The following is a 57671-nucleotide window of genomic DNA, read 5'->3' on the forward strand; positions in this document are numbered from 1 at the left end:
GGGTTCGCGGGGCGGCACTTCCCCGAGGGTTGTTACCGGAGTACGGTGCGGCGGGATCCGGCAGATCCACTGCGCGGTCGCCGATTCCGGTGAGTGCCGATCGATTGCCGAAACAATGGCGGGTACCGAATACGGACGTGGCGAATCGCCACCGGAGTCGCCCGAAACCGGATTGTCTCCAATACGCCTTTGTCGCTTCTGGGGCCCTTGTTTTATACGACATAACTCCTCTAAATTCACTCCCTGCACGTTCACCATTCTGGAATGCCCGCGTTCCGCAGCCGAGCGGCCGGGATTCCGTGCAGCGAGGAGGTCCCGGTGGAGATCGACCACTTCAGCCACGGCTGGCTCACCCCCGTGGTCGCGTACGTCATGTCGTTCACCGGGTCGTTGCTGGGGCTACGGTGCATGAGCCGGGTGCGCAGCGGTTCGATTTTCGACGGCTGGCTCATCGCCGCGGCCGTCGCCATCGGCGGCACCGGAATCTGGGTTATGCATTTCATCGCCATGCTGGGATTCCGGATCGACGGAGCGGCCATCAAATACGACGTCCCCATCACGCTGGCCAGTGCCCTGATCGCGATGATCGTCGTCTGGTTCGGACTGTGCCTGGCCCAGCAGCGCAGGCTGGGCAACCGCGGCCTGCTGATCGGCGGCGTGGTAACCGGCCTCGGCGTGGGCGCCATGCACTACGCCGGAATGTACGCCATGAAAACCGATGTGGCGATCGGCTACGACTGGCCCACCGTCATTCTGTCGATGCTCATCGCGGTCCTCGCCGCGACCGCCGCGCTGTGGTTCACCCTCAACGTGCGCGGCACCCTCGCGACTCTCGGCGCCGCCCTGGCGATGGGTATGGCCGTGGCCGGAATGCACTACACAGGAATGTTCGCCATGCATATCGGCGATCAGCAGCACCATATGCCGCCGTCGGGCGCCGGAGCCGCCCAACTGCTCACACCGCTGATCGTGAGTGTCAGCCTGGTGACCGTCGGCATGCTCTTCCACCTGGGTCTCACAGAGGTGGGCGGCACAACCCCCCTCACCCGACGACCCGCCACCGAGAACTATTGGCCGACCCGGGACTGAACCTCCGCCTCCAGTGACCGGTATGCATCACGTGACGTAATCACGTCACCACAAAATTCGGCCGAGCGTTCGGTGCGCAGCGCCACCCTCCAGCGAGCAACCCCGTTCCCGGTGGCCGCCGCGCAACCCGGCGCCATCGGGCAACGGATACCTCATCGGCGCCACGACTCGAGCCGGGGCGCAGGCTCAGTCGCCCTGCGATGCCCACTAGGCTCGAAGAGTGCGGCAGCGGATCATCGTGGATGTAGATACCGGCGTGGACGATTCTCTCGCCCTGCTGTACCTGCTCGCCAGTCCCGACGCCGAGATCGCCGGCATCGCCGCCACCGCCGGTAACGTGCCCGCCGGCCAGGTCGCGATCAACAACCTGGCCTGGCTCGACCTGGTCGATGCCCCGGATATCGAAGTGGCGCTGGGCGCGACCGATCCGCTCAAGATACCACTGCGCACCACCGAGGACACCCACGGACCGCAGGGCGTGGGCTACGCCGAACTCCCCGCCCCGGCCCGCCGGATCTCCGACCGCAGCGCGGCGCAGATGTGGGTCGATCTGGCGCGAGCGCATCCGGGGGACCTGCTCGGCCTGTGCACCGGACCGCTCACCAATCTCGCCCTCGCACTACGGATCGAGCCCGAGCTCCCGCGGCTGCTGCGCCGGTTGGTGATCATGGGCGGGGCGTTCAACCATCCGGGCAATACCACCCCGACCAACGAGTGGAACATCCACGTCGATCCCGAAGCCGCGAAAATCGTTTTCGACGCTTTCTCCGCCGCACCCGCGCATCGGCGACCGGTGGTGTGCGCACTCGATATAACCGAAACCATCGAGATGCGACCCGCACATCTCACACGGCTGGCGAGCCGGGCCGGGAGCTTCCCGATCGAGACGGTCACACCGGCGGACCCGCCCGCAGCGCGGTCGGCGGCGAGCAATCCGATCATCCGCCACGTCACCGACGCCGTCCGCTTCTATTTCGACTTCCACCACGGCTACGACCTCGGCTATCTGGCCCATATGCACGATCCGTTCGCGGCTGCCGTGGCCCTGGACCCCACGCTCGCCCGGACTCGGCCCGCGACGGTGGACGTCGAGCTCGCCGGCACTCTCACCCGCGCCACGACCGTCGCCGACTGGGCGGGCATGTGGGGCCGCCCGCCCAACGCCGATATCGTCGTCGCCACCGACCCGGACCGGTTCTTCGACCGGCTCATCACCCGGATCGGCGACTATGCCCGCGCGCGCTTCCCCGCGGCCGTCGGCGAACACACGCTCACTGCGGAATCGGGCTGACTCGGTCCTACGACAGCACCCGACCCGACCCCAGGAGGACAAGCCAGTGACCACACCCGGTGGCTCCGAGATCCCGGCCGACGAGGAGTACCTGACGCAGTTGCGGCAGCGCCTCGACCTGCCCGGGCTGATCGATGTGCACACCCACTTCATGCCGCACCGGGTCATGCGCAAGGTATGGGCATACTTCGATTCGGCCGGACCACTCATCGGGCGCCCGTGGCCGATCACCTACCGGGACGAGGAACCGGTCCGGCTGGAGACGCTACGGCGGTTCGGGGTTCGCGCGTTCACTGCCCTGGTGTACCCGCACCGCCCGGATATGGCGGCATGGCTCAACGACTGGACGGCGAAATTCGCCGCAGAAGTCCCGGAATGCCTGCATACGGCGACGTTCTATCCAGAACCCGCCGCAGCCGAATACGTCACGGCTGCACTGGAACAGGGCGCACAAGTCTTCAAGGCACATATCCAGGTCGGCGCCTACGACCCCCGCGACCCGCTGCTGGAACCGGTGTGGGGTGCGCTCACCGACGCACAGACACCGACGGTCATCCACTGCGGCTCCGGACCCGCACCCGGTACGTTCACCGGCCCGGAACCGATCACCGAGGTACTCCGTCGTTTCCCGCGGTTACCGCTGATCGTGGCTCATATGGGTATGCCCGAATACCGCGAGTTCCTCGATCTGGCCGACCGCTATCCCGGTGTCCATCTCGATACCACTATGGCGTTCACCGATTTCGCCGAGGAGGGCAGCCCCTTCCCCTCCGATGCCCGGAAACGGCTGGCCGATTACGGCGACCGGATCATGTTCGGCAGCGATTTCCCGAATATCCCCTACCCGTACCGCCACGCCGTGCAGGCGCTGGAACGTCTCGACCTCGGTGACGACTGGCTGCGCGCAGTCTGCTACCGCACCGCCGCAGAGCTTTTCGCTCTCGCCTGAATTCCGGTCGGCCAGCGTCACCACCGTGTCCCGGTCGTCGCCTCGGAAATAGTTAGATGCGCATATCTACACTACTACAGTGTGATCACACGCCGGAAGAAACTCCGGCAGCGCTGTGCGCCGCAGGAGTTCCGGTCAGCTGTCGAACGCGTCCAGTAGACGTTCCGCGGCGAGCGCAGCGGTGAGCGCACCCGCCCGCACCTGCGCCTCCACCTCGCCGCGGATCGACTTCACGTTCGGATTGTCGGCCAGCCGGCGCAGAAGCTGATCGTGCACCATCGTCCACGTCCAGTCGACCTGCTGGCGGCGTCGCTTCTCAGCGAACTCCCCCGCCTCGGTGAGTACCCGGCGATGATCCAGCACGGTCTGCCAGAACTTGTCCAGTCCGGTGCCCTCGAGGCCGCTCATGGTGAGTACCGGCGGTTTCCAGAGCGCATCGTGCGGGTGGATGAGCCGCAGCGCACCGGACAGCTCCCGGGCCGCCCCCTTGGCCTCGATCTCGTGTTTACCGTCGGCCTTGTTCACCGCGACCAGATCGGCCAGTTCCAGCACACCCTTCTTGATGCCCTGCAACTGGTCACCGGTGCGGGCCAGGGTGAGGAAGCAGAACACGTCGACCATATTCGCCACCGTCACCTCGGACTGGCCGACGCCGACGGTTTCCACCAGGATCACGTCGTAACCGGCCGCCTCGAGCAGCACGATGGTCTCTCGGGTGGCCTTGGCGACCCCACCGAGCGTCCCGGCGGTCGGCGAGGGCCGGATGAAGGCGTTCGCCTCTACCGACAACCGCGCCATCCGGGTCTTGTCGCCGAGGATCGACCCGCCGGTGCGGGTGGACGAGGGATCCACCGCCAGCACGGCGACCCGGTGCCCCTCCTGGATCAGGCTCATTCCCAGCGCGTCGATGAAGGTGGATTTGCCCACCCCGGGCACGCCGGTGATCCCGACCCGATTCGACAGTGCGGCACCGGGTTCCGGAGTCAACTTCAACAAGAGCTGCTGGGCCAGCTCCCGATGATCGGTCCTAGTGGATTCGACCAGCGTGATCGCCCGGGCGAGGGCAGCCCGCTCACCGGAGCGGACTGCCTGCGCGAGCGCGTCGACGTCGATGGCGCGCGCGTTCATCCCTGGGTATTCGCCTCGGTACCGGTTGCGCCGGAACCGAGCTCGTGTCCGAGCGCGGCGCCGAGCTTACGCAGCAGGTCGATCGCGGCGTCCGCGATCACCGTGCCCGGCGGGAAGATCGCCGCGGCACCCGCCTCGTAGAGCTCGTCGAAGTCACCGGGCGGGATGACCCCGCCGACGATGACCATGATGTCGGGCCGGCCGACATCGGCCAGTGCCTGCCGCAGGGCGGGCACCAGCGTGAGGTGACCGGCCGCCAGCGAGGACACACCGACGCAGTGCACATCGTTGTCCGCGGCCTGGCGGGCCACCTCTTCGGGGGTCTGGAACAGCGGGCCCACATCGACGTCGAAGCCGAGATCGGCGAAGGCGGTGGCGATCACCTTCTGGCCGCGGTCGTGCCCGTCCTGACCCATCTTTGCGACCAGGATGCGGGGACGCCGCCCCTCGGCCTCGGCGAACTCCTCCACCAGATCCCCGGCGGTGGTGATGTTGGTGACTTTGCCGGCTTCGTCGCGATACACACCGGACAGGGTACGGATCTCGGCCTGATGCCGGCCGTAGACCTTCTCCAGAGCGTCGGAGATCTCGCCGACGGTCGCCTTCGCCCGCGCGGCGTCGATAGCGAGCGCCAGCAGGTTGTTCTCCATCCCGCCGTCGGACGATGCGGCGGCCCGGGACAGTTCGGCCAGCGCCCGCTCCACCGCGTCCTGGTCGCGATCGGCGCGCAGACTCCGCAACTTCTCGAGCTGTTCGGCCCGCACCCGCGAATTCTCGACCTTGAGGACCTCGACCTCGTGATCCTCGGCGACCTGGTATTTGTTGACCCCGATCACCGGCTGCTGGCCCGTATCGATACGGGCCTGGGTCCGGGCCGCGGCTTCCTCGATCCGCAGCTTCGGAATGCCCTCACCGATGGCCTGCGCCATCCCACCGTGCGCCTCCACCTCGGCGATATGCGCGCGAGCGCGTTCGGCGAGCTGATGGGTCAGCCATTCGACGTAATAGGAACCGCCCCACGGGTCGATCGGGCGAGTGGTGTTGGACTCCTGCTGGATGAGCAGCTGGGTGTTGCGCGCGATACGGGCCGAGAAATCGGTCGGCAGCGCGAGCGCCTCGTCGAGGGCGTTGGTGTGTAGCGACTGCGTGTGGCCCTGGGTCGCCGCCATCGCCTCGATACAGGTCCGCGCCACATTGTTGTAGGCATCCTGCGCGGTGAGCGACCAGCCCGAGGTCTGCGAATGGGTCCGCAGCGACAGCGATTTCGGATTCTTCGGCTCGAATTTCGCGACCAATTCGCTCCACAGCAACCGGCCCGCGCGCAGCTTGGCGACCTCCATGAAGAAATTCATGCCGATGGCCCAGAAGAACGACAGCCGGGGCGCGAACTTGTCGATCTCCATTCCGGCGTCGATTCCGGCCCGCAGGTATTCCACGCCGTCGGCGAGGGTGTAGGCGAGTTCGAGATCGGCGGTCGCACCGGCTTCCTGGATGTGGTAGCCGGAGATGGAGATGGAATTGAACTTCGGCATCTTCGCGCTGGTGTAGGCGAAGATATCGGAGATGATCCGCATCGACGGTTTCGGCGGATAGATGTAGGTGTTGCGGACCATGAACTCTTTCAGAATATCGTTCTGAATCGTTCCGGCCAGCTGTTCCGGCGCCACGCCCTGTTCCTCGGCCGCCACCACGTACAGCGCCAGGATCGGCAGTACCGCGCCGTTCATCGTCATCGAGACGCTGACCTGGTCGAGCGGGATCTGGTCGAAGAGCTGGCGCATATCCAGGATGGAATCGATGGCCACGCCCGCCATGCCGACATCGCCCTGCACCCGCGGATGGTCGGAGTCGTACCCGCGGTGGGTGGCCAGGTCGAACGCTACCGACAGACCCTTCTGACCGGCCTGCAGGTTACGGCGGTAGAAGGCATTGGAATCGGCCGCGGTGGAGAAACCCGCGTACTGGCGGACGGTCCACGGCTGGTTCACATACATCGTCGGATACGGTCCGCGCACGAACGGCGCGACACCGGGGACGCTGTCGAGCGGGAAACCTGCCGCGGCCACCGCGTCCCGATCGGCCTTGGTGAACACCGGTGGCACCTCGATCCCCTCGGGGGTCGACCACACGAGTTGTTCGGGGGCGTAGTTGTTCGCCGCGGCCGATTCCCGGACAAAGGCGTCACGTGCGCTGTCGTCGGCCGCGGCCGGGGTCAGCCCCGGCTCGGTGAGCGGCACATCGGCGAAACTGCCGACCACCTGTTCGATTCGCTGAGTCGTCATCAGGCTCCCACCTTCTCCAGCAGGGCGGTCAGGGCGGCGACCGCGTCGATCCGGGCCGCCAGGAACCCGTCCGGACGCCGGGCCTCCTCGATACCGGCCACGACCTTCTCCGGCCCGGCCAGCAGTACCGTTTCGACACCGGCGCTGCGTAGTTGTTCCACCGCGCCCGCGGCATCGGTGCCGTACCGCGCGTCGGTGCCGCAGAGTACCGCGATCTTCGCGCCGGATTCCTGTGCCGCCGCGGCGATCTCACCATCGGCCAGGGGGCCCGGGTTGACGGATTCGATCCCGCCCGAAGCCAGCAGGTTGGCGATGAAGGTGACCCGCACATTGTGCTCGGCCACCGTGCCCAGTGGCACCAGCAGGGCCTGCGGGCGGGTGCCGTGCGCCGCCAGATAGGTATCCGAACGATCGCGCAGCGCTTCGAACGCGGCGCCGTAGCGCTGTCCCGGTCCGGCCGTCAGAGCAGCCTCCGACAGCGGCGCCTCGGCCAGGTTCGGGAATTCGTTGACACCGGTGACGGCGGTACGGCGGTGGGCGATATCGCTTTCCCGCTGTGCTTTCGTCGCACCGATCCGGGTGCCGAGCAGGCCGGAATCCAGCGCCGCACGATAGCCGCCGGCGGCCTCGAGTTCCTGCACGAATTCCCAGGCGGCAGCAGCCAGATCGGCGGTGTACTGCTCGACGTACCACGAACCCGCACCGGGGTCGTGCACATGCCCGAGATGGGATTCCTCGAGCAGGAGCAGCTGGGTGTTACGGGCCATCCGCTCCGAGAAAGACGCCGAGACCCCGAGTTCACCGGCGGGCAGCGCGGAATCGAACGGCAGCACGGTGACGGTATCGGCGCCACCCACTCCGGCGCCGAAGGCGGCCAGGGTGGTGCGCAGCAGATTCACCCAGGGGTCGCGCCGGCTCATCATCGCGGCGGAGGTCACCGCATGCTGCGGAGCCGCGCCTTCCGACGGTGCGCCGAGCGCGTGGGCGACCCGCGCCCACAGGCGGCGCGCGGCGCGGAACTTGGCGATGGTGGCGAACTGGTCGTCGGTGGCGGCGAACCGGAACTCCACCTGGCGCAGCGCTTCGGCGACCGGCATCTCCCCGGACAGCACCCGCAGGTATTCGAGTCCGGCGGCAACAGCGGCACCGAGCTCCTGGGCGTCGGAAGCGCCGGCATCGTGGAAGGCGGTGCCGTCCACGGTGATCGCGCGAACGGTTTCGGATCGCCGGCCGGCGGTGACCGCCAGGGCCGTCGTCTCGGCCAGGCCGAGGTCCTCGGTACCGGCGAACGCGGCGGTGAGCGGGGCCGCGCCGAGCGAGATCCGGATCGCGGAGCGGTCGGGTGCCGAATACCGGTCGACCATTTCGTAGATGGCTTCGGCCGCTTCGGCGACGTCGGTGCCCGCCCGCAGGGCCAGTGGCGCCAGCTCGAACAGCAAGCCGTCGAGCGCGGCGGCCAGATCACCCACCGGTACGCCGTGCGCACCGGCGGTGAGTTCGACGGCGCTCGCGCCGTTCTCCAGACCAGCGGTCAGCTCCCGGTTCGCGGCGGCCGCGTCGGCGGCGGCGATACGGACGTTGACGAACCAGCCGCGATGGACATCGCGCGTGCCGTCGCCGCCGCGGACGAACGGGTAGGCGCCGGGCAGCGGCTGCTCGGGCAGTTCGTCCCGGCGTGTGTACAGCGGCGCGATATCCAGCCCGTCGTAGGTGGACTGGTTCAGCAGCTTTTCGGGTTCCGCACCGAGTTCGGCCGCATCGACCTTGCGGGTCTTGGCCAGCACACCCGCCACACCCTTGCGCCAGGCGGGATATTCGGGCACCGCGGACGAGGACGGATCAGCCCCGGCCGTGGGCTCTGCAGCAATCGGCATACCCTGTTCCCTCTTGTCGTTCCAGTACAAGCGCACCAACTACGTGCGCGGGTACCTTGGCATCCGCCCAGCTCAGCGAATACTTTGGTTAACGGGCATTCAGCCCGCCCCTCCGATGCTAGCCGGGACGCCCGAATCGAGCGCCCGGGGCCACCGCTACCAACGGGTAACCCCATCCGGCCGAGACGGCCCACTGAGCGGTCCGCTACTGTTCTCGGCCACTTCGGCCGATCCCACAACTCACGCCCCCGGAGACGGTGCGCAGCCACAGCGTCGGCACCGACTGCCGCAGTGCGGACAACACTGGGTAATCTCGCCCGGTGTCCCGCTTCCTCCGCGACCGCCGGCTGGTCCTCGTGCTCTGCCTCGCCGCGGTCGTCTGCGCGGCGGCGCTGCTCACCCCGTTACCCGACCCCCGCCAGATCCAGGAATGGGCCGAGAACGCCGGCCCCTGGTTCCCGGTGCTGTTCTTCGCGGCACATACGATGATCATCATCGCGCCGGTTCCCCGCACCGTGTTCACGGTGGCATCGGGACTGCTTTTCGGGCCGTTCCTCGGTCTCGGCGTAGCGGTCACCGCCTCACTGCTGAGTGCCGCGGCGGCCTTCCTCCTGGTTCGCGCATTCGGCCGGGACCGGGTTGCCCCCTATCTCGAACACCCCACGGTGCGGGTGATCGACGACCGCCTGCGCCGCCGCGGCTGGCTGGCTGTCGGTGCGCTGCGCCTGATCGCCTTCGCGCCGTTCTCGGTGGTGAACTATTCGTGCGCGCTGTCCTCCCTCCGAGTCTGGCCGTATGTGGGTGCCACACTCGTGGGCATCCTGCCCGGCACGGCCGCCACCGTGGTACTCGCCGACGCGCTGACCGGCGGCACGCATCCGGTCATGGTCGGGGTGTCGATCGCCTGTATCGCCGCCGGCTGCCTCGGTCTGATGATCGACCAGCGCTGGCGACCGGTCGTCAGCGGCCCGGCCACAATCCCGGGATCACCTCACGCCACGTCACCGGCCGCAACGCCGCACGATGATATCGTTGCCAACAGATAACCAGCCTCTTACCGGTTACCATTCACTCGCAGTCGGTTCACCGCGCAGTTCCTGCTCGCGACAGCCGGATAGCTCGCGGCCGGGCTGTCCCTTGCCCCCGGGCCGCACTACATTCTCGGCGACCGGCTGAGCCGGCCTCGGCCGCACGCAGTGTGCTCTTCAGCAGCGACCCACACCCTGCCGATACCTCCGCCACCCGCTCCCAGGAACGACGGATCATCGCCTCGTTCCGCACCGAGCGCGAAGTGGCCCGCTATATCGACGACCCGGCCGCGCACGGGGGCCACTACATCCCGGGCCGTTCCCCACAGCGGTAGCGACGCCTAGGACGCGGTGACCGCCGGAACGCCCGCGCGCACCGGACGGTCCTGGACTGCGACTGCTGCCACTCGAGCGACCGCGCAGCGGACAGGTTACTGCTGGTGCGGCGGCCGCGGCTGCTGGTGGTACTGCTGCGGAGGCATCCCCGGCTGCTGTGGTTGCACGCCGTACGCGGGGCCCGGCTGCGGCGGCATGACCGCCTGCGGCGGCTGCTGCCGCGGCGCGGGCTGCGGATCCGATTTCGCGGTGTTCACGGGCGCTGCCGTATCCACCGGTGTCCGCGCCACGGACTCGGCGGCGCGGACCGCACGTTCGACGGCCGGATCGGTACTGGTGTCGAACCAGTCCGCGACCTCGTCGGCGTCGTCGTCCAATTTTCCCGCGGTCTCGTCCTCGGCCGGGGGCTCGTACCGGAAGACACCGTCCTCGCCCTTGGTGGCGAAGTTCTTGGCGAACCCCTCCAGGGCCTTCCCGAAATCGCTCGGCACCAGCCACACCTTGTTCGCATCGCCCCGGGCGACCATGGGCAGCGTCTGCATGTACTGATAGGCCAGCAACTCGGGTGTCGGTTTGCCGGATTTGATCGCGGCGAAGACCTTCTCGATCGCCTTGGCCTGCCCCTGCGCCTGCAGATAGGAGGCAGCCCGCTCACCCTGGGCCCGCAGGATACGGCTCTGCCGCTCACCCTCGGCGGACAAGATCGCCGACTGCTTGGCACCTTCGGCGGACAGGATCTGCGACTGCTTGGCACCCTCGGCAGTTTTGATCTGCGATTCCCGGTTGCCCTCGGCGGTCAGGATCATGGCCCGCTTCTCCCGGTCCGCCTTCATCTGCTTCTCCATCGACTCCTGGATCGACGGCGGCGGATCGATGGCTTTGAGCTCCACCCGGGCCACCCGCAGACCCCAGCGCCCGGTCGCTTCGTCGAGCACCCCGCGCAGCTGGCTGTTGATCTGGTCGCGGGAGGTCAGCGTCTCCTCCAGGGTCATCCCGCCGACCACATTGCGCAGTGTGGTGACGGTGAGCTGTTCGACCGCGGCAATGTAGTTGGAGATCTCGTAGACCGCCGCCTGCGGCTGCATGACCTGGAAATACACCACCGAGTCGATCTGCAGGGTGAGGTTGTCCTGGGTGATCACGGGTTGCGGCGGGAAGGACACCACGCGTTCGCGCAGGTCGACCTTGGCACGGATCCGGTCGACGAACGGCACCAGGAACGTCAGCTGTCCCGACGCCGTCCGCGAATACCGGCCGAGTCGTTCGATCACCGCGGCCTCGGCCTGCGGCACCAGCGCGATCGACTTGAAAACCACCACCGCCGCCAGCACCACCAGTGCGGCAACGAGTATCAATGCAGCCATTTACGGGCCCTTCCAGACGACCGCGGTCGCCCCGTCGATCTTCATTACGTATACGGTCGCGCCCTCCGGGTATTCCTCCCCCGGATCCAGGGACCGGGCGCTCCACACCTCGCCGCTCAGTTTCACCCGGCCGTCGTGTTCACCGACCGGTTCCAGCACCAGCGCGGTCTTACCGGTCAGGGCGTCCACATTGGTCGGTGTCGGGGGTGGGGTTCCGAAGCGCCGCAACAGCGCCGGCCGGACACCGAGCAGCAGCACCACCGCCGAGACCGCGAAGACCACCGCGTCCACGACGACGGGGGCATCGGTCAGGAAGCTCACCCCCGCGGTCAGCAACGCGGCGGAACCGAGCATCAGTAACGTCAGTTCACCGATGAACATCTCGGCGGCCGCCAGCAACACACCGGCGACCAGCCAGACAATAGCAGCCACGCCGTCCAGCCTAGTGGGATATTGCCCCGCAGGGGGCCCGGACGGCGACACCCTGTCCCGGCAGCCGCCGCAGAAACCGCCGATACGCTACTTTCGGGCCGGTGAGCGATCGATACGGCGATATCTTTTCCGGCCATCCACGCACCGCGAAACGCACCGTTGCCCGGGTCGTGGCCGAACACGACCTCGTGGTGGAGGACGCGGCCAGTGGTTTCTGCGGCGCGGTGGTGGGGTTCGACCGCACCTACGACGGCGATTTCGTGAAACTGGCGGACGCCCGCGGCGCGGTACGCCTTTTCGCGATGCGCGAAGCGGCTTTCCTCATCGACGGCACACCCGTGACATTGCTGCGGCCGGCGAAATCGGCACCCGCGAAACCCGCCCGTTCGGCCTCCGGCTCGACCCGGGTCGACGGTTTGCGGGCGAAAGTCGCTGCCCCGAGCCGTATCTGGGTGGAAGGTGTGCACGATGCCGCCTTGGTGGAGCGCGTCTGGGGGCACGACCTCCGGGTCGAGGGGGTGGTGGTGGAGCATTTGGAAGGACTGGACAATCTCGCTGCCCGCCTGGCCGAATTCGGTCCCGGCCCCGGAAAACGTGTCGGTGTGCTCGTGGACCATCTGGTGACGGGGTCGAAGGAAACGCATCTCACCACCGGGCTCGGTGAATTCGTACTCGTCACCGGGCATCCTTTCGTGGACATCTGGCAAGCGGTGAAACCGGCGGCCGTCGGAATACCGGAATGGCCGCGCGTCCCACGCGGTGAAGACTGGAAAACCGGTGTCTGTAGCCGACTGGGCTGGGGCACACCGCAGGACGGCTGGCGGCGGGTGTATTCGGCGGTGGATTCATTCCGGGATCTGGAGGCGCCGCTACTCGGCGCGGTGGAACGGCTGATCGATTTCGTGACCGAACCAGGGCAACAATTCTAACGCGTGCCGACAGCCTGCGCAGACGCTGCCCGCCGACTGCCGCCACCCTTTATGCTCGATGATTATGTGCTCTCCCAGTGCCACCCTCACGCTGTGGGCCGGTTCGTGGCTCGCGGGTCGCAGCGCGCCCGACGACGTTCTCGAGGCATTGCACGCCTGGGCCCCGCGGCACACGCTGTCCGCCGGTGATCCGGTGACCGGTGGGCGCACCGACCTGCCCTGGACCGCACTCGGGGAGACTGCCACGACAGCGGTTATGCCGTTGCTCAAGATGATTCGGCAGGCTCTGTCGGCCCCCGGCGCGGAGCTGCGGCTGGTGCTGCCGGTACCCGGCGATGTCCGCGGGCTGCCGGTGGGGACTGCGTTCGCCACCGATGCGATCGAGGCGGGTGAGGGAATTCTCATCGGAGTTCCGGGCACGGAGGGCACCGGCCTCATCCCGTATCACGAGGACGATTCGACGCTGCAGTGGACGGTCTACGCCGTTCCGATGCCACCGGCCGCGGGCCCCGAGATGTCGCTGGGTGAGGCCGAGTACGCCATGCGCGAAGCCGTGCGGGATGCCGCCGACGCGCTCATGCAGCTGCATACCACCGGTCTCGGCGGCGGCGATGCGGATCCGCGCGAACTCATCGAGGCCGAACTGGCCGACTACTCCCGTCACACCTACCCCGATTACGTACCGCTGCGGGCAAAACGCATCCTCGACACTGCCGACCATGTGGCGGCGATCCTCACCGTCGCCCAGCGCGAGCCCGCCTCCGCACCGACCTCGGCCACCGCTGCCACCACCCACGAATCCCTGCTCCGTCCCCTGTGGGATGCCCTTCGCGCCGCCCGCCTCGTCGCCGTGCACACGGCGGCTCCCCAGTCACGCTGAGCCGGGCTCGTTACGGTCGGGCCTGCGGATCGTCGCCGGCCGCTCCGGTGTCCCAGGCCGACTCGTCCACGGAGGGTGCTCCGATCATCGCCGGTCCCTTGCGGGGCGCACCTCCCGACCAGCGACCGGCACGACGACCGTCTCCCCGCCGGACGTGACGGAACAGACCAACGGCCTCGCCGCCGGGTGCGGCGCACCGACCACCACCGGTCCGTCCTGATCGCGGCAGGTTCGCAGACAGGTCACCTCCACTCGCACCACCGCCGGCGGCCGCGGCGCCGCCGGACCCCGGATATCACAGACCGGGATCCCCGCCCCTCCGGCCGAGAGACCGAGCGATCACCACGTGCCGGTCATCGTGAACTGCGGGGTGTGGCCGCAGCGATCCGCCGGCCGGCCCGTCACAGGTCTGCGGTTGCCGCCGGAAGGCGCCGGCCCGGGCTTCGAGAGCGACGATGCGGTGGTACACCGGCGACGCGCTGCACCACCGCTGTGGTGTGTCCGGGATCAGTCCTGCCGGCGACCGCTGGGTCGCCGCACCGGTTCGCAACAGCCGACGGCACACAGCGCGCCGTCGACCGTGCACCCGTAGCCGGGGACCTCACCGAGACGCCGCGGCGGCGTTGCGCGCAGGTGCTCGGCCACCAACTCGACGATCAGCTCGGCGAATCGATCGTCGGTACCCGGAGTCGCCGCGCGGGCGAAGGCGATCCCGAGTTCGGCGGCCTTCGTGGCGGCTTCGTTGTCGAGATCCCAGATCACTTCGAGGTGATCGGAGACGAAACCCACCGGGCAGACGATCACGGCGTCGAACCCCTTGTCCGGCAAGGCTTCCAGATGGTCGACGATATCGGGTTCGAGCCATGGAACCTGCGGTGGTCCCGAACGCGACTGCCACACAACGTCGTAATCGCCGAAACCCGTTGCGGTGGCACATAACCGAGCAGCCTCGGCCACCTGCCGACTGTAGAGATTACCGCCGCCGGCGGGCGGCCCCGCCGCATTGTCGGCGGCGATCGGCACCGAATGCGCGGTGAACACCAGCCTGGCGTTCTCGGCCCGTCCGGCCGGAAGTGTCTCCCGCGCAGCGTGTATCGCGTCCGCGAAGGCCGCGATCAACAGTGGGTGATCGAAATAGTGGCGGAGCTTCATCAGCTCCGGCGCCTCCGGACCCACCGCTGCCCGGGCCCTGGTGATGTCCTCGTCGTACTGCCGGCACCCCGAGTACCCACCCCAGGCCGAGGTCGGGAACACCAGGGCCGAACGCACCCCGTCGGCGGCCATCTGCGCCAGCGTGTCCTCGACCATCGGGTGCCAGTTCCGGTTGCCGAAGTACACAGGCAGATCGAATCCGGTGCGCGCCCGCCTCGCCTCCACCGCGGTGATGATCGCGCGGTTGCAGGCATTGATCGGCGATACCCCGCCGAAATGCAGATAATGCTCGGCGACCTCGGTCAGGCGGTCGGGTGGGACGCCGCGACCGCGGGTGACGTTCTCCAGAAACGGCAGCACATCCTCGGGCCCCTCGGGTCCACCGAAGGACAGCAGCAGCAGTGCGTCGGCCGCGCGGGCCACGGCGCCTCCTTACCAGGTCCGGTGATCAGTCCAGCGGCATGTTCTCGGGGAACCAGGTGTTGTGGCTGGCCCCGCCGTCGACGTAGACAATCGATCCGGTGGTCGCGGGCAGCCAATCCGACAGCAGCGCCACGATCGATTTGCCGACCACTTCGGCACCGCCGTCCCAGCCGATCGGGGACGCGCCGTCCCAGTAGGTATCCAGCTGTTTGAGCTGTTTCGCGTCATCGGTCGCGGTCCCTGCGATCGCTTTGGCGGCAAGGGTTTTCACCGGGCCGGCGGCGATCAGATTGGACCGGATCTGCTTCGCGTAGCCGACCTCACGCGCCACGTACCGGTTCACCGATTCCAGCGCGGCCTTGGCCACACCCATCCAGTTGTAGTACGGCATGGCGGTACGAGGATCGAAATCCATGCCGACGATCGATCCGCGCTCGTTCATCACCGGCAGTACCGCCCGCGCCAGTGCCGCATAGCTCCACGCCGAGATCTCGAAGGATTTCGCCGCATCCGCGCTCGGCCCCTCCAGGAACGGCACGGCATCCGGGCCCATCAGCGTCTTCGGGGCGAAGGCGATCGAATGCAGGACACCGTCGATCCCCTCGGGCGCGAGACGGCGAAGCTCCTCGGGCAGTTTGTCCAGATCTTCCTGGTTGGTGACGTCGAGCCCGATGGCCGGCGGCACCTCCTCGGGCAGCCGCTTGGCGATCCGGTCGATCAACCGCAGGCGTTCGGTGAGGCCGGTGATGATCACCCGGGCCCCTTCCTTCTGCGCGATCGCCGCCGCGTGGAATGCGATCGAGGCATCGGTGATGATGCCGGTGACGAGGATCGTCTTGCCTTCGAGCAATCCGCCCATGAGTTCTCGGTTCTCCCTGATGTGTGGTGTTGTGGATCGCGTTCGACCGGCCACGCCGACGGTGTTCACCGAACTGTCGGCGCGGCTGTCGAGATGTGCTCGGTGACCTACGGGCGGGTCAGTGCCCCATGCCCATACCACCGTCGACCGGGATCACCGCGCCGGAGACGTAAGCAGAATCCGGCGACGCGAGGAAGCTGACCACGGCCGCGACATCCTCGGGCTTACCGACTCGCTGGAGCGGGATGAACTTCTCGGCCATATCCCGCATCTCCTGCGGCAAGTCCTTGGTCATATCGGTCTCGATGAAACCGGGTGCGACGACATTGGCGGTGATCGACCGAGAACCGAGCTCACGGGTGATCGAACGCGCCAGCCCGACAACGCCGGCCTTCGAGGCGGCGTAGTTGATCTGCCCGGCTTGGCCCGCGAGGCCCACCACCGAGCCGAGGAAGATCATCCGGCCCCACCGGGCGCGCAGCATGGCCCGATTGGCCCGCTTGGCGCACCGGAACGCGCCGGCCAGGTTCGCATCGACCACCGTGGTGAACTGCTCTTCGGTCATTCGCATGAGCAGCGTGTCGTCGGTGATGCCCGCATTGGCGACCAGTACTTCCACCGGCCCCTGTGCAGCCTCGACCTCGGAAAACGCCCGATCCACCGATTCACTGTCGGTGACATCGCATTTCACTCCGAACAGGCCCTCGGGTGCACCCGAACCGCGATGGGTGACGGCCACCTTGTGGCCGTCGGCGTGCAGGCGCTGCGCCACCGCGAGCCCGATCCCGCGGTTGCCGCCGGTCACCAGAACCGAGCGTGCTGTGAAGTTCGACATGGGGACAAACCTACCTGGCGGCACCGGTAGCACTCGCATGGGACGTCCACCCATATTTCGCCGGTGTACTTGTGCGTCTCGGACAAAACCGGGGGGTACACCGACGGGCCGGGTCCGATATCGGACCCGGCCCGTCTGTCGCGTGGTCACCGGCCCGCAGGAAGCGCCGGTGGATACGGTTACGGCAGCCGCTGCCGCAGCAGCAGGGCCACCACGACACCGGCGAGGGTCGCCAGCAGGCCGAGCAGCCACCAGGGACGGCTCGCGTCACCCCGGGTGATCTCGTAGCCGATCTGCTCTTCGAGGGTGTCGTAGACGCCGGAGAGCTCCTCCAGGCTGGAGGCCGTATAGAACTCTCCGCCGGACAGTTGCGCGATTTCCTGCATCGCCTCGTCGTCCACCGGAACCTCCACCTGATCGGTGCCTCCGTCGTCGCGCGGGATCTCGACCACACCCCACTGCGTACCGAACGAAATCGTCGACACCGGGATCTTCTTGGTCTTGGCCAGCCGGGCTGCCACGAATTCGTGGCGCGGATTGTCGAAATCCTCGAAATCCGGAACGGTCTGTTTACCGTCGGACATCAGCACGATCCGGGCCGGCGGCGGTGTCTCCGACCCGCCCAGGACCGAGGCCAGGGTTTCGATCGACTGCAGGGCGGTGAAGATCCCCTCACCCGTGGCCGTGCGTTCGGCGAGGCGGATGTTGTCGATAGCGGCCTTCACCGAACCGCGGTCGGTGGTGGGCGAGACGAGTACCGAGGCGGTCCCCGCATAGGTCACCAGGCCCAGGTTGATCCCCGGGGTGAGACCTTCGGCGAAATCCTTGGCCGCCTGCTGGGCGACCTCGAGCCGGCTCGGTGAAACATCGGTGGCTTCCATCGACAGCGAGACGTCCATGACGAGGACGACGGTGGCCCGGTTCCGGGGCACCTTCTGCTCGGCGGTCGGCCCGGCGGCGCCGATGGTGGAGAACACCATGCCGACGATCACCAGGATGATCGGGATATGCCGCCAGAAAGCCGGCCGGTTCGGCGCCACCTTCTCGAGCTGCTCCATATTGCTGAATCGCAGCATATGGCGGTGTTTACTACGCTGGACCAGCAGATATGCCAGCGCGAGCAGCAGGATGACGGCAAGGAACCCGAGCCAGATCGGGGCGGCGAAGTTCGAAATACTCACTGGCGTGGCACCCGCGAAGTCGAGGCGCCGAGGCTGTGGCGCCGAGTGGAGACGAACCGGACCACATCGGCGATCCAGTCCCGGTCGGTCTGCAAGGTCATCACGGGGGCGCCGCAGCTGCGCAGGGTCTGCTCGACCTCCGCCCGATGCCGCTGCGCGGCCGCCGCATAGTCGGCACGCAGCTGGGGCGTCACGCTGAACTCGCGGGTCCGCCCGGTCTCCGGATCGTGCAGGACGACGTCACCCATATCGGGCAAAGCCATATCGCGCGGATCGAGCACCTCCACGGCCAGCAGCTCATGCCGCGCGGAGATGGCGCGCAACGACCGCTGCCAGGTGATATCCCCGAGGAAATCGCTGATCACCACGGCGAGTCCGCGTTTGCGCTGCGGACGGCGCAGCGATTCGATGGCGCCGTGCAGATCACCGCGTACCCCGTCGCGCGGATGCGGTGTGGTGGCGATACTGCGGAGCAGCGATTGCGCATGCACCCGGCCGCTGCGCGCCGGAATCCGCCGCAGCTGCTCACCGGTTGCCACCACGGCGCCGACACGGTTGCCGCCACCCATCGTCAAATGGGTGATCGCGGCCGCGGCGGCGACCACGAGATCGCGTTTCTGGCAGGCGCCGGTGCCGAAGTCCAGGCTGGCGGACAGATCCACCACCATCCAGGTTTCCAGTTCACGGTCGGCGATCATCTGCCGGACATGTGGGTGGGTGGTGCGGGCGGTGACCGACCAGTCCATCTGCCGGACATCGTCACCCGGCTGATAGGCGCGTGCCTCACCCGGTTCCGAACCGGGACCCGGGATCAGGCCGAGATGATCGCCGTGCAGTACGCCGTCCAATCGGCGGCGCACCGTGAGCTCCAGGGTTTTCAGGGCGGCCGCCAGATGTGGATCGGTCAGCTCGCCCGACCGGAACGAGGGGGGCGCGTGTTCTGCCATGGGCATGCGGGCACGGGGGTCCGGCCGGGTCACTGGGGCTGGTTCGCGCCGGCGGTCTGCGGCATCTGGGGCGCCTGCTGCGGCGGAACGGGCGGCCGGCCGTTGCCGTTCTCGGCGGCGGACGGCGCACCGGGCGCCACCGCCTGCGGTGCCACCTGCGGCAGGCCGACGGTCTGCAGCACCCGCTGGATCACATCCTCGGGGCTGATCTCGTCGGCGAGCGCATCGTAGGAGAGCACCAGGCGATGCCGGAGCACATCCGGGATGACCTCGAGGACATCCTGGGGAACCACGTAGTCGCGACCGCGGATCAGCGCGACCGCGCGGGCCGCGGCGATGATGCCGAGGCTGGCACGGGGGGAGGCGCCGTAGGAGATCCAGTTCGCCACATCGTGCATACCGAATTCGGCCGGGACACGGGTGGCCGAGATCACCCGGACCACATAATCCACCAGCGCATGGTGCACAAAGGTGTTCGCGGCGAGTTTCTGCAAACGCAGCAACTCCGCCGGCTCCAGGATCTGCCCCGGCTCCGGCGGCGCGACACCCATCCGGTAGATGATCTCACGTTCCTCCTCGACGGAAGGGTAGTCGACAACGATCTTGAACAAGAAGCGGTCACGCTGCGCTTCCGGCAGCGGGTACACGCCTTCGCTTTCGATCGGGTTCTGGGTGGCCATCACCAGGAAGGGATCGGGCATCGGGTAGGTCTTACCGCCGATCGACACATGCCGTTCGGCCATCACCTCGAGCAGCGCCGACTGCACCTTCGCGGGGGCGCGGTTGATCTCGTCGGCCAGTACGAAGTTGGCGACGACGGGGCCCAGTTCGGTATCGAACTCTTCCCGGCCCTGGCGGTAGATACGGGTACCGACGAGGTCGGTGGGCACCAGGTCGGGGGTGAACTGGACGCGCGAGAACGACCCGCCGACCACCTTGGCGAAGGTTTCCACCGCCAGCGTCTTGGCGATACCGGGCACGCCTTCCAGCAGCACATGACCGCGGGCGAGCACCCCGACCAGCAGCCGCTCGACCAGCCGATCCTGACCGACGATTACCCGCTTGACCTCGTAGATCGCTTTTTCCAGGGTCTGGACGTCGCGTTCGAGGGTGCTCGAAGCAGGCGCCGGCGGTTCTTTCGCCAAATCCGCCCCTTTGACACCGTCCGTCGAAGTCACCAACATCCCCGCTTTCGCCTCGGTCCTGTGCGTGCTGTCACAACTATTCCAGGTGATGACCGTATCCGCCGCAACCGGCTCCACTGTCGCGGATTTCGCCGCCTTCACCTGCGGTCGCCGGTCCGGCGGATGGTGTCCACCCGGTGGCCGCGGCCACCGGCATCGCCCGTCGCCCTCGACCATACGTACCGATAAGGCATGATGCCCGCCGCAGCGGCCGCCGAAACCTGCACAATTGCACCGGACGGCGGTACGCGCGGACGCCGGGAGCGAACCAGACGGTCCGCAGGCATCAGCTCGGTGCCCACACAAACCGGTACAGCGCCACGGAGGCGCGGCAACTCGTCGATCACCGCATCCGCCGGACCCCGATACCCCGACAGGCGTAGGCGGCGGTCACAGAGACGGCGACGTACACTCACGGCCCGGACGCGAATCCGCGAACCAGAGAACGACCGGCTCCACGCGCAACCACACGCTTTCGCTCGGGTCGTCGAGCCGATAACGCCGCCGAACGGCTTTCCAGGGTGCCCGCGAACCCGGTCATGCAGTGCCGGAGAGGGCGGCGCGGCGCCGGGCCCGCCTCCGACCGAAACAGCACTGCGGGCACGTGCCGCGACAGGCGAAGTACCTATCGGGAGGCCGGCTCGCGCACGGCTTCTTCGGCGAAACCGGAAGGGACCTCGGAGTCTTCCGCGGGTGCCGGCGCGTCGGGTGCCGGCGCGGTATCCGCTGCCGTCGTATCGTCGCGGCGGCGTGCCTTGACCCAGTACAACCCGCCGATCACCAGAACGAGGCCGGCCAGCAGCACCGAGGTGATCTCGGTCCAGCTCACCGTCGGGGTCTGCGCGAGGCGGTGCACCAGGATCTGCGCCGCCTCCTCGCTGTCACCGCCTTTGAACTTCGCGGTGTCCTCGGCCCATTCGAGCCGGACGCGGCTGATCGAATCGCTGGTGGTGCCGATCCAGTCGTCGCTGAAGACCGCGACCGTGCCGTGCTGGAATCCGGCGACCTCGGTCGCCAGGTCCCGCAGTTCCGAATCGTGGCCGGGGTTGCCGTGCATCACCACGATGCTCAGGTCGATGCCGTGCGCCCGCGCATCGGCCACGATTGCGGCCAGTTCGCTCTGGTCGTCTCCGTCGGGTGTGGACACCCCGTTGCCGGCGAGATCGGCCCGGACTTCCGCCAGAGTGTCCGTGTCGAATTCGTCCGGCAGTTTGGTGGCCCTGTGGGAGAAGGCCGAAGTGTGGGTGACGGTCATCTTCCATCCGGTCTTGGTCGAGGCCGCATCGTAGGACGAGGCGACAGGGGTCGCGAGCACTGGGCACGAATTCCGGGAGTACCCGACGGCACGCCCCGGCAATCCGGTCCAGCTCGAGAGCAGATTACGCGACACCCGCACGGTCGGTGCACACCCGCCACGCCGAACGGTTGCCACGCCGGACCGCGAGCGACGGGCGCCGCCCCGAAAATTTCACAGGACAAGCGTACTGTTAGGGTTGGGAACCGCGGGGAACCGGCGCCATCCCGGGCCGGCACCTCATGCCAGAGACGTACCGCCGCCGGCACAGCCCCGCCGACGGCGCCCACACCCGACAAGTGGAGCTGACGTGACCAAAAGTATCGATACTTTCGGCGCCAAGGGCAACCTCGAGGTCGGAAGCAACTCCTACGAGATCTTCCGCCTCTCGGCCGTGCCCGGTACCGAGAAACTCCCGTACGCACTGAAGGTCCTCGCCGAGAATCTGCTGCGCACCGAGGACGGCGCGAACATCACCGCCGACCATATTCGTGCGCTGGCCGACTGGGATCCCGACGCCCAGCCCAGTATCGAGATCCAGTTCACCCCGGCCCGTGTGGTGATGCAGGACTTCACCGGCGTGCCCTGCGTGGTCGATCTGGCCACCATGCGCGAGGCCGTCTCCGCCCTCGGTGGCGACCCGGAGAAGGTGAACCCCCTCTCCCCGGCCGAAATGGTCATCGACCATTCGCTGATCCTCGATGTCTTCGGCCGTGCCGACGCCTTCGAGCGCAATGTCGAACTCGAATACGAGCGCAACGGCGAGCGCTACCAGTTCCTGCGCTGGGGTCAGGGCGCGTTCGACGATTTCAAGGTCGTCCCGCCCGGGACCGGCATCGTCCACCAGGTGAACATCGAATACCTGGCCCGCACGGTCATGGTCCGCAACGGGCAGGCCTATCCGGACACCTGCGTCGGCACCGACTCGCACACCACCATGGTCAACGGTCTGGGCGTGCTCGGCTGGGGCGTCGGCGGTATCGAGGCCGAGGCCGCCATGCTCGGCCAGCCGGTCTCCATGCTGATCCCGCGAGTGGTGGGCTTCAAACTCACCGGCGAGATCAAGCCGGGCGTCACCGCCACCGACGTCGTGCTCACCGTCACCGATATGCTGCGCAAGCACGGTGTCGTCGGCAAATTCGTCGAGTTCTACGGCCAGGGCGTCGCCGAGGTACCGCTGGCCAACCGCGCCACACTGGGCAATATGAGCCCCGAATTCGGCTCCACCGCGGCGATCTTCCCGATCGACGAGGAGACCATCAACTACCTGCGCCTGACCGGCCGCACCGACGAACAACTCGCGCTCGTCGAGGCCTACGCCAAAGAACAGGGCATGTGGCATGATCCGGCCAGCGAGCCCACCTACTCGGAGTACCTCGAACTCGACCTGAGCACCGTGGTGCCCTCCATTGCCGGCCCGAAGCGTCCGCAGGACCGCATCGCACTGGACGAATCGAAGACCGCGTTCCGCAAGGACATCCACAACTACGTGGAGGAGCAGTACCCGACTCCGCACTCCAAGCTGGACGAGGCCGTCGAGGAATCGTTCCCGGCCTCGGATCCGGCACCGAACCTCTCCTTCGCCGACGACGGTGCCGTCGATGTCCAGTCCGCGGCGAACAACGCCGAGGGCCGGCCGTCCAAGCCGGTGCGCGTGGTCTCCGAGGAGCGCGGCGAATTCGTGCTCGACCACGGCGCGGTCGCGGTCGCCGGTATCACCTCCTGCACCAACACCTCCAACCCGTCGGTCATGATCGGTGCCGCGCTGCTGGCCCGTAACGCGGTGGAAAAGGGTCTGACCAGCAAACCCTGGGTGAAGACCAATATGGCCCCGGGTTCGCAGGTCGTCACCGACTACTACGAGAAGGCCGGTCTGTGGCCCTACCTGGAGAAGCTCGGCTTCCACCTGGGCGGCTACGGCTGCACCACCTGTATCGGCAACACCGGTCCGCTGCCGGAGGAGATCTCCAAGGCGGTCAACGACAACGACCTCACCGTCACCGCGGTGCTCTCGGGTAACCGTAACTTCGAGGGCCGTATCTCCCCCGACGTGAAGATGAACTACCTGGCGTCCCCGCCGCTGGTCATCGCCTACGCACTCGCGGGCACCATGGACTTCGATTTCGAGAACGATCCACTGGGCACGGACACCCAGGGCAATCCGGTTTTCCTGAAGGACATCTGGCCGTCGGCCCAGGAGATCGACGACACCATCAAATCGGCGATCAGCCAGGAGATGTTCACCAAGTCCTACGCCGATGTCTTCAAGGGCGACGAGCGGTGGCGCAGCCTGCCCACCCCGGAGGGCAACACCTTCGAGTGGAGCGACGATTCCACCTACGTCCGCAAGGCGCCGTACTTCGACGGTATGGGCATGGAGCCGGAGCCCGTCGCCGATATCAAGGGCGCCCGCGTCCTGGCCCTGCTGGGCGATTCGGTCACCACCGACCACATCTCCCCCGCCGGTGCCATCAAACCGGGCACCCCGGCCGCCGACTACCTCGACTCGCACGGTGTGGCGCGTAAGGACTACAACTCCCTGGGCTCGCGCCGCGGTAACCACGAGGTGATGATTCGCGGCACCTTCGCCAACATCCGGCTGCGCAACCAGCTCCTCGACGATGTCTCGGGCGGTTACACCCGCGACTTCACCCAGGACGGCGGCCCGCAGGCATTCATCTACGACGCCTCGCAGAACTACCAGAAAGCCGGTATCCCGCTGGTGGTGCTGGGCGGCAAGGAGTACGGCTCGGGTTCGTCGCGCGACTGGGCCGCCAAGGGCACCCGCCTGCTGGGTGTGAAGGCCGTGATCACCGAATCGTTCGAGCGTATCCACCGGTCGAACCTGATCGGTATGGGCGTGATCCCGCTGCAGTTCCCGCAGGGCGAATCGGCGAAATCGCTGGGCCTGACCGGTACCGAGGTCTTCGATATCGCAGGTATCGAGGAACTCAACTCCGGTACCACCCCGGCCACCGTCCACGTCACGGCGACCAAGGACGACGGGTCGAAGGTGGAGTTCGACGCGGTGGTCCGTATCGACACCCCCGGTGAGGCGGATTACTACCGCAACGGCGGCATTCTGCAGTACGTGCTGCGGAATATGATCCGTAGCTGATCGCCGGTACCGCGAGCCCGGGCACTACCGGGCTCGCGTGCCGGGCCCGTGACCGAGCCACCGGCGCATCCGGTTCACGGGTCCGGTACGCGAGCCGGACCCGAGCAGTCCGCGACGCGCCCGGCAGCCGGAAGGCCACGCCGGCCCCGGATGCGGCACGGTTCCTGCGAGATCACATAGTAGACACCGGGATTCCCCGCCTCGGTCTCGGCCGCGGCGGGGATGCGCGTATCTGTACCTCACCGCCCACCGCTCGTCATTTCGTATCCATCCCCCGCTGTGGAGGAGAAGTCCATGCCCAAGGTCAGCGACGATCATCTGGCCGCCCGGCGCACACAGATACTCGACGGCGCCCGCCGCTGTTTCGCCGAGTTCGGGTACGACGGCGCCACCGTGCGCCGCCTGGAGGATGCCATCGGTTTGTCCCGCGGCGCGATCTTCCACCATTTCCGCGATAAGGACGCGCTCTTCCTGGCGCTGGCCCAGGAGGACGCCGAGCGGATGGCCGAGGTCGCGGCCAATCAGGGCATCGTGCAGGTGATGCGGGATATGCTCGCCGACCCGCAGGAGTACAACTGGCTGGGTACCCGGCTGGAGATCGCCCGGCGGTTGCGCACCGATCCCGAGTTCCGGTCGAGCTGGACGCAGCGTTCGGCCGAGCTCACCGCGGCCACCCTGGCCCGGCTGGAGCGCCGTAAGGCGGCGGGGGCGCTGCGCGACGATGTGCCCACCGATGTCCTGCTGGGCTACCTCGACCTCGTGCTCGACGGTCTCATCGCCCGTATCGCCTCGGGGCATACGAACGAGAATCTCACCGCCGTGCTGGATCTGGTGGAAGCGTCGGTGCGCCGCCGTCCCTGAGTACTGCTGCCTACCGCGCCGTCATGCGGGGGTTCCCCGACGCCGAACAGAGCCGCGGCAGTGCGCACTTTCGAGATGAGCCGGCCCGTGACAGCGACGCGCCACAGTAGTGGCAGGACCGCAACGCCCGGCCTCGCCGACGCGGGAACAAGGGCCGCCCGCGGCGAGTTCGCACCGGTATGACCTTTTCCGTCCCCATCACCGTCCGCGGTTACGAACTCGACGTCCAGGGCCATGTCAACCAGGCGGTCTATCTGCAGTACGCCGAACACGCCCGCTGGGAGTGCCTGGTGGCGGCGGGCCTGCAGGCGGACAAGCTGGCGGCGGCCCGGCTGGGACCGGTGATTCTGGAAACCACCATCAAGTACCGGCGCGAACTGCGCAGCGGTGACGAGGTCCGGGTGAGCTGCGAGTTCGAATGGGGTCCGGGAAAAACCTATCGCATCCGGCAGGAGATGATCCGCGCCGACGGCACCCTCTCGGCCGAGGTGGTCGGTGTCGGCGGAGTCCTGGATCTGGATGCCCGCCGATTGGTCACGGATCCGGCGGGCCGCTTGCGCGCACTGGCCGAAAAACCCGAACTCCTCGGCGGCTGAACGGCACCGGAAAGCATCCGGCAAACTTTCCGGCCGCCGCGCTGTTCTGCCCGGTTTCCGGAAAACTTCCGTCCCGGTAATTTCCCTGGTTTCCAGATCGGCCTTCTGCGGACCCGAATCCGGCGATATCGGCCGCCGCCGTCCCTCGGCGGCGTTATGATCCGGACGCGCTCGGGTCATGGCACATTGCGAGCTAGATCGGAGAAATCAGATGACCGATGTCCTGCCTCCTGTCGGCACAACGCAATCCGACGCGGTGGCCACCCTCGCCGGTGTGCTCCTCGGGGACGACGAGAGCGCTGTCCGGATCCGGGTTGCGGACGGGACGTGGACGTTCGATCCCTGCGATGTACTCGGCATCCGCGAGCACGACGGCCGGTCCGGCGCCCCCGCGGGCGCAGTCCTGGTCGATATCCGTTCCGGCGCAACCGCCGATTTCACCCGCCGGCTCCGCATCGATGTGGGGGAACGGCCGCTGACGCTGGCGGCGCCCCCGTCACCGGCCTTCGGCGACACCCAGCTACGCCGGCTCACCGAAACCTGGGCGCGACGGCTACATCTCGCCGAGTCCCCGCAGCACCCGGCGACCTTCACCTTCGCGCAGACGAGGTCGCACAACAGCAGCGACGACGGTGTCCACTGCGACAGTATCGACTGAGCGGCAGCCCCGATGACCACCCGGCAGGGGTCGGTCCTCATCGTCTCCGACTCCGATGATCTGCACGCCGCGGCGATGCAGGCCACGCTACGAGAACAGTTCGGTGTCACCACGCTACGGCTCGACCTTCGCGATTTTCCCCGGGAGCCGGGCAGTTTCCGGCTGGACGGGTCCACGAGCACGCGGTCGTTGGCGGGCCTGGCCGGCCTCGACGACGTCCGCGCCGTGTGGTGGCGGCGTCCGCACCCCAGCCGGGTCCCGGCCGGGGTCCGCGCCGACGACGACGCCTATCGGCAGGCCGAATGCGATGGGTTCGCGCAGGGTCTGCTGTGGTCGCTACCGGCCCGGTGGGTCAACGATCCCGGCCACGATCGGCTCGCCCACCGCAAAATCGTCCAGCTCGATACCGCCCGCCGCGCCGGCTGCGCGATACCGGAGACGCTGATCACCAATGATCCCGGTGCGGCCCGCGAATTCGTCGAAAACAGCCCGGGCCGGGTCGTTTTCAAACGCACGGGCACGTCCCGGGCGGAATTCGCCGAGACCCGGCTCGTCGAACCCGCCGATCTGGACCGGCTCGGTGCGATCCGCTGGGCGCCGACGATCTTCCAGCGGTATATCGATCCCGAATGCGATCTGCGCGTGGTCTGGGTGGACGGGCAGGAGTGGGTGGTGCGGATCGATTCCCGCGCAGGTGCGGGCCGTGTCGACTCGCGGCTCGACGTCTCGGTCGATTTCTCCCCTGCTCGCCTTCCGGCGGGGGTCAGCAAATCGCTGGCCACCCTGATGGGCACCCTCGGACTCCGCTTCGGCGTGCTGGATCTGCGGGTGGGTCTCGACGGCGAGCACTATTTCCTCGAGGTCAACCCGCAGGGACAGTTCGCCTATCTCGAGATCAAGACCGGGCTGCCGATCTTCGCCAGCCTCGCCGGCCTGCTGGCTCACGGCGACAGCGCGGTGCCCGGCTGACGACCGGGGGATCCGGCGCTGTCCGGGGCACGCCGGGCCTCGCGCCGCCGGGTCGATATCCGGCGGCGGGGCCTGCCAATACGGTGCGGCTAGCGGGCTTTACGACGGTTCGCGCCACCACGGCTGCGGAGCTGCACATGCGACTCCGTCAACACATTGTGGATGAACCCGTAGGAACGCCCGGTCGCACGTGCCAGCGACCTGATGCTCGCCCCTGCTTCGTATTGCTTCTTCAACTGGGACTGCAGGCGGTCGCGTGACTTTCCCGTGACGCGGGTGCCTTTACCCAATGTGCTCTTGCTCTGTACCGGCCTGTCGCCCATGGCTTCCTCCGAGTCGCCGAGCAGCGTCACTCTCAGGCTAAGCATTCGGCGAGCATCCGGCAATGAGTTCTTGTGATGAAACTCACGCGAGCTGAATCAATTCCAGGTACTCGGCCGACCAGTGGTCCTCGGTGCCGTCCGGGAGCAGGATCACCCGCTCCGGATTCAAGGCTTCGGCGGCACCGGGATCGTGGGTCACCAGCACGACCGCACCGGCGTAGGTGCGCAGCGCGTCGAGGACCTGTTCGCGGGAGATGGGGTCCAGGTTGTTGGTCGGTTCGTCGAGCAACAGCACGTTCGCCGCCGAGGAGACCAGCCCGGCCAGCGCCAGGCGGGTCTTCTCACCGCCGGACAGTGTCCCCGCGGGCTGGTCGAGCTGCGGACCGCTGAACATGAAGGCGCCCAGCAGACCGCGTAATTCCTGTTCGCCCGCATCGGGTGCCGCATGCCGGATGTTCTCCCAGACGCTGGCCGTATCGTCGAGGGTGTCGTGCTCCTGCGCGAAGTACCCGACTTTCAGCCCGTGACCGGGCACCAGCGAGCCGCCGGTCGGCTCCTCGGCGCCACCGAGCAGCCGCAGCAGGGTGGTCTTACCGGCACCGTTGAGCCCCAGGACCACCACGCGACTGCCCCGGTCGATCGCCAGATCCACGCCGGTGAAGATTTCCAGCGACCCGTAGACCTTGGTGAGGTTCTCCGCCATCAACGGGGTCTTACCGCAGGGCGCCGGTTCCGGGAATTTGATCCGCGCGACCTTGTCCGCAACGCGCACCTCGTCCAATTCCGCGAGCAGCCGATCGGCGCGTTTGGCCATATTCTGAGCGGCAACGGCTTTCGTGGCCTTGGCGCCCAGTTTGGCGGCCTGGGTCCGCAGGGCCGAGGCCTTCTTCTCGGCGTTGGCGCGTTCCCGGCGGCGACGCTGTTCGTCGGTGGCGCGGGCATCGAGATACTTGGTCCAGCCCATGTTGTATACATCGGCTTCCCCGCGCACAGCGTCGAGGAACCACACCTTGTTCACGACATCCGCGAGCAGCTCCACATCGTGGCTGATCACGATGAGCCCGCCGTCGTGGTTCTGCAGGAACCCGCGCAGCCAGGTGATGGAATCGGCGTCCAGGTGGTTCGTGGGTTCGTCGAGCAGCAACGTGGTGTCGGAGCGTCCGCCGCTGCCGTCGGAGGCCGCGAACAGAATGCGGGCCAGCTCGATTCGCCGCCGCTGACCGCCCGACAGCGTCCGCAGCGGTTGCCCCAGCACCCGGTCCGGCAGGCCCAGGCTGTGACAGATCCGGGCCGATTCGCTTTCCGCGACGTAGCCGCCGAGCGCGGAGAAACGATCCTCGAGCCGCCCGTACTTGCGTACGGCCCGCTCGCGTTCGGTTTCGTCGGCGAGCTCGGCCATGAGCGCCTGCTGCTTCTCCATATCCCGGATCAGTGCGTCCAGGCCGCGGGCCGACAGCACCCGGTCGCGTGCCAGCACATCGAGGTTGCCTTCGCGCGGATCCTGCGGCAGGTAGCCGATATCGCTCGACCGCGTGATCGTGCCGGCGTACGGTTCACCTTCCCCGGCCAGGATGCGCAGGGTGGTGGTCTTACCGGCGCCGTTACGGCCGACCAGGCCGATCCGGTCGCCGGCCTGCACCCGCAGCGCCGGCCCGGGCGCGGACAGCAGGGTACGGACGCCGGCCCGGACCTCGAGGTCGGTCGCGGTGATCACAGATATCTCCTCGGCAGCAGGTTGGGGGCGGTGGCCCGGCGGGTTCGGGCGGGACTTTCCACCCATGATCGGCCGTATCCGGACACGGAACCACCGATTTTACCCGTCCGCACCGTGGCCCTGCCCGCTGCGGCTGCCTCCACGCCGCTGCCGACCGGCAGCCGTCTCGGACACGGTAACGTGCCCGGCTATGAGCACCGATCTGTTGGGTAAGAGCGCGCTGGTCTCCGGGGCCAGCCGGGGTATCGGCTACGCGGTGGCCGCGGAGCTGCTGGGCCGGGGCGCAAACGTGCTGATCACCGCGCGCAAACCCGAGCCGCTGGAGAAGGCGGCCGCCGAACTGCGCGGGTTGGGGCATCAGGGCGAGGTCGTCGCAGTGGCCGGTAACTCCGGTGACCCCGAGGCACGCACGGCCGCGGTCCAGCGGGCTGTCACCGAATTCGGATCGTTGGACATTCTGATCAACAACACCGGCATCAACCCGGTGTACGGCTCCCTGATGGAGGCCGATCTCGACGCGGTCCGCAAGATCTTCGATGTGAACGTGGTCGCCGCCCTGGGCTACATCCAGGAGGCGTACAAGGCCTGGATGGGCGAACACGGCGGCGCAGTGGTGAACGTGGCCAGCGTCGCGGGCCTGCGCTCCACCGGAGTGATCGCCGCCTACGGCGCCTCCAAGGCGGCGCTGATCCGGCTCACCGAAGAACTCGCCTGGCAGCTGGGTCCGAAGATCCGGGTCAACGCGGTCGCGCCCGGGGTGGTGAAGACCAGTTTCGCGGATGCGCTGTACTCGGCCGACGAGGAGGCCGCGGCGCAGGTCTATCCGATGAAGCGGCTCGGTGCGCCGGAGGATGTGGCCCGGCTGATCGCGTTCCTCGCTTCGGAGCAGGCGCAATGGATCACCGGCGAGACGGTTCGCGTCGACGGCGGTCTGCTGTCGACCGGCGGCATCTGAGCAACCACACAGACCCGAGCCGGAGGCAATCGAGCAACCGGAGATATCCCAGGCGCCCGGAGATATCCGAGTTGGCTCGTCGCCGGCCGCGGACGCGCTGTCCGCGGCCCGTCTTTCGTTCGGCCGCTGTTGTGCCGACCGGCCTCAGGACCGGTGCGGCAGATTCTGTATCCGTACCTGACCGCGCGCGACCAGCCGATCCTCCTCGTCGGTGACCAGGACCTGCCACAGCTGCTGCATCCCGCCCCGATGGATCGGTGTGGCCTCGGCGGTGAGTTTGCCCGCGCGCACGGCCCGCAGGAAGTCGGTGGAGTTGTTGACTCCGACCACGATTCCCCGGTCCCCGTACCAGGCCGAGGCGCCGGTGCTGGCGAGCGTTTCCACGGCGGTACACAGGACCCCGCCGTTCTGGATCCCGGCCGGCTGATGATGCTGCGGAGTGACAACCCATTCACCCCGCACCCGGTCCGGGCCCAGTTCGGTCACCTCCAGGCCCATCAGGCCCGCAAAGGTGCCCTTGCTGATCTCGTTCAGCTCCTCGGGGCCGAGATCGGCCATCGACTGCGGGAGCCCGGTCTGCTGTTCGGTCATGTCTCAACAATCGCACGGTGGCCGTGTACAGGGCGGAACCGGTGGCCCGATACACGTCCCGGGATTCACCTTTCGGCTGCGCTCGCTGCCGGCTCTGTTCCGGTGCGATCGAACCCTCGCCGCCCCGCTCGGTCGCCGGCCCCGGAGCGTCTTGTGCGTACGGCGGCCGGGCGGCGCGCCGGCCGTAGGCAATCCGTGCAGAGCTCGGTCCGTCTGCCCTCCGGGAATGAAAGCGGCGGGCCCCACGTGTCGTGGAGCCCGCCGCGCGTCTGGATCGGGGGTCACCGCAGCCCTCGGGACTCTCGCGCGATCCGTACGCCGTTTCCGAGTATAGGTCAGGCTTACCTAACTAGGCAACACGTTGGGCGCGCCGGAGTGCCAGCCCGCGATCCTCGAGAGCCGTCAACAGACCCTCCCCGCGCCGGCCACCCGCCACCGGATCGGCCCCCGCCAGCGCGGGAACGTAGGTCGTGGCACCACACACGGATTCGGCCACCAATGCCCCGAAGCGCCGAGAGCTCAACCCGGCACACCGGGCCAGGGCACCCTGCACCAGCAGGAGCGACGGTTCGCAGCGGTACGCGAGCCATACCCGCATCGCGCGCTCACACGGCAGGGTCACCACACCCGGCGAATCGGCCATCGGATCTCCCTCCACCACGCGAATCGTCGTATCGGCCAGACCCGCCCAGTCGATACCACCGTCGTTGTCGGTATGGATCCAGATGTTCTCCAGCCCCGGATCCCAGGCCCGCCCGTCGGCGACCCACAGTGCCGCGACCCGGCCGACGACCGCATGGATCAGGGCGGTGGCGACCACCTCGGCGGCCGCGGTCGCGCTGATCATCTCCGCGGCGTGCCGCCGGTACATCAGGTCGATCCGCCCCTCACGCAGACCGGTGGACAACGCCCACCAGCGCCTTTTGCCTTGATCGGCCATGGCCGCGGCGGCGTACACCCGCGGATGCCCCGGCTGTAGCGACCGCAGCCGCGAACATGCCGAACCGAACGCCGCCTCATAGGGACGGGGGATGCGCACAGTGGCCAGTTCGGACATTCGAACCTCCTCGGGATCGGCGTTGCAGCAACGGCTTGATCGAAAGATAGGTTAGCCTAACCAGACTTGGCAAGTATTTCGCGCAGACGAATCGAATGCGCAGCACGCCGGCCTCGCACGACCTTCGGAATCACCGCCCGAGCGGGCGAACTGCCAGCTATGACCAATCCCACGACGTTACGACACCCTGTAGTACGCCCAAGTGTCGTTGAAGTCGTAAAATCGAGAGATGGCTGGACTTGGTGAACTCGAGAAAGCGGTTATGGACCAGTTGTGGTCCGCCGACGAACCACAAACGGTCCGGCAGGTGCACGAGGCCCTGTCGGCGCGCCGCGAACTCGCGTACACCACGGTGATGACTGTGCTGCAGCGACTGGCGAAGAAGAATCTCGTGGTGCAACGGCGCGACGATCGCGCACACCGGTACGCTCCGGTACACAGCCGCGACGAACTGGTCGCCGGACTCATGATGGATGCGCTGCAGCAAGCCGACGAGGCCGGCAGCCGGGCAGCGGCCCTGGTGCATTTCGTGGAGCAGGTCGGGAAGGACGAGGCTGCAGCCCTGCGGGATGCGCTCGCTAAGCTCGAAGCAACCGAGGACACCGCACCGCCGCAGTGAGCTCGGACCCTGGCCCCACAACGCAGTGAGCAGAGTCGATGAACGCAGCAGCACCGGCATTCGCCGTACTTGCCTTGCTTCTCGCCGGTCCCGTCCCGGAGGCGCTCAGCCGTGCGACCTGGACCTACCGGGTGCCGCGAGCCGCGCTCGTCCTCTGGCAGGCCATCGCGTTGGCGGCCGTGCTCAGCGCCTTCAGTTCCGGGCTGGCCATCGCCGCCGAACTCCTGGTCCCGGGCCCCGACGGCCGGCCGACCACCAAGCCCACCGATGAGATCGATGCGCTCGGCCTGCCGCTGTGGCTGGCCTACGTCTCGGTTTTCATGCTGACCCTGCTGGTCGGTGCGCGGCTGGTCTACGCGTCGATCAGGGTCGGGATCCACACCCGGCGGCGGCGGGCCCGCCATCGCATGCTCGTGGATCTACTCGACCAGAGCGGACCGGTCCGCCGCGCCGCCGATATCCGGGTGCTCTCGGCCACCGAACCCATCGCCTACTGCCTGCCCGGCCTCCGGCGCCGGGTCGTGGTGAGTGCGGGCACCCTGGACAATCTCACCGAACAGGAACTGACCGCCATCCTCAGCCATGAACGGTCGCATCTGCGGGCCCGCCACGATCTGGTGCTCGAAGCGTTCACCGCGGCGCACGAAGCCTTCCCCCGCTTCGTCCGCAGCAAGTCGGCACTGGATTCGGTGAAACTGCTGATCGAACTGCTGGCCGACGATTCTGCGGTGAAGGTGACCGGGCCCAAACCGCTGGCCCGGGCGCTGGTCGCCTGTTCGAAATCCACCGCCCCGCAGGGGGCGCTCGCGGTCGGTGGCCCGAGCACCCTCATCCGGATCCAGCGACTGGCCGGCCCGCTCGGCGATATGCGTATCGCCGGGGCCGCCTATCTCGCTTCGCTCGCCATCCTGGTGGTGCCGACGCTGGCCGTGGCGATCCCCTGGCTCGTCGAGCTGAGCCGGCTCTTCCGTGCCTGATCCGATATCCGTCCCGGAGCGGCAGTCACCGGAATCCACGGCGCCACCCGTACGCCACCCGTTCGCCCGGCTGGGCCTGCCGGTACTGACGGTCCAGGCGCTGCGGCGCGAAGGTCTCACCGACCCGCTGCCCATCCAGGAAGCGGCCGTTCCCGACGTTTTGGCCGGTCGGGATGTCCTCGGTCGCGCGCCGACCGGGTCGGGCAAAACTCTCGCCTTCGGACTGCCGATGCTGGCCCGCCTCGCCGGACGCCCCGCGATTCCGCGGTCACCCCGCGGGCTGATCCTGGCGCCGACGCGTGAACTGGCGTTGCAGATCGAACGCGCGCTGGAACCCTTCGCGCTGGGACTGCGGCTGGGCAGTGCCGTCGGTGGTATGCCGACCAACCGCCAGGCCGACAAACTGCAGCGCGGTATCGATCTGCTGATCGCCACCCCGGGCCGGCTCACCGACCTGGTCGAGCAGGGCGCCGCGGTACTGGACGCGGTGCAGGTCACGGCAGTCGACGAGGCCGACCATATGGCCGACTTCGGTTTCCTGCCCCAGGTGCGGCGCCTACTGGACGCGACCCCCTCCGACGGCCAGCGGCTGTTGTTCTCGGCGACCCTCGACGACGAATCCGTCCAGGACCTCGTCCGGCGCCATCTTCGCAACCCGGTCACCCACAGCGTCGCCCCCGAACCCACGGCAGCCGTCGCGGTCCACCATCTGCTCTATGTCGAAACGGCCGACAAACCCGCCGTACTGGCGCGAATCGCCGCCCGCGAGGGGCGCACACTGCTGTTCGTGCGCACACAGTACGGCGCCGAGAAACTCACCCGCCGACTACGCGATCAAGGGGTCACGGTGGCCGCCCTGCACGGCGGCAAAGCGCAGAACCGGCGATTGCGTACCCTGGCAGCGTTCGCGGACGGCACCGTGCCGGCACTGGTAGCCACCGATATCGCGGCCCGCGGTATCCACGTCGACGCGGTCTCCCTGGTCGTTCACGCCGATCCGCCCACCGACCCGAAGGACTACGTCCACCGCGCCGGCCGTACCGCGAGGGCCGGCACCACCGGCACGGTGGTGACCGTGGTGACCCCCGAGCAGCGCGCCGAGGTCACCGCCCTCACCGAGGCGGCAGGCGTGGACGTGGTGATCCACACCGTCGGGCCGCAGGACCGGGAACTCCAGCAGGTCACCGGCGCCCGTTCCCCCGCGGGCACACCCGCGGCCCCGGAACCGGCAGCCCCCGGCCATACCCGGCCGCGGAGCGGAACCGGCCGCGGGTACCGCACCGCCGATGCGCCCCGGCCACGCCGCCCACATCGACGCCGGAAGAAGTAATCGTCCCGCGTCCGCCCCCCCACTTCGTCACAACGGCCACCGGCACAGCTGTACGGCGCACTATCGCACTATGGTCCCTCGCGATCCTTACCTGCCCTGTTTCAGGACTGGCCCGCACTCGGTTCGCCGCCGAAACCGCAACGCAGGAGCGTGCCTCTGTTCGCGCGGAGTCGCGGTCGCCGGAGCGGCGTCGATTCGCTGAGCGTGTGTGCCGGTCCGGTGGCCGGTCATGTGCTCGGTGTCGCCGCCCACGATCGCTGTCTGCCGGAGCTTCCGCGGCCGCAGGCCGGACAGCGGGCAGCGCCCGCGATCGTCCGACGCCGGCCGATCGGAGTACTGAGGGATGGCACAGGAGTGCAGTCCAACGGATGACGTACTCGCTTCCTGCCGCCGGAGGATTCGCGCTCGGTTACGGGCTGGGCCATCCGCCGGGCGGCACTCTGCGACCGGTAGCAGGGCTTCACGGCGGCGCGAACAGCCGGGTATCCGCCGGCCGGGCACCTGGAATGCCGGGAGCGGCGCGCGCAATGCCCGCCGCCGCGGTCCGCTGCCGATTACCATGGGTGCAGTGCAGTTTCTCCCCGGACAAACCCCGCCGTACGACCTGACCTACAACGACGTCTTCCTGGTTCCGAACCGCACCGATATCGCGTCGCGGTTCGATGTCGACCTCACCACGTCCGATGGCTCCGGCACCACCATCCCGCTGGTGGTCGCGAATATGACCGCGGTCGCCGGGCGGCGGATGGCCGAAACGGTGGCTCGGCGCGGCGGGATCGTAGTGCTGCCGCAGGACCTGCCGAACAGCGCGGTCGCGGAGACCATCGCGTTCGTCAAGGGCCGCTCGCTCATCGCGGACACCCCGGTCACGCTCACCCGGGATGATTCGGTCTCCGATGCCATGGCGCTGATCCACAAACGTGCGCACGGCGCGGTGATCGTCGTCGACCGGGACCGGCCGGTCGGCGTGGTCACCGAAGCGGCCTGCGCCGATGTCGACCGGTTCGCCCGGCTGCACGAGATCGCCACGACCGATTTCGTCACCGCGCCGGCCACGGCCGAACCGTCCTATATCTTCGACCGGCTCGAGGCCGCTCATGCCGATCTGGCGGTGCTGCTCGCCCCGGACGGCACCCTCGCGGGTGTGCTGACCCGTACCGGCGCGGTCCGGCACGGGATCTACACGCCGGCGGTGGACGGGGACGGGAAGCTGCGGATCGCGGCCGCCGTCGGTATCAACGGTGACGTCCCGGCAAAGGCCAAGGCGCTGGTGGATGCCGGCGCCGATCTCCTGGTGGTCGATACCGCCCACGGGCACCAGGTGAAGATGCTGGAAACGCTGCGTTCCATCCGCGACCTGGGCCTCGGCGTACCACTCGTGGCCGGGAACACGGTCTCGGCCGAGGGCACCCGGGATCTGATCGCCGCCGGCGCCGATATCGTCAAGGTCGGAGTGGGTCCCGGCGCCATGTGCACCACCCGGATGATGACCGGGGTCGGCCGGCCGCAGTTCTCCGCGGTGGCCGAATGTGCCGCCGCGGCCAGGGAACTCGGGGCACATATCTGGGCCGACGGCGGTGTCCGACATCCGCGCGATGTGGCGCTGGCGCTCGCGGCGGGGGCAGCCAATGTCATGATCGGTTCCTGGTTCGCCGGCACCTACGAATCGCCCGGTGATCTGCGGGTGGACCGGGAGGGCAACGCTTACAAGGAGAGCTTCGGGATGGCCTCCAAACGCGCTGTCGCCGCCCGCACCGCCGCCGACCGCGGATACGACCGCGCCCGTAAGGCCCTGTTCGAGGAAGGTATCTCGAGCTCCCGGATGCTGCTGGACCCCGAGCGGCCCGGCGTCGAAGACCTGATCGACCACATATGTTCGGGCGTCCGCAGTGCCTGCACCTATGCCGGTGCCCGCACCCTCGCGGAGTTCCACGACCGCGCCGTCCTGGGAGTGCAGTCGGCCGCCGGATTCGCCGAGGGGCGGCCCCTGCCCGGCGGGTGGTGAGCGGGCAGCCCCGCCGACCGGCCCGTGCACCCCGGTGTACGGGCCGGTACCATAAGGTGCGTCGGCGATGCCGGCCATGAATTCACCAGGACGAAAGGAACCAGTTGTCACCCGCGTCCGAGGGCGCCACTCAGGAGGGCTCATCTATCGAGCCGGGTGACAGACCCGGCGTCCCCCTCCGCACGACCCTCCACCGACCACCTGTTCGTCCGGCCGTCGCTGCCGAAGCCCGCCGGGTGGTGGTGATATGACCGTCGTCCTCACCATCGCGAGCTTGATCGGGTTCGTGGCGCTCACCGCGGGCACCGCCCTGTTCGTGGCCGCCGAATTCTCCCTCACCGCCTTGGAACGCAGCACCGTCGAAGCGCATGCCCGCGACGGTGATGTCCGCGCCCGCGCGGTCCGGCAGGCCCATCGCACGCTGTCGTTCCAGTTGTCCGGGGCCCAGCTCGGAATCACCATCACCACCCTGATCACCGGCTATATCGCCGAGCCGGTGCTGGCCCGCTTGCTGGCACCGCTGTTCGGCCTGGTCGGCATCCCCGATTCCGCGGCCACCGGTATATCGCTGGTTCTCGCGCTGATCCTGGCCACTTCGCTGTCGATGATCTATGGCGAACTGGTGCCGAAGAACATCGCGATCGCGGCACCGCTGGCCACCGCGCGCACTACTGCGGGACCGATGGTGGCGTTCTCGACGGTGTTCAAACCGATGATCCAATTCCTCAACGGCACGGCGAACTGGGTGGTGCGCCGGCTCGGTGTGGAACCGGCCGAGGAACTGCGCTCGGCGCGGTCGCCGCAGGAACTCGGTTCGCTCGTACGCACCTCGGCCCAGCACGGTGCGCTCGATCAGCGCACCGCCCAGATCCTGGACCGGTCGCTGCAGTTCGGGGCGCGCAGTGCCGAAGAACTCATGACACCCCGCGTCAAGATCGAGGCGCTCGAACGGACCGATACCATCGGCGATCTGCTGGCCGCCGCCGCCCGCACCGGTTTTTCCCGGTTCCCGGTGATCGACGGCGATCTGGACAATACGCTCGGTGTGGTCCACGTCAAACAGGCCTTCACCCATCCGGCGCGCACCCGCGCCGGGGTGGGTCTGGCACAGATCGCGCAACCCGTTCCCGTCGTACCCGCGAGCCTGGACGGGGACGAGGTGCTCGAACGGGTCCGCGCCGACGGTATGCAGGTCGCGCTGGTGGTCGACGAATACGGCGGCACCGCCGGCCTGGTGACCATGGAGGACATTATCGAGGAGATCCTCGGCGATGTCCGCGACGAACACGACGAAGAGGAACGCGACGTCCGCCGCGTCTCCGACGGCTGGGACTGTTCCGGGCTGCTCCGGATCGACGAGATCTCCCGGGCCACCGGCTACCAGGCGCCCGAGGGCGAATACGAAACCCTCGGCGGTCTGGTGCTGACCAGGCTCGGCCGCATCCCGGCGGCCGGCGATATCGTCGTGCTGCCGCAGCGGCGCGGCCACGACCGCCGCCATATCGACGGCCCGGGCGGTTGGCTCGCCCGCGTCGAACGGATGGACGGGCGCCGCGTGGACCGGGTCCGGCTCGTACCGGTCGACGACCGGTCGCTCGAACGCGAACAGCAGCCGGCCGGACGGGAGTACCACCATGGGTGATCTGTTCGCTGTCGCGTTCACCGTGCTGCTACTCGCCGGCAACGCCTTCTTCGTCGGCGCGGAATTCGCGCTGATCTCGGCCCGGCGCGACCGGCTCGAGGCGCTCGCCGCGCAGGGCAAACGTAATGCCGATACCGTGATCCGGGCCGGTCAGAACCTTTCGATGATGCTGGCGGCGGCCCAGCTCGGTATCACCATATGCTCGATTCTGCTGGGCCGGGTCGGCGAACCCGCGGTCGCGCATCTACTGGAATACCCCTTCGAACTGGTGGGCCTGCCGGAGGGGCTGCTGCATCCGGTGTCGTTCGTGGTGGCGCTGACCATCGTGGTGATCCTGCACATCCTGCTGGGCGAGATGATCCCGAAGAACATCGCGCTCGCCGGTCCGGAACGCAGTGCGCTGTTGCTGGTGCCGGTGCATCTGGCCTGGTTGCGGATCGCCCGGCCACTTATCGCGCTCTACAACTTCGCGGCCAACGCGACACTGCGCATGCTGCGTATCGAACCGAAGGACGAACTCGAATCGGCGGTATCGAGCGATGAACTCGCCGAGATGATCGGCGAATCACGGTCCGAGGGCCTGCTGGACGAGGAGGAACATCGCCGCCTCACCCAGGCCCTGGGGACCGGGGAACGGTTCGTGGCCGAGGTCATGATCCCGCTGCACCGGATGCGCACCGTGCCGTTACGGGGAGCGGGCGGTACCACGCTCGGCGATATCGAAACCGCTGTCGCCGAAACCGGGTTCTCCCGGTATCCGGTACGGGCCGCGGACGGGTCGCTGGTCGGGTACCTGCATGTGAAGGATGTTCTGGACAAGGTCTCCGACGAGTCGGCCGGACCGAATACCGAGATTCCACGCACCGATATCCGGCCGTTGCCGACCGTCCTGCTGGGCACCACCCTGTACGAGGCGCTGGCCCGGCTGCGCCGCACCAGCAGTCATCTGGGCCGGGTGGTCGATGCCCGGGGGAATACGGTCGGGATCGTGGCGCTCGAGGATCTGGTCGAACAGTTCGTCGGTACGGTGCGTGATGCCACGCACCGGGTGGCCGAATGACGGTCGGTGCCGCTGTGGCGGTCTTCGCCGAATCCGAGTGGCGGCCGCGCGCCACCGCGCACGCCGCCCGCGCCGATGAGCTCGCCGGTGACTATCTGCGCCGGCGCGCCACCGGAACCCGCCACCCGGTGCTCGACTTCCTGTGGACCTACTACGGGCATCGTCCCGCGCAGCTGCGCCGCTGGCATCCGGGGTTCGGCATCGCCTTGGCCGGCGCCGCCGAGTACAGCGGTTTACGCGGTTATCACCGGCTCGACGGGCCAGACACCGCCTCCGGGCCGGTGGTGACCGCCGATCCGCGGTTCCTGCGCGCCCGCGGCGATACCGTGTCCTATATCGCCGGACTGTTGCGTGCGACCGCCTCCCGGCCGGCCCAGCTGTCATGTTTCGGCCTGCACGAATGGGCGATGGTGTACCGCAGCGGCGAGGTCCGCCACGATTCGGTCCCGCTGCGGCTGGGGGCGGCCGGTACCGATGCCGTCCTGGAGTCGATGCCGGTGCGCTGTACCCATTTCGACGCGTTCCGCTTCTTCACCCCGCCCGCCGTGGGCCGTAACAACCGGCATCTCACCCGCGACGACCAGCCGCGCGTCGAACAACCGGGCTGCCTGCACGCGAATATGGACCTGTACAAGTGGTGTTTCAAGCTCAGCCCGCTGGTGTGCTCGGATCTGCTGCTGGATTGTTTCGCCTTGGCTCGTGACGCCCGCGAACTCGATATGCGGGCCAGCCCGTATGATCTGCGGGACTACGGTTACGAGCCCGTACCGATCGAAACCCCCGCCGGCCGCGCCGATTACGTCCGGGCACAGAGCGCGATCGCGGACCGGGCCGAGGTGCTGCGCCGCCGGCTGCTGGATTCCTGCGAATCCCTGTTGGCAGCCCTGGACTGAACACCGCATTCGGCGAAAGCCCTCTTCGGGCGGGCTCCGAATCGCTACCATCACTGGACAATTCCGGATGGTGTCCCAAATGCCGTCCGGGCGGGTCGGACGAGGTAGCTCGGGAAGCGCGAGGAGGCAATGGGGCGTCCCTTCGGAGAACTCCATCGGACCCGGGCGATCGTGCTCGGCGTGGTTACGGTGGTCACCGCGATCCTGCTGCCGGGTAGCGCCACAGCGGATCTGCAGGCCGATATCCACAACGAGGTCCGGGAATTCCTCGACGTGGGCCGTACCGCCGTACCGCGCGCCGAATGCGGCCCCGGCGCCATGCCCGAACCCGGGCTGCAGGGCGACGTTCCGGCGGCCGATCGCGACAGTGGACGCAGCACCCAGGGCTACCGCTGCAATATGTCGATGGTCGGCCAGTTCGCCGGCCGCGGCGCCGGGATCACCTCGACCAGTTTCGAGCACTGCGCCTATATGGGGACCTTCTTCCCCGGGAACCTGCTGCACCAGAACGGCGGGGTGCAGGTCCTCGATGTTGCCGATCCGGCGCATCCGCGCCCGACCGTGACCCTGAACGAACCGGCCATGGTCGCCGGTACCTGGGAGAGCTTGAAGGTGAACGCCCGGCGCAAGCTGTTGGTGGGCACCGGGGTCCCGATGCTGGTCGGGGCCGGATATCTGTCGGTCTACGATATTTCCGACTGCGCACATCCACGGCTGCTGAACCCCGGCCCGGGTACGAACGTCGGTATGCCGCTGCCGATCACGACCCATGAGGGTGGATTCTCCCCGGACGGCAACACCTACTGGGCCTCCGGGATCACACCCGGTTTCCTCAGCGCGGTCGATCTCACCGATCCCGCGAACCCGCGGGTCGTCTGGCAGGGTCTCACCGGTATCACCGCCCATGGTTTCGGGGTGAGCCCGGACGGCAACCGGCTGTATCTGTCGGCTCTCAGCGGCGTCACTGTGCTCGATATCAGCGCGGTACAGCGGCGCGACCCCAACCCGCAGGTGCATCATCTCGGGCGGATGTTCTGGTCCGACGGCTGGGCCACGCAGCACAGTATTCCGGTCACCTACGACGGCCGACCCCATATCTACACCGTCGACGAGGGCGGTTCAGGAGGCGTGAAACTGATCGACGTCTCCGACGACACCGACCCCCGGGTCGTCGCCAAAGTGAAACTGGAGATCAACCTGCCGCAGCATCTGGACAGCAGTATCGCCTCCTCCATGGGAGGTTCGGTGTTCGCGTACGAATCCCATTACTGTGCCGCCGACCGGCCGGCGAACCCCACTGCACTGGCCTGCGGCTGGATATCGTCCGGTATCCGGGTGTTCGATATCCGCGACCCGCACGCGATCCGGGAGATCGCCTATTTCAATCCACCGGCGCGCACCGGACGCAACCTCGAACTGACCAACTCCCCGCATGCGCTGGCGTCACTGCTCGGTATTCCGGCGATGACGGCGCCCAGTGCGGCCCGCGCAGTACTCGAGGGGCAGTTCGACCCGTCGCAGGCGCTCTCCGCGCGGACCGGCAAACTCGCCTTCGGCGATGTCTCGACCGACTGGTGCCTGTCGCCGCCGGAATGGCGGGGCAACGATCTCTACGTGACCTGTTCCGATAACGGTTTCATGGTGTTGCACGTCGACGAATCGGTGTATACACCGCCGGCCGATCAGCAGTCGGTGGTGGGTTCCTGACCGGGGCCCTGCGAGCGCCCCCTGAAACAGCCGAGCCCGGGTGCACTCGGCACCCGGGCTCGGCTCGGCTGTCAGCGACTCACAGCGGCGGGAACCCCGCCGAGCCGGTGGCCATCCAGTTCCAGAAATCCCCCACCCGCATCACGATCAGTGCGGCGATATCGAGCACGGTACTACCCATCGAACAATCCTCACATCAGTTTGCAGATACGGCGGCCCAGAATAGGACCCCCGGCCCATCGGAACAACCGGGCCCCGCCCACGGTGTCACGACTGCGAACCCGAGGCTAATCGTGAGTGGGTAGCCGTGGCCACTGGCGTCCACTATGGGCCAAGGTGGCGGGGTCCGTGGTGAGCAGCGTGCCGGCCTCACCCGATTCGCGCACCGTGCTCGCCGCGGCGACACTGCGCACCTCGAGCTCGGCCACACCGACCAGCACCACGAGGCCCACGACGACCAGCGCCACCGTGGTCAGCAGCGGGGTGAGCAGTTCGACGGGCGCAACGCCCTCGGGTAGCCCGTGGTGTTGCCCGTGGTGCGCGCTCATGGACGCCATACCGGTGTAATGCATACCGCAGACCGCGACCCCCATGATCAGCGCCGCGCCGACGGTATTGCCCCAGCCCTGCACGTGCAGCATGAACCACAGCGCGGCGGTGGCCGCGACCACCGCGATCGCGATGGACAGCAGGACCAGGCCGGTGCTGTATTCCATATCGACGCCGGTGCTCATCGCAGCCATACCCAGGTAGTGCATGGCCACCACGCCGAGACCGGTGATAGCGCCGCCGAGGGGCAGTGCGACCGCCTCCCGGTGCCCCCGGACGACGATCACCAGCCCGATCAGCACCACGACGATCGCAATCACCGCGCTGAGCAGAGTCATCGGCATGTTGTACCGGATGCTCGTACCGTCGATGGTGAAGCCGAGCATCGCCGTGAAATGCATAACCCAGATTCCGGCCCCACCCAGCGCGATGGCTGCCGCGACCAGCCAGCCGTAGGCAGGGCTCGCCGTACGTGCGCGGACGGCGCAGCGCAGGCCGAGCACCGAGCCTATGAACGACATCACATAGGCAAGGACAGGAGTCACCCAGCCATTGCTGAAGTGCTCGAGTTGTAGCACGTCTCTCTACTCCGCTTGTACTAGTCGATTTCCGAACCACAGCCACGCAGGCAGAAGTTCGATGTTCCCGAAGCCGGGCTACAAAGTAAAAATTTCACCTCAGACGGGTATGCGCCCGCCACCTGATGTCACAACTGGGCTACCCGGCCCGAAGCGGTGAATCAGCCCAGGAGATACGCCGGGGTGGCCGGGGGAACGACGTTGTACACGAAGTTCTGCCGCAACTGGTGGTACGGCTCGCCCTCGGCGAAGAAGTTCCGACGCATATGTGCCAGCTCCTCGGACCGGTAATCGGCCAGCGGTTTGACCGCTTCGTCCGCTTCCCGCTGCCGTTTCTTCGCCGTCAGACGGCCCTCCAGCTCCGGCGAATCGGCGAGCAGGGACGCTTCCCGGCGCACCCACTCACGGAATTCGGCGGTACCGCCCGCCCCGACCCGGTCCACCAGGCCGATGGCCGCGGCCGCGCCGGCCCCGACCGGCAGGGTCTCCCTGGTCAACCGCGCGGCCTCGGTCGCCCCCACGCGGCGCGGCAGCGAATACGTCCAGTATTCCGACCCGTACAGGCCCATGAGCCGGTAGTGCGGATTGAGCACGACCGATTCACGGCACCACACCTCGTCGGCGGCCAGCGCGAGCATCACCCCACCGGCCGCCGCGTTCCCGGTCAAGGCCGAGATCACCAGTTTGTCCGTCGTGGTGAGAATGGCCTCCACCAGATCGTTCATCGCGGTGATGTTGCGCCACGATTCCTCGGCCGGATCCTCGGCCCCCTCGATGACATTGAGATGGATCCCGTTGGAGAAGAAGTCGCGGGCGGGGCCCAGTACCAGCGCACGGATCGGCCGCGCACAGGCCTGCCGGTAGGCCGCGAGCAGGCGCCGGCACTGCACGGTACTCATGGCACCGCCGGCAAAGGCGAATTCCAGATAGCCGACGGACCCCTGCTCGTAATAGCTCAGTTCCGACCAGGTATCGCGGACCGCTGCTTCGGCGGGTGTGACCGGTACCTCGGGAACATCCCCGGGCAGGTCGGTGCCGAGCGCATGGGTGGCGGGTCGTTTGAAAGTCGCCGGTCCGCCCGGTTTCCGGCGCCGCCGCAGCTGCGGCAGCCAGACCGCGCCGTCGACAGTGGCCCGGCAGATCGCCCCGTCGCGAGTGGCGACGACGGCCCCGGGGGTGCCCCGCAACCGGTCCTCGTGGTGACCGCCGTGGAGGAAATACTCCCGGCCGTACAGTTCGTCGAGCACTCCCGGCTGCGAATCGGCGGCGCGCAGTTTACGCAGGACAGAAGCGGTGTCCTCGCTATCCCAGTCGATCCGGCGGTACTGCTGGGAATGATAGGGCCGCAACTGCCCGCGCACATCGGGACGGCTGTAATCCAAAGGCTCGGGCCCGAATTCACCGCCGGCGAACCGGTCGACGGCCAGCAGTACCGCGGTCACGGCGGCATCGGAGACCTCGTTGCGGTACAGCTCGCTCTTCCCGCAGGCTGCCACCGGGAACCGCACGGATGCCCAGATCGGGCCCGCGTCCATTTCCGCGACGGCCTGCAGTACCGTGACGCCCCACTCCCTGGCACCGGTGCTGATCGCCCAGTCGAGCGAGGAGGGCCCGCGGTCCCCCTTCGGGCCGGGATGCACGATGAGTACGGTATGCGCGGTCCAGATGTCTTCCGGGATCGCCGTCGTCAGCATCGGCGCCACGATGAGGTCGGGGCGGAAATGCGTGACCCGAGCCCGCAGCAGATCGTCGCCGAGTGCCAGTTCGACCCCTACCTCGTGCCCGCGACCGCGTAACTCGGTGTGCACGCGCTGCGTGAGACTGTTGAATGCGCTGGCGACGAGCAGGACGCGCAAGGTTTTTCCTCCATCGGGTGAGATCTGTTCGATCCCAAAGTATTGTTTCGATTCCCGACAAAGCTAATCCCCCGGCGCGCCGGCCGCAGTCCGGGGTGATCCCCGCAACATCTCAGCGTACGACGTATCCGTCCATCGCCCAAGACATTCCGCCCCTTCCTGGCCGGAAGAGCCACTCGCACGCAGTCCTGCGGCGGGCGTCCGCCCCACGGCCCACGACCGATTGCGCCTCCGGAACAGCGGTACGAATGATCTCGCCGGTGTACCCGTTCCCCCGGGGCACGGTGGCTCCGGGCCCGTTCGACGGCCGGGTTGTCTACGGCCATATCGTGAAACGATGCCGCCCCCGACCGTTGATTCGGTCGGGGGCGGCGTTCGGTGTCACGCGGGCGATCAGGCCCCGTTCTTCGCGGCCAGCGCCTTGGCTTCGCGGCGGCGGCGGTGCAGGATCGGCTCGATCTTCCCACTGGGAAGGTCGTCACGCCGTAGCTATCGAGGAGCCCGGCGAGGCCAAGCCACCCCCTGCCGATTCTCGACATCGGAGTTGAATCTGCACAGGTAGGCGGCGAATGCGGTCACATCGTCACTATTCCAGTCCTGCAGGACCTCGGCCACGAACTCCCGGTGGGCGCGACGCTGCTCCGCAAGCCGCTGCCTGCCTCGGTCTGTCAGCTCGTACTTCCGGGCCAGACCGCCGGCAGGGTCCGGAGTTCTCTGCAGAATTCCTGCGCGCACTGCTGCAGAGGCTTGCCGGGTCAGTGTGGAAGGATTCAGGCCCAGTGCCCCGCTGAGCTCGTTGATCGACATCGGTCTCTCGGCGTCGATACGGGACAACAACAGATAGGCGCTCCGGTCCAGCACCGGCTCGCCTCTATGGCGCGAGGCGGTACTGAACCGGCTGAAGATCATGGTCTCGAACTCGACCAGATCCATCGCATCACCCACGCGCGCATCTCCCTTCCGGCCGGCACGACGATTCGATGGCGTCTTCTCGAAGTCCGCGGCGCGTAGTTCCGCCGCCACGGACGCGTCGACCTCAGGGGGAGTTGTCGATGGATCGGCGATACGGCTGTCGTCGTCGATGTCGGCGACCGCCCCACGCACATCGGCTCCTCAGAGCTTGGGTTCCGCGAGCACTGCACTGACGCCGGCGTCCACCGGCAGTGCGACACCGGTTATCCCCGCGGCATCGGGCGAAGCCAAGAACGCGACGGCGGCCGCGATGTCCTCGGGTCGCCCGATCCGGCGCAACGGCAACTGGTCGGCGTAGGCATCCAGTCCACCGATCTGCTCCAGGTACGACTCAAACGCCGGGGTCCGCACCGAGCCCGGTACCACCGCGTTGACCCGCACTCCGTAGGCACCGGCCTCGACTGCCGCTTCCCGGGTCAACTGGATTACGCCGGCCTTCGCGACGCCGTAGTAGGGCACGACGCCGGGCACCTTCCGCACACCCGCCAACGACGCCGTGTTGACGATCGCGCCGCTACGTTGCTCCGCCATCACACGCAGGGCGGCGCGGATACCGCGAAACGTGGCACCGAGATTTCCGTCGATACCACGCTGCCAGTCGTCGTCGCCCAGGTCGACGAGCGTTCCCCGCCTTCCGAAACCGACGTTGTTGTGCAGAACATCGAGCCGCCCGTGGCGCCGGACCGTTCCGTCGACCAATTCGTCCAGGAATTCCGGCTCGAGCACGTCACCGGCGATCGCCTCGCCACGGGCGCCCGTGGTCATGATCTCCGCGACGGTCTCCTCCGCCGCGTCCTTGCGTATATCGGCGACGACGACCACCGCACCCTCGGCTGCGAGACGTAATGCCGCGGCCCGCCCGATTCCTGAACCGGCACCGGTCACGATCGCGACTGTTCCCTCGAACCTGTCCACCATGGTCCCTCTCCTTCCGCGGACAGGTGCCCGCGATGTTTCCTCAGCTCGGTACTAGACTTCACGGCGGTCCATCGGCACCTGCTCCGGAGAACCGTCTGCGGGCCGACCGTGCCGGTCGTACGTGCCGACCGGATCCGCAGTCAGCGCACCGACGTCGCCTCCGGCCCAGAACGTGCCCCACTCCGGGTCGATCGAGGGCAGCGCTGGACGGCGTCCTGCCGTCCCCCAGCTGTCGAAACCGACCGCTTGGGGATGCTCCGTGATGTCCGCTGCGTACCAGTGATACTCGCGGCGGCTCTCGAAGAGCCACTCACCGTCCACTCGCCGATAGTCGTCGTCGTAGCGGATCGCCATAACTATCCAGCGGTCCCCCACCTCGTGCTCCGCACGGCAGTAGACACTCCCCCGGGCTCGGACCGGACCGTCCGCGCCATCGGGCCCGAGCTCGATCCGATGTCCGCAGATCAGGTGCACCGACCGGTAGAACCACCGCACCTGTGGCTCGATGTAGGCCTTCAGAGCCTCTCGGCCCGATCCGTGTCTGCCCATATTCACATCGGGCACGAACAGCTGCGTCCACGCATCGATATCGCGCCGGTCCACCGCGAGGGCGTAGCGAATGGGTAGCTGCCCGATCTCCCATTGGGCTTCGAGCCGGGCCAGCCTCGCAGCGTCGCTCATCGGGTAACTCCTGCGGTTTCGTGCTCGGTACTCGGCTTGATCTCACGCAACAACGGCGCCAGGTCCGTCGCGACGGCACGAATATTCGCCGCCACCTGGTCGGCCTGCATCCCGGGTAGGGCCGCCCAGAAGTACACCGTGTCGACCGGCGCCCCGGCGGTGAAGTCGCGCACGAATTCGGCGACCTCGGCAGCTGTGCCGAAGACGAAATAGTCGGTGGATGTCCGGCCGCGGGGCCGCCGGTCGCGGAGCACGTCCGGATCGACCGGCTTGTACGGCGGCAGATCGGAATACCCCATCCGCCCGTGCAGCCGGTAGGAGTTCGCCTGCTCGGCGAGGTGCTCGCGGACGATCGGCCAGTCCCGCTCGGGGTCGTCGCTGATCCACGCCTGAATACCACCGCCCATGCGCGCGATCGAAGGATCGTGCCCACCTTCGATCAGGCCGAGTCGATAGGGCTCCCAGTTCCGCGCATCGGGTGACAGCAGAAACTCGCCCAGGCGCCCCGCGCGACGCGCACCCTTCGGTCCGAGGTAGCCCATCCAGATCGGTACACGGGGTTGAGCCGGCGAGGGCGTGACGGCGCGACTCGACCACAACTCTCGAATGCGCCGAGCCCGATCGTCGTTGACTCCGTACCGGGTTCCCAGGTCGGCGTGGTAGAGATCGAACTCGGGCGGGCGATACCCCGCGCCGAGTCCCAGATCGAGCCGGCCGCCGCTGAGCAGATCGACGACGGCCGCTTGCTCGGCCAGTTCGGCCGCTTCGTGCAGTGGCGCCACGACCACCCCGGTGCCCAGTCGAACCCTGCGGGTGCGGGCCGCCGCGGCACCGAGCAAGGTCAACGGCGCCGGTAGGTAGTCGTCGGAGAAGCCGTGGTGCTCGGTCACCCAGATGCTGTCGAGGCCCTGGTGCTCGATCTCCTCGCACAACTCCGGGAACGCCCCGTACAACTCGACGGGATCGCGTCGCCACTTCATCGGGTTACGCATGTCGAAGTAGACACCAACGTCCACAGGACTTCCCCTTTCACCGGGCCGAGGCCCGGGTGCCGACGCTTATTCGATCCGCTCGGGGGCTGAGGCGCGGGGCAACGTGCCACGCATCTCTCGGCCGCCCACCCACCGCATAATAGCTAACTAATTGAGTTATTTCACATGCGGGGTTTCCGGCCCGAAATGCCACCGCCACGCATACGGGGCCGGTTGCGGTCGTGAAACGACGCCCCGAACCTCGATACCCGCGGCATGGCCAGGCCCAGCGCCGCCGGCAACCGGCGCACTTCGGCACGCCGATGAACGCGCTACCTCAGCCCTCGTCGTTGACCCAGCGGACGAACCGCGCGAGTGGCATGAATCCGTCGTGTGGCAGGCCTTGCTCCACACCGCCGGCTCCACCGAGTTCCACGATCCGCTGCACCCCCATGGCAGCGAGCGGGTCGCGCAACCGTTCCTTGCGGTGCGGCGGATACACCCCGACTGTCTGGGTGGCGACATTCGCAAACGTCACCGCGTCGCTCAGATCCGCGACCGGGACAACGTTGACCGTCCGCATATCGGGGTGGAAGTCGACCGGGTCCTCGGAGCGGATCACCACCCCGGACCCCGCGTAATCACCCCAGACCCGGTAGAAATCGTCCAGTCCCCGCAGGCCTTCGATCTCCTCCCGCAGATCGGGTCCGAGCGGCCGGCCCGCAGCGCTGGCGGTAGGGCGGGCCACTCCCATCCGTTCACAGAGAAGTGCGCAGTAGCGATCGGCGTCCTCCGTGGTTCCTTCGATGAACTGGAACCGGGACGCGGCGCAGGCCTGCTGCTCTACCAGGGTCGCGTCTGTCGCGGCGCGATCGGCCACAGCCCGAAGCGTTTCTTCCGAATCGAAGGCCTCGCGCCCGATCAGCGAAATCGAGGTCTTCGGATCGAAGGCGACGAGCTCGAAACCCGGACCGATGTACTTCTGCGCGTTGACGATCGTCGAACCGCCGCCCCATGCGACCAGTTTGTCGAAGAACTGCGGGCGGAACAGCGTGCCCTCGATCTTCGCATCGCCGCCACGCCAGTAGGCGGCCGAGAACGAACGCGTGACCGGATGCCCCGGCGCCACCGCGGCGAGCGCCCGCAACAGCGCAGGGGCGGTGAAGAGATCGTTCGAGGGAATCTTGATCAGGTTCAGTCCCTTGATCAGTGCGCCGCGAACGATCGTCTGCGCGGCGACACCGGGCGCATTACCCGCGATGACATGAACGAGGCGCGGCGGAAAAGCTCGTACCCGATGCGTTCGCCCACTGGGCGTATCGGTGATCACCCGCCAGCCGTCGATGACGTCCTTACCACCGAGTTCGTTATCGATCTGGAATTCCATGGACCGGCGCGTGAACACCTTGGGCAGATTTTCGTAGGACCGTTCGACCACCTCTGCGGGCAACGGGCTGGTCCGCTTGGCGAACACCATCGCCTTCGCGAACTCTCCGTCCACATCTTTCGCGATCCACTGTCCGACCTCGGCCAGCACATCGATGATCTCGTCGACAGGTACATCGAAGGCGGGTCCCGGTTCGGCGCGGGTCCAGACGAGCTGGGTGAGATCCAGTTCGGGAGTCGCGAATCGACCCGTGCCCCGGCCGTACGTCAGGGCGGACCCGCTTTCTATCCGGCCCTTCACGATGTGGGGAACGGCAACCGGGCTGCTGTCCTGTGTGGTGGTCATGAGCCGACTACTCCTCGAATGTAGGCGTCGATGGTTCCGGCGCAGCCGATATGGTCGTCCTGGCCGGGCCGCGCGAACCGGGCGATGTTGTCCAGCAGGGTTTTTCCCGGTCGTCCACATGGGCATCGGCCGGACAGGTCGATCGTCACCTTGTCTCCGGTGATGATGCCGCCCCAGCGGCCTTCGACACCGAGGTCGAGGAAGGCGAACCGCGCTTCGAGCCGCCCGTTCACGGCGTCGTCCGGGCCGAGCAGACGCTCACCGTTCTCGTCGAGCGGCAGCACGATGAGTCCGGGGGCGACGTGATACCGGCCGCCATCGCACATGGGCAGTGCCTGGGAAAGCTCCGTCATGCCGTAGGTGCCGGTCCGTACGACGTCCCCCCAGAAGCGCGCCACCTGATCCTTGTAGTCGGCCGGCAAGGCGACGCCCTTCACACCGCCCCCTGCGGAGACGATCGATTCGGGATGGAACTCGCCGTCGCCGATCCCGAGTTCGCGGGCCCGCTCCATGATCGCCATATGCTGGGCCCAGAGACCACTCACGCAGATCGGCTGGTCGCGATGTGCCAGCAAAGTATCGATGAACTTGTCGAGATCTGCCCGCATGCGAGCGGATTTCGCGGCGTCCGCCGACTCCCTCTCGGCGATCTCGTCGGGAGTTGCCGTTCCCGCCGCCATTTTCGTACGGAACGCCGCTGCCTTGCTGACCTCGGAGATCAGCAACGGCTCATCCGACAGCGCGTGCACCGCACCGGGGCGAGCCCAGTTCTCGACACCCGTATGAAAGGCCTCGACGGCGCTGGTACGCCCGAACGACGGCCCCATCCAGAACAGGACGTGGTCGTTGTCCGACCGGACGCGCGGCCAGCCGTGGGTGTATTTGAAGTGACGTGTTTTGCGCGCCCGGTCCGCCATCGTGTGGTTGAGGAACGACACTTTTCCGCTCGTCCCGCTGGTCGCGATCACCGCGTGCCCGGCAGCCCACAATCGCTCGAGCCAGTCGTCGACGTCGGAGACTCCCTCGATATCCACGTCCGAGAAATCGTCCGCGGACAATGTCGACAGCCACTGGAGCATCTTGTCCCAGCGACCCTTGTCGTAGAACGATTGCGGATAGGACTTGTACGCCGTGTGGGTGAACAGCAGCGGGACGATATCCGCGTAGGACCGGATGACGTCCACCCCGGCGTCCGTTGCGCGTTTGTCCAGCAGCGATATCCGGTGGCGTTGCCGCTGGAACAGGTCGTCGGCCGCAGCGATCCGTTCGGCGTCGAGGTCGTCTCCGGTGAATGCGAAAGCCCTCTCGGGGTCTTCTATGAGGTTCAGCAAATCCATACGTGTCTTCGACAAGGACATTTCCCCTGACATCGGGCACCGGCGATCGGTGCGTGTCTTCTGATTCGGTCCCGCGCCGGAGCCGGGGCGCAGTAAAGCGATGTGTCGGTCACGGAGAGCCCGGGGCCACTTCCGATAATGAGATAATTTATTCGGAAATTTCGGGCATTCGAGGAGTGAACCGGGGAACCTTGTTCCGCTAGGGGCATCTACCGGCGCGGGCGAATCTTCTCGACCCAGGCCCTGCCGCGGTGGGCAATACGAGCCCCTCGAGCACTGAGCAAACCCTCGACCGCTGCCGCATGCAGGACCGCACCATACGCCGGCCGCGGCCGCGGCACCGTGTACGGTCGCACTCTCCCCGGCACCACAGCGGCGTGGCCTTCACTCGCGGCCCCCGGGCGAGCCGTGCGGATTTCGCACCCAGGAAATAGGAGGTCACTATGGCAGACCGGCGGCAGGGCACCGGGCCGGCACATCAACTGGTGTCCCGGGAACTGCGCGCCGCCATCGCGGCAGGCAACTACCGTAACGGCGTCAGTCTGCCGACCGAGGCGGAACTCGCGCGGCAGCATGGGGTGAGCCGCCAGACCGTCCGACGCGCGTTCCAGGACCTCGTCGCCGATGGCACCGTCTATCGCGTCCCCGGCCGCGGAACATTCGTCACCGAGTCCGGCGGCCGCTACCTTCGCCACCACGGCTCCATCGAAGACCTGATGAATCTGTCCTCCGACACCACGATGGAAGTACTCACACCCCTACGCCGCCGCGTCGATACCGCCGCTGCCGGCCGGCTGCGACTCGACAGCGACGTGGTGTACACGGTCACATTCCGTCGCATCCATGAGGGCGTTCCGTTCGTCCTGACCACGGTGCACCTACCCGAGCACATCGCCCGGCATATCGTCGACCGCACCGAACTCGGGGTCGGCGGGCGAAGTTCGCACACCGTGATCGGTCTGCTCGAACCCCGGCTCACCAACCCGATCCTCGAGGCCGCGCAGTCGATCACAGTATCTGCGGCCGACACCGAAACGGCAGCCGCCCTCGACTGCGAACCCGGCCATCCGACACTCCGGGTCGACCGCCTGTACTCCGATACCACCGGGCAAGTGGTGGACCTGTCGATCAGCCACTTCCTGCCGGAGCACTACACCTACCGGGTGACTCTGCGCCGCAGCACGCCCTGACCGCTACCCGATCAGCTCATGCCCGTTCGAACCGGCAGTTGCCTGTGGCGGAACGATGTTCCTGCGCGGCATACGAGCGCTTCCCCTGGGCCGGCGAACCATTTTAGATATAGTAAAACGAAATACCTACTCTGAGGCGGTGGTGCTGTGACCATGAGCAGGCAAACAGCCGCTCCACACCTCGCCCAGAGCGCAGACCATACCGACATGGGCGTCGCGCTCGTTACCGCTGCGTGGCAGGTGCTCGAACGCTCCGGCTACCGGTCTCTCAAGATCCGCCAGATCCTCGACGCATCACGATGTTCCGCCGGCGTCTTCTACCGCCGCTTCCCGAGCAAAGCCCATCTGATGCTCGCGCTGATGCGAACGCAGTCCGAGCACGCTGTGCGGACCGTCGCCGAACAACTCAGCGGCACCGATGACCCGTGCGAGCAACTGACCGACTGGCTGCGGTTCCATATAGAGGTGCTCTACGACCGTCGTCGTCGGTCACGGGCCCTGATGTTCGCCGATACGGATTTCCTGGCCGCCCTCCCGGATGCTCCCCGGGAGCACAGTGTACGACCTACTCGTCGATGTCGCCCGACGGGGCGCGCGGTGCGGCGTCTTCGCTACAGCCGACCCGGACGGTGGCGCGGACGCGATATATCGACTCGTCCGCGGCCTCGTCTACGACCCACTGGCAATCGAGCCGACCGACCCCTTCGAAGTAACGCTTCTGCGGACACGATCTCATGCTTTCCAGTTACTCCACTGCACGCGGGAGGTATCCGGCGCCTACGACAGCCGCAAGTGAGCCGGCCCTTCCAGAACCCGGCAATGAGGGACCGCGCGGCACATCATTCTTCGAACGCAGAACGGAAGGAAAGCCCATAGTGGGACGATTGAACGGAAAGGTCGCCTTCGTCACGGGAGCCGCACGCGGTCAGGGCCGGGCACACTGCGTCCGGCTAGCCGAAGAGGGCGCTGACATCATCGCGATCGATATCGCCGGGCCGATGCCCGGTGGACATCCCAGGCCGGCGACGCCGGAGCAACTCGAAGAGACCAGGCAGCTCATCGAGAAAACCGGCCGTCGCGCCGTGGTCGGCCGCGCCGATGTCCGAGACTTCGACGCACTGAAAGCGGTCGTCGACGAGGGCGTCGACCGATTCGGCCGACTCGATATCGTCGTTGCCAACGCGGGCACCATGTCCGGCGGACGCATGTGGGAACTGACCGAGGAGCAGTGGAACATCTGCATCGACGTCAACCTCAACGGAGTATGGAAGACCGTCAAAGCCACCGTGCCACACATGATCGCGGCCGGAAACGGCGGCTCCATCATCCTCACCAGCTCCGCGGCCGGCTACCGCGGCTACCCTCGCTCGGGTGGCTACGGTGCGGCCAAGCACGGCCTCGTGGGCCTCTGCCGGACACTGGCGGTCGAGGTCGCGCGATACAACATCCGGGTGAACACCATCCACCCGAACGGCGTCCGCACCGCCATGGGCCGGGCACCCGACCCGGAAGTACTGCGTGCCACCGGAATCGACGATTACGAGATCTGGCTGTTCGACCAGGTCACCGCCACCGCACTGCCCGAGGGCATGCAGGAACCCGAGGACGTCGCCGCGACGGTCGCCTACCTGGCAAGCGACGAGGCACGGTTCACCACCGGAACCTCCCTCCAGATCGGCGCGGGCAACCAGCTCATGTGAGCTGCCGCCGCACCTCTCCGGCTTCGGCTCTTCCGGCAACACGGCCTCGTTTACCGGAAGAGCGCTCGCCCGCCGTCCGCGAACAGGGTGCGTCCCGTCATATAGTCGGAGTAGGAACTGCTCAGGAACACGACGATACGACCCACATCGGTGATCGGGTCGCCGATACGCCGCATCGGGAACTGTGCCAGTGTCTTCCGGAGGTTCGCCTCACTCAGACTGTCCTTCACCTGCTCCCATGCCGGTGACGAACCCGTCGGCACAATGACATTGACCGTGATCCCGTACTTGCCCCACTCCGTGGCAACCGACTTGGAGAGTCCACGTACCGCTTCCTTCGCGGCCCCGTACGTCGCCATACCCGGGACTCCCTCGGTTCCTGCTCCGGAACCGAAATTGACCACCTTCCCGCCGTTCTCCTTGAAGTACGGGAAGCAAGCCTTCATACAATTGAAGGTGCCCAGCACAGAAGATTCGAAGGCATCGATGAGGTCCTCCGCGGTCGCCGCGTCGAACGGGACCAGATTCTGAGTCATCGCGTTGTTGATCAGGATATCGACCGTCCCGAACTCGGCGACTGCCGCTTCGACGGCGCCGTCGACGGACGAACGATCTCGCACATCGCATTCCACCGCCAGCGCCTTGTGGCCGGCCGCCGTGAGGTCCCCTGCCACTCGCTGAACCTTCGCGAACACCTTGTCCGCGAGGACGACGGCCGCTCCGTCGGCCGCCAGCGCATGAGCGACCCCCTCACCCAAGCCCTGGCCTGCACCGGTGACCAAGGCGACCTTTCCGTCTACCAGACCCATCCCGGGTTCCTTTCGAAGTGGTTGTCATGCAATGTCAGAGCCGCCGCGGGAACGGCGTCTGAGCCTGCAGGGCGCGGCAACGGTGGTTGTGCCGTCAGAGACGATCCCTCATCAGGAGCGTAGTCGCGACCAGGCGTAGAAGATAATTATTCAGCTAGTTACGCGAATCAACCACCTCCGACCCGACCATACAACCCCGATTCACACGCACACAGTTTCCCAGAGCCCTGATATCCGATTAATCTTTTCACTATACTTCGGGGCCTACAGGGTGTGGCACGGCACCGGCCACACCCTGCAGGGCGTTTACGCGCTTCGGGCAGTAGCGCAAGGACATGCAGTCACCCACCGCGGTAGCCAACGAAGTTCCACGGAGTTCAACGGAGAATGCCAATGAGTGAGATCGCCGGGCGTCTGAGCTGGCAATTGATGAGCCGTATCGTGCAGAAGAAGATGTCGTTGCCGGAGCCGATGACCAGAAACATCGTGGCGCAACGCGATCTGGAGACCCGGATGCCCGACGGCACAGTTCTGCTCGCGGACCTGTATCGGCCCGGCTCGTTCTCGGGATCGCTGCCGACCCTGCTGGTGCGTTCACCCTACGGCCGCCGCGGCATGTTATCGCTCTACGCCCGGCCGTTCGCCGAACGCGGCTACCAGGTCCTCCTCCAAAGCGTCCGGGGCACCGACGGTTCCGGCGGTGAGTTCGAGCCGCTGCGTCACGAACGAGCCGACGGACTGGCGACGATCGATTGGGTTATCGAACAACCGTGGTTCGACGGCAATCTCGTGCTGGGCGGCCCGAGCTATATGGGCTTCGCCCAATGGGCGGTCGCCGACAAGGTGCCGGCGCAAGTGAAGGCTATCCTGCCGACGACAACGTCATCGAATGTCATCGACGCTTTCCACCGCCCGGAGGGCATGCTGGCCGAGAACCTGTTGAATTGGACCTCGCTGCGATTCACCTCCACAGTTGTTTCTCACCTGATGTCCGAGGTCGGGTTCATGCGACGACTCCGGCGAGTGCTCGAGGAGGGACCGGTTGTTGATTCCGATTCCCGCATGGTCGGCCAGGCATGGCCGTTCTTCCAAGAGGTGGTCCAGCATCACAGTGACGATTCCTACTGGACCACCGTCGACGTCGATCACCGAGAAACGATAACGAAGACCGCCGTGCCGGCCAGTATCATCGCCGGCTGGTACGACCTGTTCCTCCCGCACACACTGCGCGACTACCGCGCCCTCGTCGACGCGGGTCAGCAACCGCGGCTCACCGTGGGCCCGTGGACGCATATAGACAACGGCCTCCGTGGTGCCGCGATCCGGGAAGGAACGCAGTGGGCACTCGCTCTCGCGCGCGGCGAGGAAGTCGCCGAACAAGACCCGGTCCGGGTGTTCGTCGTCGGCAGCGACCAATGGCGCAGCTTCACTTCGTGGCCTCCGCCGGAAGCAATCACCGACCGCTGGTACCTACATCCTGAGGGCGCACTCGACAGGAGCCCCGCCGCACCGAGTGCCCCGGACCGTTATCGTTACGATCCCGCCGACCCCACGCCATCGGTGGGTATGTCCAAACTCGCCGCCCAGAAGGTCGGCCCTCGGGATAATCTGGAACTCGAAAACCGCTCGGATGTACTGACTTTCACTTCCGGCCCGATGGCGCACGACTATGAGGTGATCGGCGACATCACGGCCGAAATCTGGCTTCGCTCCAGTCGGCCGAGCACAGACCTCTTCGTCCGCATCTGCGACGTCGATTCCGACGGGCGCTCGATCAACGTCTGCGATGGCATCACCGTCGTCGAGACCACGGAGGCGGAAGCAGCCGAACCGGCGAAAGTGATCG

General features: G+C 67.3%; 50 protein-coding genes (1 of these 50 running past the window's edge). 25 read left to right on the plus strand and 25 right to left on the minus strand.

Features of this window, described 5'->3' with window-relative positions:
- The first annotated feature begins 264 nt into the window (after positions 1 to 264).
- From NFL01S_RS03060 to NFL01S_RS03070, 3 genes are all read left to right on the plus strand, one after another.
- A complete protein-coding gene (locus tag NFL01S_RS03060) occupies positions 265 to 1089 on the plus strand; it encodes an MHYT domain-containing protein (RefSeq protein WP_062971116.1) in 825 nt (274 codons plus the stop codon).
- Between the two features lie 220 nt (positions 1090 to 1309).
- Positions 1310 to 2380, plus strand: coding sequence for a nucleoside hydrolase (locus NFL01S_RS03065; RefSeq protein ID WP_062971118.1), 1071 nt, complete (start codon positions 1310 to 1312; stop codon positions 2378 to 2380).
- Between the two features lie 46 nt (positions 2381 to 2426).
- A complete protein-coding gene (locus tag NFL01S_RS03070) occupies positions 2427 to 3329 on the plus strand; it encodes an amidohydrolase family protein (protein ID WP_371851758.1) in 903 nt (300 codons plus the stop codon).
- Positions 3330 to 3464: 135 nt separating this feature from the next.
- On the opposite strand, the gene meaB is transcribed toward NFL01S_RS03070, so the two are convergent.
- From meaB to NFL01S_RS03085, 3 genes are read right to left on the minus strand one after another with little or no spacing between them, the layout of a single operon-like run.
- Positions 3465 to 4457: a methylmalonyl Co-A mutase-associated GTPase MeaB gene (gene meaB / locus NFL01S_RS03075; protein ID WP_062971120.1), complete on the minus strand. Its 993-nt coding sequence runs from the start codon at positions 4455 to 4457 to the stop codon at positions 3465 to 3467.
- Positions 4454 to 6739, minus strand: a complete 2286-nt coding sequence (gene scpA / locus NFL01S_RS03080) for a methylmalonyl-CoA mutase (protein WP_062971122.1) — start codon at positions 6737 to 6739, stop codon at positions 4454 to 4456. Before scpA ends, meaB begins: the two co-directional genes overlap by 4 nt.
- Positions 6739 to 8613: a methylmalonyl-CoA mutase family protein gene (locus NFL01S_RS03085; protein ID WP_084492349.1), complete on the minus strand. Its 1875-nt coding sequence runs from the start codon at positions 8611 to 8613 to the stop codon at positions 6739 to 6741. The genes scpA and NFL01S_RS03085 overlap by 1 nt, the downstream gene beginning before the upstream one ends.
- A 320-nt stretch (positions 8614 to 8933) precedes the next feature.
- Here NFL01S_RS03085 and NFL01S_RS03090 point away from each other — a divergent pair, with 320 nt between their 5' ends.
- Both NFL01S_RS03090 and NFL01S_RS35180 read left to right on the plus strand, forming a co-directional pair.
- Entirely contained in the window at positions 8934 to 9659 is a 726-nt protein-coding gene (locus NFL01S_RS03090) for a TVP38/TMEM64 family protein (protein ID WP_062971123.1), read from the plus strand.
- Between the two features lie 152 nt (positions 9660 to 9811).
- Entirely contained in the window at positions 9812 to 9976 is a 165-nt protein-coding gene (locus NFL01S_RS35180) for a hypothetical protein (RefSeq protein ID WP_157116185.1), read from the plus strand.
- A gap of 96 nt (positions 9977 to 10072) precedes the next feature.
- On the opposite strand, the gene NFL01S_RS03095 is transcribed toward NFL01S_RS35180, so the two are convergent.
- Together NFL01S_RS03095 and NFL01S_RS03100 are read right to left on the minus strand one after the other, a co-directional pair.
- The gene (locus NFL01S_RS03095; RefSeq protein ID WP_062971125.1) at positions 10073 to 11341 is read right to left on the minus strand and encodes an SPFH domain-containing protein; all 1269 of its coding nucleotides are present in this window, start codon (positions 11339 to 11341) and stop codon (positions 10073 to 10075) included.
- Positions 11342 to 11773 carry an NfeD family protein gene (locus NFL01S_RS03100; protein WP_062971127.1) on the minus strand — a complete coding sequence of 144 codons (432 nt, stop codon included), beginning with the start codon at positions 11771 to 11773 and terminating at the stop codon, positions 11342 to 11344.
- A gap of 101 nt (positions 11774 to 11874) precedes the next feature.
- Here NFL01S_RS03100 and NFL01S_RS03105 point away from each other — a divergent pair, with 101 nt between their 5' ends.
- Complete coding sequence (locus NFL01S_RS03105) at positions 11875 to 12702, plus strand: DUF3097 domain-containing protein (protein ID WP_062971129.1); 828 nt, start codon at positions 11875 to 11877, stop codon at positions 12700 to 12702.
- 64 nt (positions 12703 to 12766) lie between these two features.
- Positions 12767 to 13582, plus strand: coding sequence for an Rv1486c family protein (locus NFL01S_RS03110; protein WP_062971131.1), 816 nt, complete (start codon positions 12767 to 12769; stop codon positions 13580 to 13582).
- Between the two features lie 507 nt (positions 13583 to 14089).
- On the opposite strand, the gene NFL01S_RS03115 is transcribed toward NFL01S_RS03110, so the two are convergent.
- The 7 genes from NFL01S_RS03115 to NFL01S_RS03145 form a co-directional block, all read right to left on the minus strand.
- On the minus strand, positions 14090 to 15157 hold the full coding sequence (locus NFL01S_RS03115) for a ferrochelatase (protein ID WP_062971132.1): 1068 nt from the start codon (positions 15155 to 15157) through the stop codon (positions 14090 to 14092).
- Positions 15158 to 15182: 25 nt separating this feature from the next.
- On the minus strand, positions 15183 to 16016 hold the full coding sequence (gene inhA, locus NFL01S_RS03120) for an NADH-dependent enoyl-ACP reductase InhA (protein WP_062971133.1): 834 nt from the start codon (positions 16014 to 16016) through the stop codon (positions 15183 to 15185).
- A 118-nt stretch (positions 16017 to 16134) separates the two neighbouring features.
- Positions 16135 to 16851: a 3-oxoacyl-ACP reductase FabG1 gene (fabG1, locus tag NFL01S_RS03125; protein WP_062971134.1), complete on the minus strand. Its 717-nt coding sequence runs from the start codon at positions 16849 to 16851 to the stop codon at positions 16135 to 16137.
- 179 nt (positions 16852 to 17030) lie between these two features.
- Positions 17031 to 18032, minus strand: coding sequence for a VWA domain-containing protein (locus tag NFL01S_RS03130; protein ID WP_062971135.1), 1002 nt, complete (start codon positions 18030 to 18032; stop codon positions 17031 to 17033).
- Positions 18029 to 18985, minus strand: a complete 957-nt coding sequence (locus NFL01S_RS03135) for a DUF58 domain-containing protein (protein WP_062971136.1) — start codon at positions 18983 to 18985, stop codon at positions 18029 to 18031. Before NFL01S_RS03135 ends, NFL01S_RS03130 begins: the two co-directional genes overlap by 4 nt.
- A gap of 23 nt (positions 18986 to 19008) precedes the next feature.
- Positions 19009 to 20163: a chaperone MoxR1 gene (gene moxR1 / locus NFL01S_RS03140; protein WP_084492350.1), complete on the minus strand. Its 1155-nt coding sequence runs from the start codon at positions 20161 to 20163 to the stop codon at positions 19009 to 19011.
- A 625-nt stretch (positions 20164 to 20788) separates the two neighbouring features.
- Positions 20789 to 21478, minus strand: a complete 690-nt coding sequence (locus NFL01S_RS03145) for an Rv1476 family membrane protein (protein WP_245670485.1) — start codon at positions 21476 to 21478, stop codon at positions 20789 to 20791.
- 289 nt (positions 21479 to 21767) lie between these two features.
- On the opposite strand from NFL01S_RS03145, the gene NFL01S_RS03150 reads away from it, so the two are divergent.
- From NFL01S_RS03150 to NFL01S_RS03170, 5 genes are all read left to right on the plus strand, one after another.
- Complete coding sequence (locus tag NFL01S_RS03150; protein ID WP_062971137.1) at positions 21768 to 24575, plus strand: aconitate hydratase; 2808 nt, start codon at positions 21768 to 21770, stop codon at positions 24573 to 24575.
- 294 nt (positions 24576 to 24869) lie between these two features.
- Positions 24870 to 25436, plus strand: a complete 567-nt coding sequence (locus tag NFL01S_RS03155) for a TetR/AcrR family transcriptional regulator (protein ID WP_033246288.1) — start codon at positions 24870 to 24872, stop codon at positions 25434 to 25436.
- A gap of 179 nt (positions 25437 to 25615) precedes the next feature.
- On the plus strand, positions 25616 to 26032 hold the full coding sequence (locus NFL01S_RS03160; protein ID WP_062971138.1) for an acyl-CoA thioesterase: 417 nt from the start codon (positions 25616 to 25618) through the stop codon (positions 26030 to 26032).
- A 211-nt stretch (positions 26033 to 26243) separates the two neighbouring features.
- A complete protein-coding gene (locus tag NFL01S_RS03165; RefSeq protein ID WP_062971139.1) occupies positions 26244 to 26690 on the plus strand; it encodes a hypothetical protein in 447 nt (148 codons plus the stop codon).
- A gap of 12 nt (positions 26691 to 26702) precedes the next feature.
- Positions 26703 to 27659, plus strand: coding sequence for an MvdC/MvdD family ATP grasp protein (locus NFL01S_RS03170; RefSeq protein WP_062971140.1), 957 nt, complete (start codon positions 26703 to 26705; stop codon positions 27657 to 27659).
- Between the two features lie 89 nt (positions 27660 to 27748).
- Here the strand turns inward: NFL01S_RS03170 and NFL01S_RS03175 are convergent, their stop codons facing one another.
- A complete protein-coding gene (locus tag NFL01S_RS03175; protein ID WP_033246289.1) occupies positions 27749 to 27982 on the minus strand; it encodes a helix-turn-helix domain-containing protein in 234 nt (77 codons plus the stop codon).
- Between the two features lie 82 nt (positions 27983 to 28064).
- Positions 28065 to 29696: an ABC-F family ATP-binding cassette domain-containing protein gene (locus NFL01S_RS03180; RefSeq protein ID WP_062971141.1), complete on the minus strand. Its 1632-nt coding sequence runs from the start codon at positions 29694 to 29696 to the stop codon at positions 28065 to 28067.
- 190 nt (positions 29697 to 29886) lie between these two features.
- Here NFL01S_RS03180 and NFL01S_RS03185 point away from each other — a divergent pair, with 190 nt between their 5' ends.
- Entirely contained in the window at positions 29887 to 30651 is a 765-nt protein-coding gene (locus NFL01S_RS03185; RefSeq protein ID WP_062971142.1) for an SDR family oxidoreductase, read from the plus strand.
- 144 nt (positions 30652 to 30795) lie between these two features.
- Here the strand turns inward: NFL01S_RS03185 and NFL01S_RS03190 are convergent, their stop codons facing one another.
- Together NFL01S_RS03190 and NFL01S_RS03195 are read right to left on the minus strand one after the other, a co-directional pair.
- Positions 30796 to 31242: a PaaI family thioesterase gene (locus NFL01S_RS03190; RefSeq protein WP_157116187.1), complete on the minus strand. Its 447-nt coding sequence runs from the start codon at positions 31240 to 31242 to the stop codon at positions 30796 to 30798.
- A gap of 349 nt (positions 31243 to 31591) precedes the next feature.
- The gene (locus tag NFL01S_RS03195; protein WP_062971144.1) at positions 31592 to 32299 is read right to left on the minus strand and encodes a hypothetical protein; all 708 of its coding nucleotides are present in this window, start codon (positions 32297 to 32299) and stop codon (positions 31592 to 31594) included.
- A gap of 229 nt (positions 32300 to 32528) precedes the next feature.
- Between NFL01S_RS03195 and NFL01S_RS03200 the strand changes: the two genes are divergently transcribed.
- From NFL01S_RS03200 to NFL01S_RS03235, 8 genes are all read left to right on the plus strand, one after another.
- Positions 32529 to 32918 (plus strand): BlaI/MecI/CopY family transcriptional regulator, encoded by a 390-nt coding sequence (locus NFL01S_RS03200; protein ID WP_033246209.1) that lies wholly within the window; start codon positions 32529 to 32531, stop codon positions 32916 to 32918.
- Between the two features lie 38 nt (positions 32919 to 32956).
- Positions 32957 to 33895, plus strand: coding sequence for a M56 family metallopeptidase (locus NFL01S_RS03205; RefSeq protein WP_033246210.1), 939 nt, complete (start codon positions 32957 to 32959; stop codon positions 33893 to 33895).
- The gene (locus NFL01S_RS03210) at positions 33888 to 35225 is read left to right on the plus strand and encodes a DEAD/DEAH box helicase (protein ID WP_371851759.1); all 1338 of its coding nucleotides are present in this window, start codon (positions 33888 to 33890) and stop codon (positions 35223 to 35225) included. Before NFL01S_RS03205 ends, NFL01S_RS03210 begins: the two co-directional genes overlap by 8 nt.
- A gap of 568 nt (positions 35226 to 35793) precedes the next feature.
- Positions 35794 to 37230, plus strand: a complete 1437-nt coding sequence (locus tag NFL01S_RS03215; protein WP_062971404.1) for a GuaB1 family IMP dehydrogenase-related protein — start codon at positions 35794 to 35796, stop codon at positions 37228 to 37230.
- Between the two features lie 247 nt (positions 37231 to 37477).
- Positions 37478 to 38872 (plus strand): hemolysin family protein, encoded by a 1395-nt coding sequence (locus NFL01S_RS03220; protein WP_062971146.1) that lies wholly within the window; start codon positions 37478 to 37480, stop codon positions 38870 to 38872.
- Entirely contained in the window at positions 38865 to 39932 is a 1068-nt protein-coding gene (locus NFL01S_RS03225; protein ID WP_062971148.1) for a hemolysin family protein, read from the plus strand. The genes NFL01S_RS03220 and NFL01S_RS03225 overlap by 8 nt, the downstream gene beginning before the upstream one ends.
- Positions 39929 to 40825 (plus strand): hypothetical protein, encoded by an 897-nt coding sequence (locus NFL01S_RS03230; RefSeq protein WP_062971150.1) that lies wholly within the window; start codon positions 39929 to 39931, stop codon positions 40823 to 40825. Before NFL01S_RS03225 ends, NFL01S_RS03230 begins: the two co-directional genes overlap by 4 nt.
- 129 nt (positions 40826 to 40954) lie before the next feature.
- Positions 40955 to 42532, plus strand: coding sequence for an LVIVD repeat-containing protein (locus tag NFL01S_RS03235; RefSeq protein WP_062971152.1), 1578 nt, complete (start codon positions 40955 to 40957; stop codon positions 42530 to 42532).
- A gap of 287 nt (positions 42533 to 42819) precedes the next feature.
- Here the strand turns inward: NFL01S_RS03235 and NFL01S_RS03240 are convergent, their stop codons facing one another.
- The 8 genes from NFL01S_RS03240 to NFL01S_RS03275 all read right to left on the minus strand — a co-directional run bounded on the left by NFL01S_RS03240 (position 42820) and on the right by NFL01S_RS03275 (position 52126).
- Entirely contained in the window at positions 42820 to 43626 is an 807-nt protein-coding gene (locus tag NFL01S_RS03240) for an MHYT domain-containing protein (RefSeq protein WP_245670486.1), read from the minus strand.
- A 194-nt stretch (positions 43627 to 43820) separates the two neighbouring features.
- Positions 43821 to 45515, minus strand: coding sequence for a hydrogenase maturation protein (locus tag NFL01S_RS03245; protein ID WP_062971153.1), 1695 nt, complete (start codon positions 45513 to 45515; stop codon positions 43821 to 43823).
- 489 nt (positions 45516 to 46004) lie between these two features.
- Complete coding sequence (locus tag NFL01S_RS03250; RefSeq protein ID WP_245670487.1) at positions 46005 to 46619, minus strand: MarR family winged helix-turn-helix transcriptional regulator; 615 nt, start codon at positions 46617 to 46619, stop codon at positions 46005 to 46007.
- A 9-nt stretch (positions 46620 to 46628) separates the two neighbouring features.
- Positions 46629 to 47405: an SDR family NAD(P)-dependent oxidoreductase gene (locus NFL01S_RS03255; protein ID WP_210744332.1), complete on the minus strand. Its 777-nt coding sequence runs from the start codon at positions 47403 to 47405 to the stop codon at positions 46629 to 46631.
- A gap of 51 nt (positions 47406 to 47456) precedes the next feature.
- Positions 47457 to 48086, minus strand: coding sequence for a nuclear transport factor 2 family protein (locus tag NFL01S_RS03260; protein WP_084492351.1), 630 nt, complete (start codon positions 48084 to 48086; stop codon positions 47457 to 47459).
- Positions 48083 to 49102, minus strand: coding sequence for an LLM class flavin-dependent oxidoreductase (locus NFL01S_RS03265; protein WP_062971155.1), 1020 nt, complete (start codon positions 49100 to 49102; stop codon positions 48083 to 48085). The genes NFL01S_RS03260 and NFL01S_RS03265 overlap by 4 nt, the downstream gene beginning before the upstream one ends.
- A 292-nt stretch (positions 49103 to 49394) precedes the next feature.
- Positions 49395 to 50789, minus strand: a complete 1395-nt coding sequence (locus tag NFL01S_RS03270) for an acyl-CoA reductase (RefSeq protein ID WP_062971157.1) — start codon at positions 50787 to 50789, stop codon at positions 49395 to 49397.
- Complete coding sequence (locus tag NFL01S_RS03275) at positions 50786 to 52126, minus strand: hypothetical protein (RefSeq protein WP_062971411.1); 1341 nt, start codon at positions 52124 to 52126, stop codon at positions 50786 to 50788. Before NFL01S_RS03275 ends, NFL01S_RS03270 begins: the two co-directional genes overlap by 4 nt.
- 443 nt (positions 52127 to 52569) lie before the next feature.
- Here NFL01S_RS03275 and NFL01S_RS03280 point away from each other — a divergent pair, with 443 nt between their 5' ends.
- From NFL01S_RS03280 to NFL01S_RS03285, 3 genes are all read left to right on the plus strand, one after another.
- Positions 52570 to 53316: a GntR family transcriptional regulator gene (locus tag NFL01S_RS03280; protein WP_062971159.1), complete on the plus strand. Its 747-nt coding sequence runs from the start codon at positions 52570 to 52572 to the stop codon at positions 53314 to 53316.
- Between the two features lie 207 nt (positions 53317 to 53523).
- Complete coding sequence (locus NFL01S_RS37530; protein WP_168433850.1) at positions 53524 to 54192, plus strand: TetR/AcrR family transcriptional regulator; 669 nt, start codon at positions 53524 to 53526, stop codon at positions 54190 to 54192.
- Positions 54189 to 55016 (plus strand): mycofactocin-coupled SDR family oxidoreductase, encoded by an 828-nt coding sequence (locus tag NFL01S_RS03285; protein ID WP_062971413.1) that lies wholly within the window; start codon positions 54189 to 54191, stop codon positions 55014 to 55016. The genes NFL01S_RS37530 and NFL01S_RS03285 overlap by 4 nt, the downstream gene beginning before the upstream one ends.
- Before the next feature lie 50 nt (positions 55017 to 55066).
- Here NFL01S_RS03285 and NFL01S_RS03290 read toward each other — a convergent pair whose 3' ends face one another.
- On the minus strand, positions 55067 to 55825 hold the full coding sequence (locus NFL01S_RS03290; protein WP_062971161.1) for an SDR family NAD(P)-dependent oxidoreductase: 759 nt from the start codon (positions 55823 to 55825) through the stop codon (positions 55067 to 55069).
- 393 nt (positions 55826 to 56218) lie between these two features.
- Here NFL01S_RS03290 and NFL01S_RS03295 point away from each other — a divergent pair, with 393 nt between their 5' ends.
- On the plus strand, positions 56219 to 57671 hold the 5' portion of the coding sequence (locus NFL01S_RS03295; RefSeq protein WP_063915806.1) for a CocE/NonD family hydrolase. It continues 212 nt past the right edge of the window; the window shows 1453 of its 1665 coding nt (coding positions 1-1453); it begins with the start codon at positions 56219 to 56221; its stop codon lies off the right edge, out of view.

This window comes from Nocardia flavorosea NBRC 108225, from assembly GCF_001613385.1.
In the GTDB taxonomy this organism is placed as follows: Bacteria; Actinomycetota; Actinomycetes; order Mycobacteriales; family Mycobacteriaceae; genus Nocardia; species Nocardia flavorosea.

Excerpts from the sequence above, each read along its gene's own strand:
- NFL01S_RS37530 (WP_168433850.1), top strand. The coding sequence starts at position 53,524 with ATGGGCGTCGCGCTCGTTACCGCTGCGTGGCAGGTGCTCGAACGCTCC.
- NFL01S_RS03290 (WP_062971161.1), bottom strand. The coding sequence starts at position 55,825 with ATGGGTCTGGTAGACGGAAAGGTCGCCTTGGTCACCGGTGCAGGCCAG.
- NFL01S_RS03260 (WP_084492351.1), bottom strand. The coding sequence starts at position 48,086 with ATGAGCGACGCTGCGAGGCTGGCCCGGCTCGAAGCCCAATGGGAGATC.
- NFL01S_RS03185 (WP_062971142.1), top strand. The coding sequence starts at position 29,887 with ATGAGCACCGATCTGTTGGGTAAGAGCGCGCTGGTCTCCGGGGCCAGC.
- moxR1 (WP_084492350.1), bottom strand. The coding sequence starts at position 20,163 with ATGTTGGTGACTTCGACGGACGGTGTCAAAGGGGCGGATTTGGCGAAA.
- NFL01S_RS03135 (WP_062971136.1), bottom strand. The coding sequence starts at position 18,985 with ATGCCCATGGCAGAACACGCGCCCCCCTCGTTCCGGTCGGGCGAGCTG.
- NFL01S_RS03255 (WP_210744332.1), bottom strand. The coding sequence starts at position 47,405 with ATGGTGGACAGGTTCGAGGGAACAGTCGCGATCGTGACCGGTGCCGGT.
- NFL01S_RS03280 (WP_062971159.1), top strand. The coding sequence starts at position 52,570 with ATGGCAGACCGGCGGCAGGGCACCGGGCCGGCACATCAACTGGTGTCC.
- NFL01S_RS03220 (WP_062971146.1), top strand. The coding sequence starts at position 37,478 with ATGACCGTCGTCCTCACCATCGCGAGCTTGATCGGGTTCGTGGCGCTC.
- NFL01S_RS03235 (WP_062971152.1), top strand. The coding sequence starts at position 40,955 with ATGGGGCGTCCCTTCGGAGAACTCCATCGGACCCGGGCGATCGTGCTC.
- fabG1 (WP_062971134.1), bottom strand. The coding sequence starts at position 16,851 with ATGTCGAACTTCACAGCACGCTCGGTTCTGGTGACCGGCGGCAACCGC.
- inhA (WP_062971133.1), bottom strand. The coding sequence starts at position 16,016 with ATGGGCGGATTGCTCGAAGGCAAGACGATCCTCGTCACCGGCATCATC.
- NFL01S_RS03170 (WP_062971140.1), top strand. The coding sequence starts at position 26,703 with ATGACCACCCGGCAGGGGTCGGTCCTCATCGTCTCCGACTCCGATGAT.
- NFL01S_RS03270 (WP_062971157.1), bottom strand. The coding sequence starts at position 50,789 with ATGACCACCACACAGGACAGCAGCCCGGTTGCCGTTCCCCACATCGTG.
- NFL01S_RS03095 (WP_062971125.1), bottom strand. The coding sequence starts at position 11,341 with ATGGCTGCATTGATACTCGTTGCCGCACTGGTGGTGCTGGCGGCGGTG.
- NFL01S_RS03110 (WP_062971131.1), top strand. The coding sequence starts at position 12,767 with ATGTGCTCTCCCAGTGCCACCCTCACGCTGTGGGCCGGTTCGTGGCTC.
- NFL01S_RS03195 (WP_062971144.1), bottom strand. The coding sequence starts at position 32,299 with ATGTCCGAACTGGCCACTGTGCGCATCCCCCGTCCCTATGAGGCGGCG.
- NFL01S_RS03275 (WP_062971411.1), bottom strand. The coding sequence starts at position 52,126 with ATGGATTTGCTGAACCTCATAGAAGACCCCGAGAGGGCTTTCGCATTC.
- NFL01S_RS03205 (WP_033246210.1), top strand. The coding sequence starts at position 32,957 with ATGAACGCAGCAGCACCGGCATTCGCCGTACTTGCCTTGCTTCTCGCC.
- NFL01S_RS03200 (WP_033246209.1), top strand. The coding sequence starts at position 32,529 with ATGGCTGGACTTGGTGAACTCGAGAAAGCGGTTATGGACCAGTTGTGG.
- NFL01S_RS03225 (WP_062971148.1), top strand. The coding sequence starts at position 38,865 with ATGGGTGATCTGTTCGCTGTCGCGTTCACCGTGCTGCTACTCGCCGGC.
- NFL01S_RS03160 (WP_062971138.1), top strand. The coding sequence starts at position 25,616 with ATGACCTTTTCCGTCCCCATCACCGTCCGCGGTTACGAACTCGACGTC.
- NFL01S_RS03060 (WP_062971116.1), top strand. The coding sequence starts at position 265 with ATGCCCGCGTTCCGCAGCCGAGCGGCCGGGATTCCGTGCAGCGAGGAG.
- NFL01S_RS03165 (WP_062971139.1), top strand. The coding sequence starts at position 26,244 with ATGACCGATGTCCTGCCTCCTGTCGGCACAACGCAATCCGACGCGGTG.
- meaB (WP_062971120.1), bottom strand. The coding sequence starts at position 4,457 with ATGAACGCGCGCGCCATCGACGTCGACGCGCTCGCGCAGGCAGTCCGC.
- NFL01S_RS03230 (WP_062971150.1), top strand. The coding sequence starts at position 39,929 with ATGACGGTCGGTGCCGCTGTGGCGGTCTTCGCCGAATCCGAGTGGCGG.
- NFL01S_RS03175 (WP_033246289.1), bottom strand. The coding sequence starts at position 27,982 with ATGGGCGACAGGCCGGTACAGAGCAAGAGCACATTGGGTAAAGGCACC.
- NFL01S_RS03155 (WP_033246288.1), top strand. The coding sequence starts at position 24,870 with ATGCCCAAGGTCAGCGACGATCATCTGGCCGCCCGGCGCACACAGATA.
- scpA (WP_062971122.1), bottom strand. The coding sequence starts at position 6,739 with ATGACGACTCAGCGAATCGAACAGGTGGTCGGCAGTTTCGCCGATGTG.
- NFL01S_RS03085 (WP_084492349.1), bottom strand. The coding sequence starts at position 8,613 with ATGCCGATTGCTGCAGAGCCCACGGCCGGGGCTGATCCGTCCTCGTCC.
- NFL01S_RS03190 (WP_157116187.1), bottom strand. The coding sequence starts at position 31,242 with ATGACCGAACAGCAGACCGGGCTCCCGCAGTCGATGGCCGATCTCGGC.